The organism is Olivibacter sp. 47 (genome assembly GCF_030372825.1).
GTDB classification, from domain to species: Bacteria; Bacteroidota; Bacteroidia; order Sphingobacteriales; family Sphingobacteriaceae; genus Olivibacter; species Olivibacter oleidegradans.
The window spans coordinates 3,870,285-3,922,129 of sequence record NZ_JAUCNR010000001.1; the positions used below are offsets into that span (position 1 = coordinate 3,870,285).

The window sequence follows — 51,845 nt, forward strand, 5'->3', positions numbered from 1 at the left end:
GCAGCGCGAGGGACAGGTTACCCACGTGGTGGCCAAAAGGCTTTACAATCTCTCCGGGCTGCTCACGCTGCTCGGCCCGAAGGAAAGAAAACAGGCTGAGCTGCGAACGCTCTCGCCCGCCGATGAAAAAGACGGCCATGTCTTCCCCGCCAAAAACAAAAGGACGCAGGTACGGGTTGATGCTCAACTGGAGCTGTTTCCGAAAGGACGTAATTTCAGGTAAATTTTAATTGATTGGAGATGCAGGGGAAACTGTTTGATGATAACCGGCAACTGGTACTGCCACGGGAACTGATGGATTATACGCCCGGCTTTATGGAACGGCCGGAAGCGGACACACTGCTTACTTTTTTATTGCACAATGTACCCTGGCAGCAGACCAAGGTTAAGATGTACGATAAGGAGGTGGTAACGCCCAGATTGACGGCATGGTACGGAGACCGCCCGCTGCGGGCAGATGACCGGCGCGAACCGATACCCTGGCTGCCGGAACTGCAGGTGGTAAGGCAGCGCATGGAGGCATTTACCGGCATGGCCTTTCAGGGCGTGCTGCTGAACCTCTACCGTGATGGAAATGATTCGGTGGCCTGGCATGCCGACAAGGATACGGTGCCCGGCCGCAAAACCGAAATAGCCTCCCTGAGCCTGGGAGCCGAACGGAACTTTGATTTCCGCAGGAAGGACGACCATGCAAATCGCTACTCCATCAAGCTGCAACACGGCTCCCTTCTGCTCATGAAAGGCGATCTGCAACTTCACTGGGAACATAGGATAGCAAAATCGAACGCGATCATGGGGCCGAGGATCAATCTGACGTTCCGAAAGGTAATCTTATAGGGATAAACTGTAGTAGCTTATTATTTAAGCCTTTACCTTAATGTGGCAGTCTATCCCTTAATAAGCCGTAAACCCACGTTCCGAATATAGCACTCAAAAGGCTTATTCCAATCACAAGAGCTCCGGTTCCTATTTGCGCAAACAATGGACCTGGGCAGGCTCCGGTGATTGCCCAACCAAATCCAAAGAGCAACCCGCCATACAACTGCCCACGATTGAATTTTTTTGCTTGAAATTCGATCGGCTCGCCACCCATTGTTTTGATATTAAACCTTTTAATTATGCCTATAGATATTATACCAACAACTACGGCACTTGCAATAATGCCGTACATGTGAAAGGATTGCAAACGGAACATTTCCTGTATACGAAACCAACTGATCGCTTCGGATTTCACGAATATAATCCCAAAAAAAATGCCCACTAACAGATATTTAAAATTTGGATACCAACGACGCCTTGAGTCGTTTTCAGTGACGTCCCTCCTATTTTGCTCTTCGTTATTATTTCTTTCAATTATCTTTAAATGCATGTTTATATTTATTAAAGTGTTAGGATAAGGGGGAGTATAAAATTAGCCATAATAAAACCGCCTGCCATAAAACTGATGGTTGCTACCAATGATGGCCATTGTAGATTAGATAGCCCCATAATAGCGTGTCCGCTGGTACATCCTCCTGCATAGCGGCTACCAAAACCTACGAGGAATCCGCCAAATATGAGGATAATGAAACCTCGCAGGGTGAAGAGACTTGACCAACTCATAAGATCATGAGGTATTAAGCTGCTGTAATCCGTAATGCCATAATCTGTGAGTTCTGATACCAACCGAGGATCTAACTTAATCGGATCGGCATCGGAAAGCTGGTTTTTAGCGATGAAGCCGCCCATAAGAATACCAACGACAAAAAACAAGTTCCACGACTCTCTTCTCCAGTTATATTTGAAGAAAGGGATATTGGCAGGTACGCATGCCGCGCAAATGTGCCGCAGTGAAGAGCTGATACCAAAGGATTTATTTCCGATAATTAACAGTATCGGAACCGTTAAGCCAATGAGTGGCCCGGCAATGTACCAGGGCCAAGGTTGTTTAATAAGTTCTAACATGTTTTATAAATTATAGTTAATTTGCGCTCTTGTACACTCCCAGCTACAAAACTGATTTTGTTATAACAGGCTCTTTGTTTTCCAACCATTCCTTCATCCCTCCTGTATAGTACTTTACATTATTGAATCCGTTTTTTATTAAAATTGAGTGAGCTATGGTAGCACGATCGCCAGACTGGCAATAAACGACTAAATGTTTATCTTTATCGATTTTGTTCAGATTGCTTGTCAAGGTGCCAACGAAAATATTATGGGAACCTTCTATATGTGCCTCACGGTATTCTGAAGCATTCCGCACATCTACTAACTGCACATCATTCCTGTTTAGGTAACTTTTGAATTCGGGCAGCGAGAGCACATCTGCTTTTTGCAGCTCAACACCCACATCACATATATCTGATATATAACCTAGTATGTTATCGAGGCCGATACGCATTAATTTTCGCGTCAAATCGCTCATTTGCTCGTCATCCGCTATCAGCATGAATTGTTCTTCATAGCTCAGCAGCCAACCCATCCACGTTGAAAATGAATTATTCGCCTGTATATTAATGCTTTGCAAAAGAAATCCCTTAGCAAAGAGGCGTTTATCCCTAGTATCAATAATTTGGATTCCTTGATCATAAGCGGCTTTGAACTGTTCTTTTGTTAATTTCGGATGCGGAGGAATAGCTGCCAACAACGGTCGCCTTTCCTTATTGAGACGCTTCATCATGGCAAAGTATCGTGGTGCCTCAGGTTGACCGGCCAATAAATAGTCCGCAAACTTTTCCTCATTTCCATATAATTGAAATGCCCAGTTCCTGATTTTTTCATAACCGACGGTGGAACTCGGTACCGACCCGAGCAACTTACCGCAAGCGGAACCGGCCCCATGTCCTGACCAGACCTGAACATAATCGGGAAGATCTGCAAATTTCCGAAGCGATTGGTATAACTGTTGAACACCCCGCTCCGTTGTACCGGAAAATCCGGCCGCCTTTTCTAAAAGATCAGGTCTACCAACATCGCCGACAAATATGAAATCGCCTGTGAAGATCATTACAGGTTGGTCACTTGCGGCATGATCTGTAAGTAGAAAGCTGATGCTTTCGGGTGTGTGCCCGGGTGTGTGTATCACGTCTAACGTAAGTTTACCGATACTAATTTTATCACCATCTTTTAGACCGGTGTGCGGAAACTCGTACTGCCAAGCGGCTCCTCCCTCATCAGACAGGTAAAGTTCTGCCCCTGTCACCGCAGCCAATTCGCGTGATCCGCAAAGAAAATCTGCGTGAATATGGGTTTCCGCAATGTGGGTTATCGTCAGGTTATTTTCCTCAGCAAGCGCTAAATAGGTATCGATGTCCCTCTTGGCGTCAAGCACAATAGCCTTCCCAATTGTTTGGCAGCCTATCAGATAGCTGCTCTGTGATAAACTCTTATCATAAATGTGTTGAAAAAACATGATATGTAATGTTTAATGATCTATTAAAGTTGTAAACTAATTTTTTACCGTACAGTTACTTTGGTTACACGACGCAAGTCAGTGCGCTACTTGAACAACAATTCTCTTAAAAGGATATAAATACCCATAATCAAAACAAACCAGCCAAAGGCAAACCGTAGTCTTCTTCCTTCAATTTTTTTTGCCAACTTACTACCAACAAAAATGCCTAGAAAAGCCATCAAGGTGACCGATAGGAGGAAGCACCAATTGATGGCAATAAATGTTACTGAGAATAGAAATCCTGTTAAGGAGTTGATAGCAACGATTAACAGCGATGTCCCTATAGCTGTCTTTATAGGCGTTTTAAGGAAACCTATAAGTGCCGGAACTATAAGGAAACCACCTCCTGCTCCAACCAATCCTGTAACAAGTCCTACGAGCGCACCCAAGGATAGGATACGTAAATTACTGAATGGCTTTTGCCTGTTTACTTTTGGTTGGTCAGCTTCTTCCGATTTTGCGATCATGTTATAGGAGGCTATTACCATTAACACGGCAAAGATGGAAAGGAGAAGGGTGCTTCTCGTGACGGCTAAATTGCCAATTTCAAATACAGATTCCGGTATCGCCGGTACAATGACCCGTCTGCTAAAGAAAACTGCCAAGACGGAAGGTATACCGAAAATTAATGCAGTTTTAATATCCACCATATTTCCCCTAAAATAGGGAAATGTACCTGCGGCACTGCTTAAGCCAACGATAAACAACGAATAGGTCGTAGCGGTTATAACGTCAATATGAAACAGATAAACTAATACCGGTACGGTAAGGATACTACCGCCGCTTCCGATCAATCCCAGCGAGATACCTATTAAAATTGACGCAAAATAACCGATGAGGTCCATTTCTGTTTTATTAGATGGATCAAAGGTCCGTCAATTCAAAGATCTGTACAGCTACTTTTGTTACACAAGAACGATTTTATTTCTACCGAGCTTTACCGTACCATCGTCTTCGAGCTGTTTTAAAAGTCTGGAAACAACCACACGTGCGGTACCAAGTTCGTTCGCCAATTGCTCGTGCGTAATGCTCAGCATATTGTTTCCCGAAAGTTCTTTTTTTTTCCGTAATAGCGTTAGCAATCGTTCGTCAACTTTCTTAAACGCAATTGCGTTCACCATATCCAGTAATTCTTCAAAACGTTTGTGATAGAGGCGAAAAATGTAATCGAGCCACTGTGGGTATTCTCTAATGAACAATGAGACCTTTTCCATGGGCAGGAAGCGAATTTCGGCGTCTTCCTCCACTTCGGCCCTAACCTTACTCGTTTCGTTGTGAAGTCCTCCTAAAAATGACATGATGCAACTTTCGCCGGCCTTGATGTAATATAGTAAAATCTCTCGTCCGTCTTCTTCTGTACGGATAACCTTTAATGTACCCTTTGTAACAATAGGGATTGAACGGATGTACGCATGTTCGCTTAAAATAACATGTCCTGCATTATAGGTCTTCTGTATGCTATTTGCATACAACATCTCTCTTAATTGCGGCGAAGACCTAAATTCTTCAATTTGATCCAGAACGTCCATATCGCAAATTTACATTTTAGGGGCATATAATTGCCCCCAAAATTGATTCCGCTTAAGAAACTTGCACCGTTTTTTTATTAGACGGGGATTTCGCTGTTTTTTTTAGTTCAATTTGTAAAATACCGTCCTGATACTTTGCTTTAATAGCATCTTCTGTCACATTTTCAGGCAAACTAAATACGCGCGTAAATTCTTCCTGATGAAATTCATGCCGCGTGTAATTTTCCTTCTCTTCTTTCTTTTCTGACTTATGTTCGGCACTAATGCTGATCATACCGTCTTCAATGGCAATCTTGAAATCATCTTTTTTATACCCGGGCGCAGCTAATGTTAATTCATAATAGTCCTTCGTATCGCGGATATTAACCGGCGGTAGAGAAGTTTTGCTAAAGATCGGTTTGCTAAAGAAGCCATCGGTGTTCCAGAAATCTTCCATCATTGACCTAAATGATGGGAAGTCAGTAGCTTTAACTAAGTTTGACATAATATTGAATTTAGAAATAATAACTAAGTTCCTTAAATAAATAATTCTTAATGATTTAGGTTATTTGACATAATGAGATTGATCAGGTAAGCGGTTTCGGAAAAACCAGCATTGGCCATTTGGCCAACGAAGAAAATGAAACAGTGTCACTACCGAGAAACAATTTCTCAAAGAAGGTGCGCTGCTGATCTGTAAACATAACAAGTATAGAGGGGTTAAATTTGGCTAACTGTACAGCTAAATGCTTTACGAGAGGCTCCTCAAAATTGTACTTCTCTTGAAAAAATTGGACAGTATTGGGGGGCAGCTTAGAAATAATTTCTGTTGCAGAGGCTACTTTGTTATTGAGCTGATCTGAGGGAAGCGAAAAGTGAAGGATGTCTACTTTTAGCTTAAGGGTTTCCATACAAACCAACACCATGTTTAACTCGCTTTCGAAATTCGTTAAGTCGGAAGCATATAATACGTTTCGGAGTTTTCTTCTTCTATAATCAGGAGGTACAATGATGATAGGAACATGTGATTGTTTTATTAATATATTAGCCACACTTCCAAACAGTTTTCGATGCCATCCGGCCGCGCTTCGACCTATACAAATAAATGTAAATTGATGGAGCTGCGCATACTGGAGAATGTGCTGCGCAACGAACAGCGATTCTTGAACGTGATAATAAAGCTGTAGCTGCTGAAGATCTATGCTTCCGGCAACTTTGCGAATAAACCTTATCAATTTTATACGTTCATTTTGCAGTTCAGTGTTTTGAAATCCTTTATAAGATAGGTCATTCCAAGTAGGTCTCTCGTTGTGATAGGTATAAAAAAATGTTAATTCATATTGATAGTGCTCGGCAAGTTGCAAAGCAAAGCGTATTCCTCCTTTAGAATTAGATGATAAATCCGTTGTAACCAAGATTTTCATAATTTCAGCTCCTTTGTTTTAACTAATTTATATAGCTTATAAACATCCCTCTTATGAAAGAGCTGTGTACCGCTATTTAACGTTGCCGCCGTACCACAAGCCACGCCAAATCTGGCTACCTCCGAAAAACTCTTCTTTTGCTGAAGCATCCATACCATTCCGGCCACCATACTATCTCCGGCTCCCACTGTACTCACTCGCTGCACGGGTGGTGCTTCGATTTCTTCGTATACACCATCCGCCAATAAGATAGCACCACGTTTACCCAGAGAAACCACCAACATCTTACACTGTCCTTTACCAATAATATCCTGACCGATGGCTTTAACCTCTTCTTCGTCAACACTTTCCTTATTTACCAAACTGGCAAGTTCGGACAAATTTGGCTTGAGCAAATAAGTTCCGGCTTCTAACGCAAGCTTTAAGGATTTGCCTGATGCATCAATCACCAATAAGGCATTGCTCTTTCTGGCAACTTCTGCAAGACGTAAATAGAAGTCGTCCGGCACGCCCTTAGGTGAGCTTCCACTTACTACCATAATGTCTGCCAGTGGGCTTAGCATAACAATTGCTGAAAAACAACGGTCGAATTCGGTGGAGCTGAGTTCATGTCCGGGCATCACGAATCGGTACTCGAAATTAGAGGCAGTTTCAACGACCGTTAGGTTCTCGCGTGTATTGCTGGCCACTTTAATGGCTGTATGTGGTATATCTTTATCGGCTAAAATCTCTTCGAAATATCGACCGTTCTCTCCGCCGGAAGGAAAAATAGCATAACTTAAACCTCCCAGTTCTTTGATGGCTTTACTAACGTTAATTCCTCCGCCTCCTACTTCAAGGCTCTCCTGAACGCAACGCATCTTTTTTTCCGGTGTCATCTTCTCGACAGAAACACCCCGATCAATTGCCGGATTCATTGTTATTGTAATAATCACCGTTTTAAAATTTTATAGTCGACTAATCCTGCAACTATAGTTAATAACTATATAAACAAACAGCAGTGAAATGAATCACAGTATATGCCTCATAGGCTTTCAATCAAATGTCATTAATCATCATAGCGTGGATAATCGGCTAATTTAACCGTCAGCTCATTCTCCACTTTGGAGATACCGGGTGCGGCCCATGCAGCATCTACTGCATCTCCCATTTCAGCCAATGAACGTACGGTGCCTCGCAAGATCGCCCGATCTTTATCGATTTCGATTTGAATATTACGTGCATCAATATTTGCATGTCGCTGAAAAGCCGCCGCAATTTGTTGTTCAACATCCTTAGCTGTAGCTCTTGGTTTGATGTTGATTAAATTGATAACCGATCGGACACCCTTTAAGTTCTCCATCGCCTTTTTTGCTTCATTGCGTTGATACTCCCATTCTACCTGTCCTTCTAGTTTGACCACTCCTTCCTCTACTTTAATTTGAATGTGCTGATCAGCAAGGCTGGCTTGTGATTTAATGGCCTCCACCGCCGCTTGAGCTATTTCTGTATCCGTATGCATTGTTCCGGCAAAAAACACGACCTCAATATCCTCAGCTAAGGCTGTTACCCCCTGAACTCTGCGGGCTGCCCGTTCCGCAGCCATTTTTTTTGAATAGGTACTTACCGTGCCTGACAAGGTAACAACCCCACCTTTCACAGTTACACCAATTTCTGACGCATCGAGTATGGGTTCCCATTTTAACTCATCGATTACATCTTGTTGAATTTCTACATCACTTTTCATAGTAAACAGATTAATAGCGACCTGCTATACAAGTGGCTTTGTTAAAAATTATTGTTTTGTTTCAGTCGGTTTTATTAAAAGAACAGGAATGGTAGTATACAGAGCCATTTCTTTTGATACACTTCTATGTAGGAAGCTTTCACCCAGAGCATGTTGTTTTTTAATCAACAAGATCAGTTGTACCTCCTGTTCTCTTGCGAATTTTAGAATTCCTTGTCTTTCAGATTTATTATCCACATAGAAATACGTTGCCTTGAGATTATCCAGTAACGCGTGTAGAGCATACTGCTGTGTTATCATATGCGGATCATAATACTCTTCTTCTCGATAATCAACATTCACAACGAGCAATTCGGCTCCCAATTTGTTTGTGAGTCCTTTAATTATATTAACCGGTATGGTTGCGGTAACTTCCTTAAAATCGCAAGCTAATGCCATTCGCTTTATGGGTTTAAACGAAATCGAAGCAGGGATTACTAAAAGGGGAGTATCGCATGTAGCACAAAGTCTGGCGGTATTACTACCTAATAAAAGTCTGCTTAACCTTGATTTACCGGTCCGTCCCACCACGATCAGATCAATGGCTTCCCGGGCCTGGATCCGATTGATCCCTTCGATTAAGTTCCAGTGATCAATTTCGCAAACAATCTCAATAGATGGATCAATAGCCAGTAAACATAATTTGATTTCCGCTAATTTATGTGCAGCCTCATCTACAGTGGATTCATTAATGGCTTCAGGTAGTTGCGCGATATCGAAATAGCCATGCAATGCATCCAAACTATGATAAAGAATTATCCTGGAAGCTTCTACCCGTGAAGCAAAAGCGGTAGCGTATTTAGCTGCATTCAGCGCCGACTCGGAAAAGTCGATCGCTACAAGAAAAGTTCTCATAAAGCCAATTTTTAACGTTCGGCAATTATGTTTCGGGCTTTTGCAAAAAGATAAATACGAAAAACACCCGCCAATATAAAGCCAACACCTGTTAATGCCATCAAATCCGTCATTTCTATCGAATTGTTCCTCAACAGTAGTTGCAACACGAAACCAATTGATATAATTGCTACCATCACGAGCCACCAGTTAACGGGTTTCCTTCTCCATATGCTAACTGTATTCTGAATGATTATAATCAGTTTAACCAATAACATACCGCCCATAAAAGGTGGTAAAAGAACCATCAATAGCCAGGGATTAAAGAACACATAACCGGCAATTGCAATGTCCAGAACACCGCCCAATACGAACGAAGGCCAGTCGGGAATCATCTTACGACTGAACAGTGAAAAAGATATCTCAAAAACGCCGGCTGTTAAAGCCAGGATGATAAAAACGATAGAAATATATCTATAGGAGATTATCGGACTCAAAAAGACCCATACGCCAAGCCCGATAAGTACTAAGCCGGCTGCCAGTAATAGCCAGGCGTAATATCGTTTATTTGTTAATGTTGTACGGATTGACATGATCTTAAGGATTAGCGTATTTCTTAAGAGACTTTTCCATTAGAAGGTTTTTTATTGCTCTTATATGATTCTTTCAATACATCTTGAAGCAAGTATAGGTAACCCAGTTCAATTTTATTCCGATGACCGTAGGCCGAGACTATTTTATTGGCAGAACTGAAAATTGCTTCAGCTAACTTTTGATCAATGAACGATGGGTGATCGTCTACAAAACTACTAAACCGTTTGAAGGCGGATGAAGCTGTTGGCCTGCTATCGAATAGCCAATCAAACACCGCCTGAATCTGATAAGCGGCATCATAACCGTACTCGTCCAAAGAGGGTTCAAAATCGAGCCACGCTTCCTGTACCAGGCCTTTAACGGCCTCTACCTCCTTATCCGTTATATCGCGGTCACAGTAGGTAAGGCTATAAAAGAGAAAGGCCAGGTTCTCATAAAATTTTGTCCAAAGTTGAGGTGTGCGTATCATGTTTTCTATTGTTTAGTATAAAGTTATTTATAGGAAAGAAATCTTACTATGATCGAAAACAGGTCTGGTCATGATAGGAATCATCCTCATTTTGCCCATACCATTTTGCTTCCGCTTTCGCTATGTATTCGATTCCTTGCAACAAGGCGTCTGCTGTGAAAGAGATACTGTTGATGCCCTTTCGGACTAAAAAATCTGAAAATTCAGGATAGTCACTCGGTGCCTGACCGCAAAGCCCCACCTTATGGTTATGGGCTCGCGCAGTTTTAATCAATTGCTCTAGCAGGCTTAGCACTGCCATGTCCTTTTCGTTAAATAGATTACTTACATCTGCGGAATCGCGATCAACACCCAAAGTTAGCTGCGTTAAATCATTAGAACCGATCGAAAAGCCATCGAATACGGAAGCGAATCCTTCGGCCAAAATGATATTAGAAGGAATCTCAGCCATCACATAAATTTCGAGTTGCTTTTCGCCCTGCACAAGTCCATAACCTCTCATTATCTCTAGCACTTTTTTACCTTCATCTACCGTCCGGCAAAATGGGATCATCACTTTTACGTTATCGAGCCCCATTTCTACTCGTACGCGTTTTACGGCTTGACATTCAAGGCCAAACGCCTCCTTATATTTTGGATGATAATAGCGGGAAGCTCCACGAAAGCCAAGCATCGGGTTCTCTTCCTTTGGCTCAAATTCTTCTCCACCGATCAATTTAGCATACTCGTTACTTTTAAAATCACTCATTCTTACAATAACATCTTTCGGATAAAAAGCAGCTGCAACCATGGCAATGGCCCCTGAAAGTTTATTAATAAAATATTTTCGCTTGTCGGGAAAGTGCTTTGTTAGCGAATCGATTTTATGTTTCACGTTCTTATCTGCAAGTTCATCATATTTTATTAGTGCCATTGGATGGATTTGGATGCTGTTATTGATGATAAATTCCATCCGTAAGAGACCAACCCCTTCGTTGGGATATCGGCTAAGGTCAAGCGCTCTGTCTGGATCGGCCAGTATCAACATGGGAGCCGTTCGAGTTTTAGTTAAGTGTTCCAAGCTGGTTTCCTTAACTTCCCAACGGAGACGACCGTCGTAAATATATCCGCTATCACCTTGCGCACAGTCTACCGTTATCAATTGTCCATCCTTTAGTATTTCAGTTGCATTGTGCGTTCCCACTACGGCTGTAATACCTAATTCCCTTGCCACAATGGAAGCATGACTGGTTCGACCTCCTTTATTCGTAACAATGCTAATCGCTTTTTTTAAGAGCACATTCCAGTCCGGGTTAGTTATATCTGACACGATGATATCGCCTTGCTTAACTTTGTCTGCATCCGCCAACGAATGTACCAAACAAACACGGCCGCTGACAATCGCCTTCCCTACTGCCCTTCCCGAACAAAGAGGAACCGCTCTGTCCTGTAACTTATAGGTAGTAAGCGTCACTTCTTTCTTACGCCCGTGAACGGTTTCGGGGCGTGCCTGTACGATAAACAGCTCATTGGTTTCGCCCTCTTTAGCCCATTCAATATCCATAGGCATGCCATAGTGCTGCTCAATCAGATAACACCAATAGGCAAGTTTCATGGCTTCGTCTTCATCTAAAACAAATCGCTCTCTTAAATCTATTGGTGTTTTGACATTTACCGTTGATTTGCTCATTGATACTTCTTCTCGCAATATCAAGGTATTCTCTTTCCTGCCCAACTTGGTTTGAATGAGACTATATTGTTGGCGGATGACAGCCGGTTTAAAAAGATAAAACTCATCTGGGCTTACAGCTCCTTGTACTACATTTTCACCTAAACCCCAGGATCCGGTTAGGTAAATGATATTTTCGTGCCCCGTTTCTGGATCTACGGTAAAAGCAACCCCCGCGGCTCCACGATCGCTTCTTACCATTATTTGGACACCAATACTTAACAAAACCTGCATATGGTCGAAACCATGATCCAAGCGATATTTAATAGCACGATCATTAAACAAAGAGATATAGCAACGATGACAGGCTATTAAAAGTTCCTGCTCTCCCTTCACATTCAAAAAAGAATCGTGTTGACCTGCAAAACTGGCTTCCGGAAGATCTTCTGAAGTTGCACTGCTTCTCACAACAACTGTTACAGGATCTTTAGTCCCCTTAGCGAGTTCCCGATATGAAGCCAGTACCATTTGTTTCCAATCATCTGGTAATACCGCATGTTTTATCAAATTCCGACACTCCTTCCCTATCTTTTCCAGGTTCGTAAGCTCTTTCGAATCAAGACTTTTCAATACCATTTTCAGCTTTTCCTCCAGCTGATTGAATTTCAGAAAATACCGATAGGCGTTAGCAACAATCGCAAAACCCGCAGGAACTTGCACGCCGAGATTTTGTAATTAATTAATCACTTCTCCTAACGACGCGTTTTTACCACCTACTAAGGCTACATCACTTGCACGGAGTTTAAAAAATGGAATAATATATTGATTGGTTTCCATGGTTATTTAATTAGTTTTCCGATAATTTTCTTCGCATTACCCGATGATAGTTTGCTAAAAACTGATGATCGATTCATTTTTGATGATGATCATGGCTCTTTCAAAAGATATCCCTCGCTATTATTTTCGAATTATTAAAACAGGCAATTCAGCGGATGCGGCCAACTCTTTTGAGACACTTGAGCTGGTAATACGCTCTAGCAAGGAGTGCTGTTTGGCTACCACAACAATCATCTGCGCATCAAACTGATCGGCATAATCCAAAAGTCCTTTGCTAACGTCATTCCCTTCTATATATTGAATGGATGGATCTAACTCTTCAAACAAATCATAAAATGTATGTTGTTCGTATGCTTCGCGATCATCCAAAGGTACTTTCGCATTTTTCCCCACGTTAACGACCATCAGTTGTGCCTGAAAGCTCTTTATCAGTTGAATTAGTTTGGCGATCGGTACAGTGTCTGCCACGTTTTTCAGATCGCAGCCCATTACAATCTTCCTAATCGCTTTAAATTTTGCTTGCGGTGGAACCACCAGTATGGGCGAATGGGTCGTTTTCATGAGCTTCTTCGTACTGCTTCCTACCAGCAATTTCTTCAATACATCTCTTTCAGAACCGATTATTATAAGTTTGGCCTCGCATGTTTCAACAAGATTTGCAAGCCCTGTTTCTAAAGGTCGGGAATCGGCTTTCGTTAAAATCAAGGTATTTTCGGGTGCTAGTGGCAATAGGCTTTCTCGTAACTCACTCAAAAACACCTCCATACATTCTTGCATTTTTTCTTGAGATAACATCATGCTTTCCGGATTTTCCCTCGAAATTGGTAATAATTTATAAGCATGATAGAGAACCAAGTAACGCGCCTTAAGTTGCTTACACAACTGGGCGGCATATTGCGCAGCATTTGTCGCCGGTTGTGAAAAATCCGTTGCAGCTAATATTGTTTCCATAATCTAATTATTTTAGTTAAATTTAGTTACCGCCCATCGGAAGGACGATAATCGAAAACAGTTCTTCATATGATGTTGATCATTAATTAGCCTCCGAGTATTGTGCATTTTGTCTGTCGCGAATTATAGATCGTAGGGAGGTTCCCTATAAGTCTATTTATGAGGGTGATTAAAACAGCCGCTAACGATGATTGTTATCAATCTACATTATATGCGCAAACAAACAAGTGTTACTGAGAGGCGTAATAAATCAACAAAAGGGGAATACTTTCTTAAATATAAAATGAAAGAAGCAACGTGGTTTTTCAAAGAAAGGGCTGAGGTTCTTAAAACGCTTGACGTTGACGAACAAACCGGTCTCTCGAATGCAGAAGTTTTATTAAGACGGAACAAAACCGGCGTCAATGAGCTTCAAAAAGAAAAAAGAAAGACCGTTTTAAGACTCTTCTTTACGCAACTCCAAGATTGGTTAATTTATATCCTGTTTGCCGCCACCTTAATAACTGTTTTTGTTGGAGCGTATGTTGATGCCGTTATTATTCTATGCGTCATTATATTAAACGCACTATTAGGCGTATTCCAAGAGATTAAAGCAAGTAATGCCATTGAAGAACTTCAGAAGATTAGTCGACCGAGGGCAATTGTTAAAAGGGAAAATACAACAACGGAAATAGACGCAAAGGATCTTGTTCCCGGGGATGTTGTGATTCTGGAAGTAGGGCGAAGCGTCCCTGCTGACATTCGCTTATTGGAAACGATTGACCTCAAAATCGATGAATCGGCTATTACCGGCGAATCGGTGCTTAGCTTAAAAGACGCTTCCTTTATTACAGATGACCATCAAACACCACTTGGGGATCGCTATAATATGGCATATATGTCAACCTTAGTAAGTACGGGGCGAGGATTAGGCATCGTTACGGCCACTGGTATGAAAACGGAGATCGGAAAAATCGCCAATCTGATAACAGGTCAAGAAACTCATAAAACACCGCTCGAAAAGCGCCTTGAACATCTCGGAAAAACTCTTGGAAGAATTGCTATCTGCGTATGCTTGTTGATATTTGTGATTGCGATGGTTCAGGGGAGAAACTTACTGGATATGTTTCTTCTTTCTGTATCGTTGGCAGTAGCGTCAATTCCGGAAGGCTTAGCAGCTATTGTGGCAATTGTGCTTTCCATAGGCGTTACCAGGATGTCAAAACAAAACGCTATTATACGCAAGCTGTCAGCTGTTGAGACGTTGGGATCGGTAACTATCATCTGTTCAGATAAGACGGGAACACTCACTCAAAACCGTATGAAGGTAACTGATTATTGTCTTTCCAACGGTAAAGAAGGCGATCCTCTTTCCTTGGCCAAAGCCATGATTCTCTGTTCGGACGCCACGGTTGGTGATGGACAGGTTACAGGCGACCCAACCGAGATCGCCCTACTGCAATGGGGAGATGAGCTTCAGATAAATCGCAAATCGTTATACGAAAGCAACAAACGTATTGCAGAGTTACCCTTTGATTCGGACAGGAAATTGATGTCAACCGTGGTTGAAGAAAACGGGTCCTATACTGTATATACAAAAGGGGCACTAGATGAGCTTATGGAGAAATGTCGTTTTGTAGCAGAACGAGGGGAGAAAGAACTTTTGGATGATGAAAAAAAACAGTTTTATCGCGAATTCGCGGAAAACATGTCTAATCAATCATTGCGGGTGTTGAGCGCCGCCTATAAATCAATAGATTCGAATAAAGTTAAACCCGAAGATCTAGAACAAAACTTAATCTTATTGGGTTTTGTAGGCATGATTGACCCGCTAAGAGAAGAGGCGGTATTGTCAGTACAAAAAGCAAAAAGTGCGGGTATCATAACGGTCATGATTACCGGCGATCATAAAAAAACAGCTTTCGCCATTGCTCACCAGCTACGGATAGCTAATAAAATGGAAGAGGTTATTACCGGACAAGAAATTGACAGGCTTTCTGAGGAAGAATTTATCAAACAGGTTATGCAATACCGTGTGTTTGCTCGCGTTTCGCCGGAACATAAAGTTAAAATAGTCAATGCGCTGAAACGTTGTAAAAACATTGTCTCAATGACGGGCGACGGAGTCAATGATGCCCCTTCGTTGAGGGCGGCGGACATTGGAGTAGCGATGGGTATAACCGGAACAGATGTGGCTAAAAGTGCCGCCGACATGGTGTTAACAGATGACAACTATGCTACTATCATCACAGCTGTTGAGCAAGGCCGAAACATTTATAACAACATTAAGAAATCGGTTATCTTTTTGCTTTCTTGCAATCTGGGCGAAGTTTTCACATTAGTCTTTAGCTTACTACTTGGTTGGCCAACCCCATTATTAGCAACGCAGCTATTGTGGGTTAATTTAATTACAGACTCGTTGCCTGCAGTTACTTTGGGGATGAACCCTTCCAATCCCGAAGTCATGAAAGCTAAACCAAGACGGCTTCGGGAAAGTTTCTTTTCCGGTGGTGCGACGACTCAAGTTTTTTGGGGCGGGTTGCTTATTGGCCTGAACGCCTTATTTGCCTTTTACTATGGCTTTTACATTAATGAAGCAAGCCCATTTAACAACGTTGAAGACGACGAAATTTTATCTTATGCCCAAACCATGGCATTTATCGTACTTGTTGGAAGTCAATTGCTTTATGCCTTATCCCTTAGAAGTAAACGAAAACATCTTTTCAGACTTAGCCTTCTTTTTAATAAATACCTTGTATATGCAATTATAACAGGTTTTATTCTACAATTGACTGCTATCATGATACCTTTTCTGCGAGAAGCATTTCATCTAGAACTACTCAGTTGGACAGATTGGGCAGTTGCCTTACTATTCTCTTTTTTTCCGCTGTTGATTACCGAACTCGTTAAGATGCTACGGGTTCAGCAAGAGAAAAGCTAGCCAAAGAGAGATTTGATGGCCTACTTTAGGCCACCGGCATTAGTAAAATAGGCACGCGCTTATAAACTTCTGCACCCTCAGCCGGTTTATCAGAAAATAGATGAGCGAAGAAATGATGCTTACGATGTGCAATTGCCAACATTCCCTGGTCCTCCGAAGTCATCAATCGGTTGATGATCGTTTCCGCGTGGCCATGCTTACCAGCGTTGAATATACGTATACGTTGTTTAACCCGCGAAGATATGGTTTCCGTAAACAAAGATTCAATGACATCTTCGGTCAGATCCGGCAAACCTTCTGCACATACATGTAACATAGATAGTTTTACATGTAGCGGTTCCGAGAGCTTAGCTAACTCCATTACGATTTTAAAATCCGTGTACCTGAGATCAGTTACATAGAGTATATTTTTTAAACCCTCAAAAACGACCTGCTCTGGAATGATCAGGATGGGACAATTTATCTTATCGACAATTTCTCTTACCTTTTTACCAAATAAAAACCCTGTTGTGTTTTTACCGTCTGCCGCTCCCATTAAAATGAGTTCAATATGCAGATCCTTAACCAAGTTAAACATGGTCTCTGCAAAAACACCCCGCTCAACCAAGCTTGTAATTACCGGTTTGAAATCCGTAGCCACCCAATGACCTTTGAGATCCTCCTTAATTTTTTCCAATTCGGAAAAAGCCTGTGCATAATTAGCCGTTCTGTCGTCAATTATACAGGATAAGATCATATTGGATTTCAAGCTTTGCGCTAGTTTTAACGCGTATTGCAAAACATTGTCTTTTTTGTTCGCAACATCAATCATCAAGAGAATATTCTTCATGTTTAATTCATTTTACCTCGTTAATTTTTCCATTTGTACAATGGAGCATACCGAATTCAAATTTCTTTTACTTCTTCCGCTTTTTGAATGATTTGGATAACCGCCAAAGATGATTGCGCTCATTATATTGTGATATGTTTGGAACACCAACTAATGTCTACAATCATTTATTGTACTTATGAAGATCATAGTTTCCTCGCCTTTTATGTACTTACTTCGCGTTATACAGTTTATTCAAATAACTCTTAAAAATATTCTTATGGACACCATTTTAGTTCCGACCGACTTTTCGGAAAACTCCAAAGGAGGAATCCGTTTTGCCATTAACATAGCAGCTTATACAGATACTCGTCTGCTATTTATCTATGTGGCACCGATTGTATATAAAACCGACCCGAACATGTCATATGAACATTTCGGTATCAATAAAGATGAGCAGTCGCTATCCTTAAAAAACTTTGTTGAGGCTTGTTACCAAGAAATGGGAGTTAAGCCCAAATTATACGACTGTACTGTTATCAGTGGGCTACGAGCAGATCTCGCTCTTCTACGGTTTTGCACTAAGAGTACAGACATCACTCACATTTCAATCAGTACACGGGGCGCTAGCGGACTAAGCAGACGCTTGGGCACAAATACCGGTAACCTTGTTACCAAATCATGTATTCCGGTCTTTGTAGTCCCCACAAATTATCGGCCGACACCGTTAAAGAGCGTACTCTACGCTTCAGATCTGCAAGATTATAAAAGAGAAATACAAGAGGTTTTAACATTTGTTGAGCCGTTCAAAGCAAACTTAGATGTGCTACATTTGACGAGCACACCCGAAGACATATCTACTGCCCCGTATACCAAATCAACAGCTTATCCGGTTGATTTTCACATTACAAAAAAAGATATACTTCAACCTTTCATTACACAATTATTGAAAGAAGTAGAACGCCTTAAGCCTTCCGTGCTGGTATTATTTACCCGGCAAAATCGGTCTTTCTTAGAAAAGTTGTTCCCGTCAATTTTAGCAGAGGAGTTGGCCTTTCACCCAAAGGTCCCTATGCTAATCTTTAGCAAGATAAAGGAAACAGCAGGTGAACCTATTTCGTAATTTTCAGTAATTAATAGATGCGCCTTTTAGCACCAACAACGGAATTTTTATTTGCTTAGCGATTTGTTTTGTATGACTTCTCTGCCATAGTTTAGCCAAGCCGCTTTCCGGTCTATGAACCATGGTTAAAACATCCACTTCGCCATTTTCTGATAGCCGTAAAATGCCGTCCTCAATGGTTTGGCCCGGTAAATAGCGATAATAAATTTTATCATAGTTATTCTTACCGGCGACCTCCCGCACGAAAGATTCAATCTGTTGCTGATGCTGACCATCATTAGCGTCAGTAGTTACGTGACTGATCACTATTTCGGCATGCAATGGCTCGGCATATTTAACCAATAATTCTATTAAGGCTATGTCGTTTGGACTAAGGTCGGTTGCGAAAGCAATTTTATTTATTTTCCCGTATTTAAAGTTATGTGGAATTAATAAAACAGGACAAGAAATGTGCCTGATAAAGTCCCTACTTTTACTTCCAAAAATAAACCGTTCGGCGTTACCCGCTCCATGCATTGCGGCCACAAGTAATATCGCTGCATTGCGTACTATTTCTTCGGCAATTTCTTGGTAAACCACGCCTTCTACTAAAGAAGACGTGACAGAAACCTTTTCCCCAGCATTGTTTTCTATAATTTGAAGCCTCAACTGTTGCTTCAAAAGGTTCATCTGCTGATTGGCTTTTTCTTTTACATCTTGATAATCAAGCACGGGCCATAGAATCTGGGTGTCTAAAAGTGTTTTATCTGCGACTTCCATTACGTGTACCAGATGTAAAGAGGCCTGCAGCGTTATCGCCATTTCTACGGCGTACAACGCAGCGTTATAAGCAGGTGCAGAAAAATCGGTAGGTACTAACACTGTTCTCATAACATATTTTTAGGGTAAAGTTCGTAAAGGTATCTTGCTCTGTCAGTGAAATCAATCATGCTTACCCATGATTGTCAACAGTATGGATCTCAGAAAAAGAAACTGCGTTCAAAAAGCCATTTAAACGGCCGTACTTTGTTACGATAAGTTAGTTTATATCGTTCAATACTGTGCGTTTATATGAAGGTGTAAAGGTATCAGTTGGTCTGCTTATGCTAGATGATACGTATCAATATCGCAGTTGATTGGAATCATATCTATCTTTTAACACAAGCGCTATCTTTCCGATAAAATTAGCAAGCAGCCCAGGCTGCAACGGTTCAAGATTTTGAATAAGATTTTAACCAATAAATGCTAAAGATTGCTACAAGAAAACCATCTAAAAAATAATGAAATGAAAACAACACTAATCATTCTGATGTTGGTTCACGGCACCATCCATCTCTTCGGTTATTCAAAAGTACTGATTGTTCTATCCCATCGGGCCTTTCAATCGAACCTACACCGACTCGGATGGCTGTTGAGCTGTCTCTTATTCCTTGCAAGCGCAATCCTTCTGTACATTCATCAAAGTAGCTGGCAAATTCTGTGTTTTATTGCAATGTTCACCTCTCAACTTTTGATAATAAGCGCTTGGAAAGAAGCAAAATATGGTACGATTGGGAATCTCCTGTTATTTTTGATGATCCTGCTTTTGAACCGATTGGTCTAGCTCATTTCTATTTAGGATTGATCCGATCCTCTCCGAAAAAGCCTACCAGTATTCCGATAAACAACGGACAAAGAAATAGCGGTGATACCGATTAGAACGATACCCAGACCGGTCCAAGAGATGGTATTGAGAAAACCGATTACCTGCAAAGAACTCGCAGTAGCACTTGAAACAATTATTAAGGAAATCAGCATAATTGCTACACCCATTGCAAGCTGTAACCACCATCTTTGATAAGCGTACGCTCGAAGCAACAGGGCGAAACGCAATGCTGTAAAGCCCTTGTAAAATACCCAAATGCTGATTAAAGGTGTAAGTATAATCATCATAATCAATGGTGATAGCAACAAATATATCCCCATAGCAACATCGATGATTCCACCCACCAACATGGTCAACCACATCTTTATTATTTTTTGATGTTGTATGATGAATAGTATCTCAAGGACACCACTGACAATGATCAAAACGGAGAAGCTAAGGCTAATAAACAAATAGGATTGAAAAGGGCGCCATAAAGTTAAAAACCCTATTATTACCAATAAAATACCGGTGATTAAGATCCGCTTGTTAAGCTGTGTAGATTTTTTGATATCGCGTTCCATAATTTGACTTTTATGCAATAAAATTAGCCTTTATCGTGGCCAATATATATGACTGGTATTAGGGATTCTATTGATCGTTATCATAAGGGAGTTATAAGCTATTATGGAATTTTGTATTAAAAACATAGAGCTAATGCTTACGATTGATAATAAAAAGGCTGTATTGCTTCAGGCTTTTGGAGCAGCAGAAACAGTTACAGGTTCGAAACTACTCGTGCGTACGCCGTCACTCAACATTATGATTGATTGCGGTTTGTTTCAAGGATTGAAATCACTACGAGCTAAAAACTGGCAGTATCCACCTATTAATCCCGGTAAAATTGATGATTTACTTATCACCCATGCTCATCTTGACCACACGGGCTATATTCCACTACTTGTAAAATATGGATATAAGGGCAAAATTTACATGAGTGCTCCTACACGGGAGCTATGTGAAATCATCTTACGTGATAGTGCTAAATTACAGGAAGAAGATGCTTACAAAGCAAATGTGCATGGCTATACGAAGCACAAACTTGCTGAACCTTTGTATACAATTGCCGATGTGGAAGTGGCGCTAAAACAATTTGTAACAGTAGAACTCAACAAACTGTACCAACTAAATAACTACATAAATTTTCAGTTCTTTCCGGCTGGACATATACCGGGTGCTTGTTCAATTAAGCTCAACTGCTATGGTAAACACATTGTATTTTCGGGTGATCTAGGTCGCCGGCATACACCTTATCTTCCCTCTCCGCAAGCACCTGGAGAGGCAGATTATCTTGTTATGGAAGCCACTTATGGTGATCGGCTTCATGAAAGCTCAGATGCGGGAGAACAGCTCACCGCGATGGTTCGGGAAGTAATCTCCCAGGGGGGCAACTTATTAATCCCCTGCTTCGCAGTAGGCCGGGCCCAAGAGCTCCTCCTTTTGCTATATCAATTGAAACAAGAACGAAAAATACCTAAAGAAATTCCTATCTTTCTAGATAGCCCTATGGCCTCCTTAGCAAACAAAGTATTACTGCGCTATCCGGAGTGGACGACACTGGCCAATCGGCACTGGCAAAAAGTATTGAGCAGTATAACCATCAATAAGAATTTCAGTGGTACCGAGAGAATAATCAAACAAAAGGGCAGTAAAATCGTTCTTGCCGGAAGTGGTATGCTTACAGGAGGTCGGGCACTCGAGTACCTTAAACATTATCTTGGCGACGACCGGAATATTGTGCTGCTAATTGGCTTCCAAGCGGCCGGCACCCGGGGGAGAGCATTATTGAATGGCGCTTACGAAATAAAGATCCACGGCGGATATTATCCGGTAATTGCAAAGGTTCACGAAATTACCGGTCTGTCGGCCCATGCAGATCAACAGGAACTAATGGACTGGCTATACAGCAACAATAAAGCACCGATAAAATTATATCTGAATCATGGTGAACCCTGTGCTTTAGAGGCCTTACGTGTAAAGGTTAAGGATAAATTGCGATGGGATGTGACGATCCTAAAACAAGATCAATTAGAAGTATTATATGCAGTTTAAGCAAAAACAATTCGTAACCTTAATTGTCTTCAAAAATATCTATATTTACGAAAGCCACTGACAGCCCTTGAAACACACTTTCTAAAAATAACGCTCTATTCATGTAAGTGTTAATGGCTTTTATGATTGGTCAAACTATACGCTCATGAAAAAAATTGTTCTCATCGAAGATAATCAAGAGATTAGAGAAAGTATGGCTGAAATCTTGGATCTTGCCGGTTATAAAGTTTACACTGCGGAAAATGGAAAATTAGGGGCTTCCCTAGCTTTAGAATATCAACCAGATTTGATTATATGCGATATTATGATGCCTGTTTTGGATGGCTATGGTGTTATCCATTTATTGCACAAGCATATGCCTATGCATCATATTCCATTTATTTTCATTTCTGCGAAGACCGAACGAATGGATGTACGAAAAGGTATGGATCTGGGAGCCGATGATTACTTAACCAAACCTTTTGATGGAACAGAGCTTTTAAACGTGGTAGAAGCCCGGCTAAAAAAAAGTGAGTTTTTAAAAGAAAAATTGCAGCCTAACTTAAATGGCGTAAGTCAATTGATGCGTAGCTTAGGTGAACGAGATTACATGGAAGATCTTAAAGAAGGTCGTAATATCAATAGGTATAAAAAGAAACAGTTGATTTACTCAGAGGGGAATCAGCCCGCACGTTTATTCTATGTTTTGAAAGGCAAAGTAAAAACTTTCAAGCGAAATACAGACGGAAAGGAGCTTATTATAAACCTATATAAAGCGGGCGATTTTTTAGGTTACCGTGCCTTACTTGAAAACTGCGAGTATCGAGAATCTGCTGAAGCACTTGAAGATACAGAACTAGCACTTATACCTAAGTCTGATTTTGAGGAACTATTGAACAGTAATTTTGCGGTGATGAGGAAGTTTATCAATATTTTAGCTGAAAACCTGGACATGAGCGAAAATCAATTACTGGCGGTAGCGTACAATTCCCTACGTAAAAAAGTGGCCGACTCCTTAATAACCTTATATGATAAATACAACGCGGAAAGGGCTTTCCCCTTTTATATTGATTTATCCAGGGAAAACCTTGCTTCCATCGCCGGTGTCGCTAAAGAATCACTGATCCGCACATTGGGCGATTTCAAACAAGAAAAGCTAATCACGATCGAGGACAATCGGATTTCCATTGTGAATTATGATAAATTAAGAAAAATGCACAATTAATTTTCTACCAAACCAGTTAATAGGTTCGTTTATACCACTTGATTAATTCGTACCACAATACGCTAAAAAAACCGACGATTGCACTCAATAAGAGTTGCGCTATGGATAGGTTTTGAAAGCCAAAAAAGGAACGTAGGGGCGGTATCGTTAAAAGCAATAAAACCACAAGGGCAGTAATCAATATAATCCAGGGAACGAGCACATTCCTGTACTTCAAAACCGCAATAAAAGAGTAATAAAAAGAGCGGTTCACCAAAGTTAATGTGATATTCGCCGTTATAAGTGTAAGAAAAACCATGGTACGAACGCCTGTCTCTCCCAACCCGGCATGGACACCAAACAAATAAATCCCCAGTATGCCAAGGGTAATCGCCAAACCTTGGATAATACTGGTGCCCAACTCTTTCCACGTAAAAAAGGTTTGTGTTAACGGGCGAGGTTTCCGCTGCATAGTATTCGGCTCCATGGGTTCATTTTCATAAGCAATGGAGCAAGTTGGCCCCATAATTAATTCTAAAAAGATAACATGTACAGGAGAAAAAATAGTCGGATACACCCATCCAAGCACCAACGGGACAAGCACAACCAGTATAATAGGAATGTGGATGGAAATAATATATTGTATTGCTTTTTTCAAGTTAGTATAAATCTTCCTTCCCATGGCGATTGCTGTGACCATTTTGGATAAGTCATCTTCCAGTAATATCAACGAGGCAGCTTCCTTCGCAATTTCGGAACCCTTTCTGCCCATGGCAATACCGATATGAGCCGCTCGTAAGGCCGGTCCATCGTTTACCCCATCGCCTACCATACCAACAACCTCCCGGTTATTCTTTAGAATTTCCATTACTTTTAGTTTCGCTTCAGGAAACATGCGTGTAAAGATCTGATTGTCCATTACGGCCTTCGTTAAGGCCGGTTCCTGTAATTGTAATAAATCGGCACCTGTGATATGCCGTTCTCGACCATTGAAGTCTATCTTCTCCGCAATTGCCAAAGTGGTTATCGCATTATCGCCTGTAATAAGTTTAACCTTAATTCCTGCATTGTAGAACTGTTTAAGCACCTCCTTGCTATTTCTTTTTGCCGGATCATAAAAGGCAATTAATCCAACAAATTCAAATAGCAATGATTGTTGCTTTTCCGGGAATTCATTTCCCGGAAAATGAGAAACGCCAACACCTAATAAGCGATAACCTTTAGACGCCAGACGCTCTATGGCACCTTCGAGTCTCAATTTGTCTTCATTAGTAAAATTGGCGATCGCATAAAAGGCCTCGGGTGCACCTTTGGCTGCTATAATACGCTGGCCTTGTTCGTTTTCAAACACATGCGTCATCATTGGTGGCACACCCTCTATTGGATATTCATATACCATATGAAATAACGGGCGTTCATCCAAATCAATCGCCTTCGCATACTGCTCATGCACTGCTTTTTCCATGGGGTCAAACGGAACAATTTCACTGGCCCACATAGCCGCGGTTAACAGTTTCTTTGCGGATTCACCTAGCTTTTGGTCCTCTATATCGTAGTATTTGTCTTCTTCCCAAGTATACAGGTTTATCAGGCTCATCTTATTTTCCGTGAGTGTTCCTGTTTTATCCGTACATATCACAGTTGCACTTCCCAAAGCTTCCACAGTCTTCATCTGCTTAACTAACACGCCGTTCTTCATCAATCGCCATGCACCCAGGGCCATAAATGTAGTAAATGCAACCGGAATTTCTTCGGGTAAAATACTCATGGCTAAAGTCAAAGCCTTAAGTAGACTATCCAGAATGGTGAGCGATTTTAAATAATTTATAAACCAAACAAGCAAAAATACCGAAACGCCTACATAAGCCATTTTTCTTACAAATGATTCGACTTGCTTCTCTAGTGGTGTTTTTTCAACCGCTATATGGTCGATACTTTTTCCTATTTTGGCAAGTGCAGTTTGTTCCCCAACTGCTGTTACTAACGCAACTGCAGAACCGCTTACCACGTTTGTTCCCTGAAAAACATAGGCATCATCTGCAGCTCCGTCCTTATAAACCGCTAAAGATTCACCGGTAAGAATGGATTCGTTTACAGAAAAATCATGTGCACGGAGTACTTTACCATCTGCAGCAATGGTATTCCCTTCTTCAACTATCAGGTAATCGCCCAGAACAAGTTCTTTACTGTCAATTATGACAACTCCATCGGAACGAATGACTTTGCTTTTGGGAGCTGTGATCTGTTTCAATTTCGCGATTGCCTTTCTACTTCTCGAATCCTGAAATATGGAAATGACACTGATAAACAGAATAGAAACTGACAGGAATATCGCATCTGCCTTCTCTCCACTCACAAAATATATGGCAGAAGCTAACAATAAAAGGAGTACCATCGGTTCTTTCAACAGTTGAATTACTATATGAATCAAGCCACGCTCCTTTTGTTGTTCAATACTATTTTCTCCCCCACGCTGTCGTTGCTCAACAACTTCAGTTGCTGTCAAACCACGAAAACCGTATTGGTTAGCATTTGTTTCTATTTCAGAATTTGTAGCATTCATAAATTAACTATTGAATCGAGTCTGTGTTTTCAACCATCACTCCGGTAATAACGATCAATCTTACAAAAAACAAATATAGACTCGATAAGTTCATTAACGGATAATCAGCAGAGGAACCCGCGTTTTTGCAGCTAATTTCTTAGAAATACTCTCCTTGGTAATTCGCTCTATAAACGAATGTTTCTTCGCTATTACGATAATCATCTGCGCTTGATGATTTTCAGTATAGCTAAGAATTCCTTTATCAATATTTCTATTATCTATATAATGAATAGATGCATTAAAATCTTCGAACAAATCATAAAAGTCATATTGTTCGCGGATCATATCGGCATCAAAATGCTCTTCCTCTTTATAGTCTACATGCACTACCAGCAGCTGGGCGTTCAACTTCCCTATTAGATACTTAAGTTTTTCAATCGGCATGGTCTCAGCGACGTCTTCCAGATCACAACCGAGAACAATTTTATCAATTGGTTGAAAGGCAGCGTTGACCGGTACGACTAATAAAGGTAAGTGGCAATTTTTTAATAGGGACTTTGTACTGCTACCCACCAGCAGTTTCTCCCAGGTATTTTTACCAGACAACCCAATCACAACCAAATTGACGCCGTGTTCTACTGCTAGGTTATTGATTCCCTGTTCCATGTTTAGCGAGTTCGCTACTAGGGTAATTTTCGTATGTGGATCCAAGGTCTGTATAAATTCGCGTTTTAATTCGTCCAGCAGATCCAAACTACGTTCATGCAGTCGGCCATCAGACAGTGCAATGCTCTCTGGGATATCAGCAGTAGTAGGAAGCAGTTCATAAGAGTGGTATAATATTAGGTGTTTAGCTTCCAACTGGTTACTTAAATGTGCCGCATAATTAGCCGCGTGATTGGCAGCTTTTGAGAAGTCTGTTGCGATTAATAAAGTTTCCATAATGATCATTTTATTTCAAGCAAAGCTATGTAAGTTGTCAGGTATCCCGGATGATGAACGACATAATAGACTATGATTTTAATCATAATAGCTTTCTTCTCTTTTCAAGCAAAACGCCCCTTTTATCAATGTGACGATAATCATTTGTAAGGTTGAGGTAAATCATCCACGTGTTGAAGACAGCGGAGTACCTTTGATATCAAGATTAAACAGCAAAACTATGATACCAAAGACAATGAAGGCGGCCGTTCTACATGAGTTCGGCAAGCCACTCCAAATTGAGCAAGTTCCTGTAAAGCAGCCCAAAGAAAACCAAATTCTCGTAAAGGTTGTTACTTGTGGCGTCTGTCATACCGATTTACACGCCTGTGAAGGTGACTGGCCGGTAAAACCGAAATTGCCTCTAATTCCAGGACACGAAGCTGTGGGTTATGTTGTCGCATTGGGCCCACTGGTATCAAATGTCAAAGAAGGCGATATTGTAGGTGTTCCCTGGTTATTTAGTGCCTGTGGTTACTGCGAGTACTGCATTAGCGGCTGGGAAACACTTTGTGAAAGCCAACAGAACGGCGGGTATAGCGTAGACGGTGGATACGCAGAATATGTAGTGGCGGATGCAAGATATGTAGCCCATTTCCCACCAAATATTAATTTTCTAGAAATTGCACCGATAACCTGCGCAGGCGTTACCGTATACAAAGGTTTAAAAGAGACAGATACCAAACCCGGTGAGTGGGTAGCCATTTCCGGAATAGGAGGCCTTGGTCACCTTGCTGTTCAATACGCTAAGTCAATGGGATTACATGTAGCGGCTATTGATGTTGCCGATGATAAGTTGGCATTAGCAAAATCATTGGGCGCAGATATTACCGTCAATGCGACAGAAACAAACCCAGGTTCCTTTCTGAAACGGGCAACGGGAGGAATGCACGGTGTTCTTGTAACTGCCGTTTCGCCCATCGCCTTCAAACAAGGAATTGAAGCATTACGGCGAAAAGGTACAATCTCCTTGAATGGGCTTCCTCCGGGCAGTTTTGATCTGCCCATTTTTGACACCGTTCTTAATCGGTATACAGTACGAGGCTCAATTGTAGGTACTAGAAAAGACATGCAAGAAGCGATTGGCTTTGCCGTGGAAGGGAAAGTAAAAGCTTCTGTACATGCCGGCAAACTGGAAGATATCAACCAGATCTTTGACGATATGAGAAAAGGTAGTATCGAAGGTCGAGTGGTGCTTCAGATCGGAAGCCCTACCTTATAAATGATAAGCCCTATGAAAACCATGCTGCTCGCCCTGTTTTTAATAACAGGGCTCACCGCAAAAACGATTGCCATACAACAAACCATCTACTTAACGCTAGACGATGGTCCACTTCCCGAAAGTAAATGCATCGACAGTTTAGTTAGAGTAGAACGAATAGCCGTCAATATATTTGCCGTAGGAGCAAACTTATCCAGTAAGGAAGGACGTATAAATTACACTCGTTATAAAAGTAATCCCCATATCAAAATCTTTAATCACAGTTACAGCCATGCAAATGGTCATTATAGAAAATACTATCGAGATACAGCAGCTGTGTTAAAGGACTTTCAGAAAAATGACTCGCTTCTTAATCCTTTTTCCTCGATTATCCGGATGCCAGGCAGAAATATGTGGCGAATAAACGGTCGAAGTAAAAATGACATAACAAACGGAATTGAAGCGGCCGATCATTTGGCAGCAAACGGATATACCATTATCGGCTGGGATATAGCATGGCTGCAGGACAGCATAACGAAAGAGCCAAGCATAGATGCACTAGGTTTAATGGAAGTAATTGAACATAGATTAAAGAGACGCAACACTTTTACCAAAGATCATTTAGTACTCCTCTTACATGACGAAATGTTTTGTTCGGCGATCATGGTAAACGAATTAAAAAAACTGATTGAAGAGATGAACAGGAAAAAATTAAGATTGGCCTACCTGGACAGCTATCCTTTAATTAACAAATAATCAGACCATGGACACACAAGATATTGACCAATTATTAAAACATCAGAACGAACAACTGTCCAAATTACATCAGATTGTTAAGGAAACAATCGTTGATGAGCAGCTCATCATTCAAAATTTATCGAACCCACCACTGGAAACCATCAGCAGAGGTCAGAAATTGTCCGATAAAGTGGCTCGCTTCGGTGGCAGCTGGTGGTTTATTATTGTCTTTATTTTAGTGCTTACCTGCTGGATACTCATTAATACCCTTGCTTCCTCATTATATATCTTTGACCCGTACCCTTATATTCTTATGAATCTAATCCTTTCATGTGTGGCGGCCTTACAAGCCCCAATTATTATGATGAGCCAAAATAGACAGGAGGAGAAAGACAGGAAAAGAAGTGAAAATGATTACCTGATAAACCTGAAAGCCGAACTGCAAATTCGCAGTTTACATAAGAAAATGGATCTGTTATTGGAAGGGGAACTAAAAACACTCTTTGAAGCCCAAAAACAACAGTTTGATTTACTTAAACATATAAGTGCAAAGTTAGCGGATCAGACATCAAAGCTTTGATTTGTAAAGGGAGATATGGGATCGACACAACAGACAATTCACATTAAATGGTTATAATATGAAAACAGCGAATAAAACAAATGTACTTTTGAAGATGTTGAGCATGAAGGATTGCAATGAGATATTTTGCATTTCCAGAGAAGGCATTGTAACTGGTAATTTTTTACAAGATCTTCAATTAAATGAAAACAGCCCGATCGAATTTACCCAAAGATTGTTGTGGCTCAGTAAAGGCCTTTATACGATTCGCTTGGACTACGATCCTAAAAAAATTGTTGGCTATACCCTATTTTATCGGCTAAACGTTGCCTTCTTTCGCAGCCTTTGTATTTTATCTGATTTTTATCGCCCCAATATTATATCGCAGGTTCATGAACAAATGAGTGAACTGGGCAAATTCTGTTATGGTATTACAACTTGCATAAGTAAACGGAATCCACTGTCGAATTCGGATATGGGGTTCTCAATGCAATTAATTCCCGGAACTTTTACAAGATAATTGAGTAAACACATACCGTCCTTGTCAAAAATTTCATTTCCATTCACATACAGTAATGTAAATTTTTGGCATGGTAAGCTCCATTCGGCCTATTCATCATACAGATCATGCTTGATGCCTTTTAATTCTTCATCACTTATGTCTTTATGCTTGATGGCCATAAGCGAAGTAAGTACCACTACTGCAAAAGGGTTCAGATTATTCCTGAGAAAGTGCTCGTCCTGATTCAGTATTTTGTAACAATTGAATTTATATGTCAGCTCGGTCCCATTGTCTTTTGCCAGAACATCATCAAAGGTAAAGTAATACGAGTAGCTGATGGAGATACGATCACCATATTAGACGAAGATAATACGCAAACAAGAAATACCAATACTTCCGGACCTCCCTGGCTGTACATTTTGATTACACCTGAGGTACTGTTCTCATTTATTTGTTTCATATTTTCGTTTTATTTAACCCCAATCTTGAATAATCGTTCAAGATCGGGGCAAAAAACTATTCCTTCGTAATTACGGCATCAAGAATGATACTTTCTTTAATATCATAACCCAACGGGCTTTATAAAGCTCATTCACTATCTTTATTTCAATTTGATAAGGTTATGAGTGATAAGGGCGCCTCCGAATTCCTGTAATCTACCGCCTTCATCCAAACCTCCTAAATCTATCGGATAAAAGCCCAAGTTTTTTGCAAAGGTTAGAACCTTTTTTTTCGACTCATCATCATCCCCTGAGACAAAGATGACACGTCTACCTTTATCCACATTAGGATCTGAAGCCAAAATTGCGGCCGGTAATGTATTGAATGCTTTCACAAGTGAAGCACCGGGAAATAAACCGGTATTAACCCTGCTGGATGTTTTTCCGCCAAAATCTTTAGGTTTAAACTCTGGAAAAACAATGGCATTGCTCGTATCTATAACGGTACGTCCTTTCCAATCTATATCTTTTACAGCATCCGGTATCTGATCAAAATGAACGGCAATCAGTACAAGGTCTGCCTGTGCTGCTTCAGTTGGGGTTCCTGTAGTTACTCCATCCCCTAAAGAGGAGGCCAAATCAGCCAATTCCACGGGTTTTTTCCTACTGCTGATGATTACTTTATAGCCTGCTTTTGCTGCATGTCTTGCAACAGCTTGCGCTATGTGTCCTGCTCCCACTATTCCAATGGTCTTAGTAGTTTCTTGAGGATTCACCTTGTTCGATATTCCATTTTCCATCTCGAAATTTTTTAGTTCTTAAAATATTGCTTGTCCAAAACCGGTATAATTTACCAAGGAAACGATCCTTCCGGTGCAGAGAACAGTACTGAAGGGTCATTCTCTCCAAGAGCTGCACGTACAATATTGCGGGAAGCCTCTTCGACGGTTTCCGTTCCCTCAAAATTATTCATGGCGGTCGCTGCAAAACCGGGACTTGCGGCCTCTACACGGATATTGCTAGATTCCAACTCAATGGACAAGGCCAGGGTAATTGCGTTGACGGCTGTCTTGCCTGCACCGTAAACAACATTGAAGCCTCCTCGGTACGGATATTCCGGGTCTGCATTAAGATTTAAAGATGCCATACCACTGGACAGATTAACGATGCGGGCAGAAGGAGCCTTGTGAAGCAATGGCAGAAAGGCCTGGGTAACAGCCAGTAGGCCGAAAACATTTGTTTCCCAAACGGCTCGCATCTCGTCAATATCTGCTACACTGGCTTTGCCAGAGGCCAGTATTTCTTCCAATGACCTTTCTGATGAACCTGCATGCGAGATCCCGGCGTTGTTGACCAATACGTCAAGTCTGCCAAATTCTGTATTTACCTGATTGGCTGCCTTCAAAATGGATTCCTTATTGGTTACATCAATGGCGATCGGATATGCATTTTCACCTATTTCCGATACAGCCTTTTTTGAATTTTCTAATTTGCGAGACCCGACCAGTACAATGAAACCGTGGCCTGCCAGCTCTTTTGCTACCTGTTGGCCGATACCTCGGTTAGCTCCTGTGATCAACGCTACTTTTTTTTCTGTTTTTTGCACTGAATTCGTGCGCTCTGAATTTGACATTGTCTTAAAATTTAAATGTTAATATAATTTATACTTGAATGATTGTTCAAAAATAGGGTAAAAAAAATTTATCGTGTTATCATATCCAAAAGATCATCAATGATTTTGGCTATGCGGTTTTTATCCTTATAAAGAATGAAATTCTGCCCCAAGCCTGGCAAAGTGGCTACGATGAGTTGGGCCAATAAGAAAGTATCCTGCTTATCACTGATAGACCCGGCTTTTTGTGCATTGATGACCATTTGTTCGAAGATCTCGAACAGTTTATCCATGCTGTTCTTCAATAACTGATGCGTTTCATCATCTGTCGCCGCGAGTTCGAAAGAGCTTTTAACTGAAAGGCAGGAGTCTTGGCTTAGTACAGAATTGGTAGCAACCTCCATATAAAATTCACGAAGTAATTCCAGCGGATTTTTCTGCGTTTCCTTTTGCTTCAAATCGTATGCATAAATGGGGTTCAGATAATCCTTGAGACAAGCCAAAAATAAGTCATGCTTGTTTCCAAAAGTATTATAGATACTTCCGGGATTTAGCCCGGTAGCTTCTACCAAATCTTTCATCGAAGTGGCGTGATAGCCCTTCTTCCAAAATACCTGTAGCGCTTTGGAGATGATCTTTTGCTCGTTAAATTCTATCACTCTTGGCATAATGATACAAAGGTAAGAATTATTTTTGAATGAACGTTCAAAAATAAATTCTTTTTGCGCATTTTTTTTTTATCTATATATCTACTACAGGATATCAGCTTTGAAAAAAGATGAGCCCATGAAACCCGAGTATATTTTCCGAATGCACAGTCGCCAATTATACGGTCGGAGTCGTCGGCCAATCTAATCGTCCAAATGTAGGTGCAACCGGTTCCATGTGAATTTACGTAGGAACCCTAGCTATAATCTTCAGAATACTTCTTGATCAAATAGGATCCATAGCCTGAGCAGGCCATGGATCTTGACATTACAATTATTTGTTGATCTGTTAATTAGAACGTTAGCTTGGTGAGCCAATCAGCGGTTTCGGGATCACGATGATCAAAGAAAACACTTTTACCGGTGTCCAGCCTTGCTATGGCATCAATGTCTTCCGCGGTCAGTTCAAAATCCCAGATATTGAGGTTTTCCACCATTCTTTCTTCACGCACCGATTTCGGGATCACACCGATACCTTGCTGGATAAGCCAACGTAGGGTAACCTGTGCGACAGATTTTCCATATTTACTGCCGATACCGGTAAGCACCTGATTACTGAAGATCTCATTTTTTCCTTCTGCGAATGATGCCCAGGATTGTGTGACGATATTGTGCTTCTTTAATAATTCGTGCTCGGCGGCTCTCTGGTAAAAAGGATTGATCTCTATCTGGTTTACCGCCGGAACAATCTCGTTGTGTGCGATCAGGTCGACTACCCTGTCCGGGAAAAAATTACTTACACCGATGGCGCGGATTTTTCCTTCTTTGTACAGTTCTTCCATGGCACGCCACGAACCGTAATAATCTCCCATAGCCTGATGTATGAGATATAGATCAAGGTACTCCAGTTCTAATTCTTTCAGCGACTTTTCGAAAGCTATTTTCGTCTTTTCATAACCGGCATCTTGCACCCAAAGTTTCGTAGTGATGAATAGTTCTTCTCTGGCTACACCACTTTTTCTGATGCCGCTACCCACCGCGGATTCGTTCAGGTATAGAGAAGCGGTGTCTATCAAACGGTAGCCTGACCTGATAGCTGTTAGCACGGTTTGTTCGCATTCGTTCAGATCCGGTATCTGAAAGACGCCTAAACCTACAAGAGGCATTTCGATGCCATTGTTTAATTTGATTTTCTGCATGTTATTAATTATTATGAGTTTTTATTTTAGAGAAAGTGGTCCAATAAGTTTTCCTATACAAGCGCCACCATGTGTACCGAAGATTGATTTTTATCATATATACATGCCTTTATATTAAACCTATCGTTCCACAATAAGATAAAAAAATTATTGGTTGATCGACCCGATCAAAAATTCTGTTGTTTGTTTAGTGAGTTTGGCATCCGCAAATAATATGTGCGTGTTATAGATCGATACAAGGCCCGATGTTAAAAAGTGTGCCAATGCGCGCGGCTCTTTAGCTGATAAAAGGGAGCCGTCTTCTTTTGCTTGCGTCAACAATTTCTCGAAAAGGTCAACCGCTTTCAGGGTTTGCTTTTTCAACATTTCGCTCACCTCCTGATCCGTTGTTGCCAGCTCAAATACCGAGTTGGTGAACAGGCAGTTGGTATCCCGCAAAGCAGATTCCATGACAGAATAAATAACGTTACGGATCGCCTCTAACGGCTTTTCACTTTTCTTCGCTGCCTGGCTGTATTGTTTATCCTTGTTTTGGATATAGTTCGTAAGGGATTTTAAAAAGAGGTCGTGTTTGTTACCATAAGCCAAGTATAAACTACTCCGGTTGATTTGCATTGTATCCACCAGATCGTTCATAGTCGTTGCATTATAACCTTTCTTCCAGAAAAGATCTCTAGCTGTTACCAGCTTTTCATCGTAATCGAATTCCTTGTTCCTTGGCATATGACAAAAGTATGTATTAAACCGATCGTTTCAAAATAATTTCATAAAAAGATGTCTTGACCAAGATTATTTTGTACCCCACAGGCAGTTGTGGTTGTTCCTATCTCACTGTTTTTGATGTATTTGTTCGAAATTGCGAGGGTGTTAATCCGCTATGTTTTTTGAAAAATTTACTGAAAAAAAACTGGTTACTGAAGTTTAACTCGGTTGCCACGTTTCCAACGGTCAACGATGAAGTATCCAGCAATATTTTTGCCTCTGCGATTACCATTTCGTTTACCAGCTGACCAACCGACTTGCCGGTCTCTTCTTTAACAACTTTTGTTAAGTGCTTTGGGGATATAAAGATTTTCTCTGCATAAAACTGTACGCTTCTCTCTACCTTAAAATGTACTGCCAACAACTTCAAAAAGCTATTTAGTAAATCCATTCTACGTGTTGACGTCGCACCGTTGTTCGGCCGATGGCGTTTAATGATGGCAGCCAGCTCTAACATAAAAAGATTGAAGCTATGGAACATAAGATCAAATTGGAAGGCATGTTCCTGATTGGCATGGTTGGTCTTAAGCATCAACATCAAGTCGTGTAAAACGCCAGCTTCTTTAGTGCTTAACCGAAAGTGCGGATCGGTATTGGAAGATAGATATTCAAATACATTGATATCCTTTTTATGGATCAAAGACTCTGCATAAAATGTCTTTGTAAATCCTGTACCAATTATGAGGCCGTCAATGCCGGGATGATATTCGTGAATAATCCCGGGGGCGATGATGAACAGGTCATTCGGTTCAAGTTTGTAATCCAACAGATTGTATTTCAAAGAAGTAGTGCCAGCGAGAACAAGCAAGAAAGTAAAGTGATCGCCCCTTACAGGCCTTTCATAGCTCGGCTGCCCGATAATCTCATTCGTACGCGTAACATGGAATTGATCTCCCAAAGATTCCTGTCCCGAAGCCGAATTAATTTCGCCGATCGAGACTATTCGCGTTGAGACATGGGTATCTTTCATTATGTAAAATTAAGACATTTTGTATATAAAACGCAAAAAGGATATATAAAAGCGCCGTTTGTACATGTCATCTGTTTTGCTAAATGTAAAGATTTGTAAAGTCAAAATTCTCTTAGAAAAAATTAAACTAAATGACTAAAAACAAATCATTTACATCGCCAAAAAAAAGGAATAGTCAGCAGATCTATAGCCATATTATTTTAGGTGCCGGATCGGCGGGCGCCGTCTTAGCTAACAGACTGAGCGAAGAAAGTTCATTTAACATTTTACTGTTAGAGGCAGGCTCCATCTATGACGAATTTTCTTATCCCGAATCGGTCGCCAATAGCCAGATACTCGGAGCTGGTGGTGATGCCCGGTACGACTGGGCTTACACAGCCAATAGTCAGAAGGGCGGCGATAAAATTGGCGTACCGCGCGGTAAAATCCTGGGAGGCAGCTCCGCGGTAAACGGGGCCGTAGCGGTCAGGGGTATTCCCAACGATTTTAACCGCTGGGCGGATATGGGTATAGACCATTGGTCGTGGGAGGAAGTGCTACCCTATTTTAAGAAACTGGAAAAATCCAATCTTGAGGATAGCCAATGGCATGGGCATTCGGGTTACTTCCCAATCAATCAACTACGCAAGTCCGATCTGTCCCCGATGCAGCAGGCCTTCATAGAGGCGGCCAAAGCAAACAACTATCCTGAAGTTACCGATTTTAACGGCGAAAAACAATATGGCGTAGGCCCCTACCCAGTAAATATTATCAATGGTATCCGGATGAACACAGGGATGACCTACCTGGATATTTTCGTGAGAGAACGGCGTAACCTAAGCATTGAAGGTGATGTGCTGGTGGACAGGGTATTGTTCAAAAACAACAAGGCTGTTGCTGTACAACTTGCGGATGGACGCGTATTTCATGGCGGCGAGATCATCGTATCCGGTGGCACCTACGGCTCAGCAGGAATACTGATGCGTTCGGGCATTGGTCCCGCCTCCGTCCTGAAAGATTTAGACATATCGGTTGTCGCGGATCTCCCTGTAGGCAGGCAAATCTTAGATCACCCCTTTTACTTCAATACCTACGCAGCAGATCCGAAGACGATTGGCCGTCTCTCTCCGGTTACGGGTGTCAATCTATGGACGAGAAGCTCTTATGCATCAAAGGATGAGCTCGATATCCACATCACTGCAGGCCATTTATTTAATCCCGATACGAGCCCCACGAAAGCAGGTTATGTCTTCGGCGTGGCCTTGACCAATCCCAAATCAAGGGGTACTATAAAGATTGTCGGCAACAACCCGGAAGATGCACCGATCATAGACCTGAATTTCCTGGCGGAAGAAGAAGACCGTAAAAGGCTCATTGAAGGAATCAGGCTTGCGCAAAAGATCGGTCAAACAGAACCACTGAAAAATCTTTCGGTCGGCGAGCTGAATCCCGGCCCTGAAGCATATAATGATGACCTTCTTTTGGCATCGATAAAAGCAACGCTCCAAACGTATAATCACCCCATGGGCTCGGCGCCCATGGGGCCGTTAGGGAGTGCTGAAGCTGTTGTGGATTTTTCCGGAAAAGTTCATGGTATCGAAGGCCTACGGGTGGTGGATGCGTCCATTTTACCAGGTTTTATATCTACGGGGCCCAACGTAACGGTGATCATGATGGCTGAGAAAATTGCCGATGAGATGAAAGAAACAGGAGCAAATGCAAAGGTAGTGTCAAAAAACAAGTATTAACAGTGATGGAAAATTCAACAAAAGAAATGGTATCTACCAAAGAGAAACAGGTAAAACTAAACTGGATTAACGGAGAATGGCTGGACAGTAAAATTTATAGAAACAGCGTTAATCCGGCAAGCGGAGAAATAATCGGTCGCTATGCCGATGGCAACCAATCGATTGCCGCGCAAGGTATCCGGGCCGCAAAATCTGCCTTCGAAAAAAGCGAATGGAAAGAAAACCGCCATCTACGATCCCGCGTATTGAACGAGCTTGCCCATGCCTTTGAGATTTATGCCGAACGTTTAATCAGGATGCTCTCTCTTGAAAATGGAAAAATAGCGAAGGAAGCTGCCATGGAGATTTCGGGTGTCCCATCAAAATTACGGTACTATGCTGCAGTGGTTCTGACCCATAGCGGACGCGCACTGGAATCTCGTCCAGGTGCTTTCAGTATGGTTCTGGAAGAACCGATAGGTGTGGCCGGAATCATAGCACCCTGGAATTCACCGGTGATTCTCATGATCCGGTCGCTGGCACCGGCATTGGCCGCGGGCTGCACAGCGATTATTAAAATGCCCGGACAAACAGCGCAGGTCAATGCGTTGATATGTGAAGTTTTTGCATCGGTAAAGAGCTTGCCTAAAGGGGTCATTAACCAGTTTACAGAAAGTGGACATGAAGGAGCAGCATTAATTATCAGTTCTCCGGATGTTCCTACCATTAGCTATACAGGCAGTACGGCAACCGCGAAGATTATGATGGCAAACGGTGCAGCGCACCTCAAACGTTTTGGCTTTGAACTGGGAGGCAAAACACCGATGATTGTTTTCGATGATGCCAATCTGGATGTGGCATTGCCCATCTTGGAAAAGGCCATTACCATTTTCGCAGGACAGTTCTGCATGACCGGTAGCAGAATTTTGGTTCAGAGAAATATTGCAGAACGATTTATAGCAGATTTTACCGAAAGACTTCTGCGTGTTAAAGTAGGTTCGGCTGCAGATCCCGAAAGTGATATGGGACCATTGATTGATGAAAGCAATTTAATGCGTGTGGATCGCCTCGTGGAACAGGCAATTAATGAAGGTGCCGAAGTGCTGCTTCGTGGCGGTAAAGTGTTAGACGGAAGCTTGGCAGCAGGCTCCTTTTATCGCCCTGTTTTATTACGTGTTACCGACAACAAAATGGCTATTGTACAGGAAGAAACCTTTGGCCCGGTAGCTACTGTACAGATTTTTGATACGGCCGAAGAGGCAATTAAGTTAGCAAACGATAATCCATATGGTTTGGCGGCATCGGTCTGGAGCAGCCATGTGGATCTGCCTTTAAAGGTAAGCCGAAAACTGGATGCGGGCACGGTGTGGATAAACGATTGGGCAAAGATCAACGATGAGATAGAGGAAGGCGGCTTTAAAATGAGTGGTCTGGGACGTTTAAACGGCCTAGCGGCGATGCATGAATTTATTCAATTCAAACACATCTACCATGATGCGGGCATCTGATTTACCGGTAATCACGATCATAGAGCTAACGCCCAAAGCTCCTTACAAAGAAGAAGCCCTTGAAGCGATTCAGACAATCAGCCTGGCCGCTGCAGGCTTCCATGGATATCAATCCGCGGACATTTTTGAAAAGGTGACGGCTGGCGGATCCATTGTATTTGCCATTATTCTACGATTTGACACTTATGCCAATCTGACCTCCTGGAATGATTCGGAGCAAAAAGCGCGGCAGATCGCTTTAAGTAAAAACTTATTTAAAGAGGTGACACCGGAAGTTAAACTCACCGGTCTGGAATTCTGGTTTGAAAACAAACAACAAGAGGGAGTAATGCAACCCACTAAATGGAAGATGCTGATTATCACCGTCTGTATCATATTTACACTTTTACATACGCTTATGCCCTTTATTAGACAATTATTGAGGCCAATTGGAATGCCTCAAATGATAAACACCTTGGTCGGGATTATCATGATGGTTACGCTCATGACTTATGTGGTGATGCCTTTTATTACCAGGATCTTCAGTAAATGGTTATTCAAATCCAAAGGATAAACACGGTAATTTTTTAAACACTTATATTATACATTCAATTATTATGAAGCATTCACAAATCGAAGAAAAACACGGTAAACATGGAGATTTTTTTCACACGAAGCATGGTTTCGAAAAGGCAGATTGGCATCAGCATGCCCCCTCACCTCAACAGTTCCAGCAGCATACCTGAGCAGTCCTGAATTTATCAAAAATGGCTATCACTGTGAAGAGCTAAAGGACGGCTTTTATTGGGTAACCAGTGGTGGTTATGATGCTGCTTTTCTTGTAACGGATGAAGGCGTCATTGCAATAGACGCACCGCCCATTCTCGGTGAAAATATGCTGGCCGCTATAGAAGCTGCAACGGACAAACCTATCACAAAGGTGATTTACAGCCATTGGCACTCCGATCATATTGGTGCGGCAGCCATGTACGGCCCCGATGTTGAGATCATAGCCCATGAAATCACCAAAGAATTGCTTACGCGTTTTCCTGATCCCTTGCGACCTATTCCAACTACGATATTTAGCGACAGTTATGTGGTGGAACTTGGCGGTGAAAAACTCGAGCTTAGCTATAAAGGTGCTAACCATTGCCCCGGTAACATCTTTATTTATGCACCGAAACAAAAGGCGCTTACCAAGATTGACATTGTGAGTCCGGGCTCCTGTACTTTCATGCATTGTGATGCCTCGGAGAACATCAGTGGTTGGATTGAGGCGCACGAGCAAATTTTGGAATTTGATTTTGATTTTTTAGTGGGAGGACATATCACACGCTGGGGAACCCGCGAAGATGTGCGTACATCACTGGAATACTTTCAAGATATGCTCGGTTTTGCGCAAGAGGCACTGAAAGAGTTTTGCACGCCCGTTGGAGCAGCTGTTTTCTTCTCAACTTCTCCCGCTGACCAATATTCCGTGGGCACGGAAAACTGGATCAACTCGATGGTCAATTATGTTACGGACAAAATGCTGTCAAAGATTACCTCGAATGGCCAAAAGTGGGAGGAGCGCCTTGCAGGTGTAACCACTAACACCAAATATCACGCATACACCATTGTGGAATCTACAAGAACGGAAAGGAGTCATTGGGGCTATCAGAAAAGGGGTACAGGAGGAACTAACTATTTTGTTTAATTTTCTCAGACACGTGTCCTGTCTTGTGATAATGGGAGAAACTCTGCTCCCAAATACTGAAGAAGAAAAGCCATTAAAGGGGTTTTTATTAAAACATAAACAGATCAAAAGATGAATCGCAAAATTGTAAGAATAGTACAGCCAAAAGCAAACCAGGGCTTTTTAGGCGTGGGCCATACGGCTATTCAGGTTGTTGAAGGCAGTGACTTTCAGCAAACGGATCCCTTTATCGTAATGATGGATGATCAGCTCGATTTACCGGGGCATGGTGTTGTTGGAGGGCCACATCCTCACGCCGGATTTGAAATTGCCACACTTGTGCTGGAAGGAAGCCCGGAGACTGATTTTGAAACAGGTAGCTTGGAATGGCTGACGACCGGAAGCGGCATCGTACATACGGAAGAAATTAAAACCAAAGTAAAATTAAGGATTTTACAATTGTGGCTGGTGCTGCCGAAAACCAAAAGGTGGACAGCCCCCAAATGGCAAAAACTTCCCTTCAAAAATGTGCCATCCAAAAAAACAGGTCGGTCTGAAATCTACGTTTACAGTGGAAGCGCATTTGGTTTAACATCTCCCATTACCTCTGAAACCCCTATCACGATCGTTCTGTTCAAATTGGATAAAAATGATAAGGTTACGCAACAGCTTCCAACAAACTTCAATGGTTTTATTTATATGCTTGAGGGAAGTATGCTAGCGGGTGGAGAAGCGACACCTATAGAGAAACAGCAGGTTGTCTGGTTGGACAGGTCTACGGAAGAAGGGGATAGTAAGATTGATTTTATCGGTGGCGCCGAGGGTGGAAGCTTTGTGCTGTATGCCGGAGAACCGCAAAGAGTACCCATTATCAGCTATGGCCCATTTGTCGTCGACAGGGAAGAAGAAATTAAGCCGCTCTTTCAGGATTTTAAAGCGGGTAGAATACCTCATTTAAAAAACCTTCCAGAAAGTCAGGTCGTTTACCATGGCTGAGCCATTGGTAAAACGTCTTGGCTTTATGCTCACGGTTTTATTTTCTTTTACCCTACATAGCCAACGCCCTTTCCGTCAAATCCATTTGTAAATGGTCGTCCGGTTGATCCCCCTTTAAAGAGGATCATCCGGATATGCCATTTATTTACCGATCAAACCAATCGGTGATTACCCCTTTCCATCAAGGATGAAGAATGATAGATCCGGTTGTCTTACCCTCTTCCAAATCACGATGAGCAACGGCAGCATCTTTCAGTGCATAAACAGTTGGCGTTATCGTACCTAATGATCCATCGCGCCAGGCATCAAATAGTTCACGCGTGGCCAATTCCCTACTATACATATCCGGCAGATACTGTTGCAGAGCAGGCCGCACTAGCCGAATTTGTCTTTTCGATAAATAGTTCATATCCAAATGCGGATTACCGGAAGCCATACCAAAAAGAACCGCGGTACCACCATTCTTTAATAACTTAACTGAGATTTCAAAGGTCGCTTTGCCGACACCATCAAATACCGCATCGATCCGCTGATTTCCAATCAGCTCCTTTACTTTAGCCCCCAAATCCTGTGTTTCCATCACAATCACATGATCGACCCCGTTATCGGACGCGATTGCTCTCTTTGCCTCGGTTCCTACTGTACCGATTACGGTGGCCCCAAGCGCTTTTGCCCATTTACTCAACAATGAACCAACACCTCCTGCGGCGGCATGCACGAGAATAATGTCTCCCGGTTTTACGGCATAGATCTGCCTGATCAGCATACGGGCAGTAAGTCCCTTGGCCAAGATCGATGCGGCTTGATCATAGGAGATGTCGTCGGGTAACTTGACCAGGTCTTCCACCTTCACCAGCCGCTTTTCGGCATACGAACCTAATGAATTGTAATAAGCAACCCGATCGCCTTCTTTAATAGACGTGACACCGCTACCGACATGTTCTACTATTCCTGCGGCTTCCCCGCCGATCGTTGCCGGAAAAGACATGATCGGGAAAGTCCCGTTTCTATACATGATATCAACGAAATTGATAGCAATTGCTTTCTGACTGATCAAGATCTCGTGCGCTCCAGGTTCTTGTACCTCTTGGATGGAATATTGTAAAACTGCGGGAGGGCCCTGTGATTCGATGCGGACTACACCGCTTTTATATATTTTCTTCATATTGTAAGGCTGATTGCTCAGCGTTGGTTTATTCAAAGTTGAGACTTTATAAGTGGCATGAAAATGACATATGCAGTAAATTATCCTTGACATATGTCAAGAATATCTTGATTCACGATTAGCATCCTGCCTGTTAATTCCTTACTTTTGATTGCTCTTAAATAATCATCTGCGTATATGGGTTTACACGAACCGTCATTTGAAGTGCTTTTTTCGTATATTGAATCGAGATCGTCTCTATTACTCGATGATAATGATCGAGCGCTTATAAAACAGGCATTTAAACAAAAGAACCTAAGAAAACGACAATATCTTTTGCAGGAAGGTGATATTTGCAAGTACATGGCATTTGTAGTGAAAGGCGCAGGTAGGATGTATACAATTAATAAAAATGGGCAGGAGCACACGATTCGTTTTGCTATAGAATCCTGGTGGCTTGGAGATGAAGAGAGCTTTAGGCTGGGGACGCCGTCAATCTATACTATTGAGCTGACCGAAGACGCTGAAGTGCTGTTGGTAACAAAAGACAATCTTGACCAACTCTACGATCAAGTTCCCGCTATTACCCATATGACTCGCAAAATCGATCAAAAACGTGCTATCGCCACCCAAAAGCGTCTACAGGATACCATCAGCTTAGAAGCCGAACAGCGCTATCTACGTCTTGAAGAAACTTATCCCGAAATAGTACGCCGATTCCCGCAGGCAATGGTTGCCTCTTATCTGGGGATATCAGCCGAAACACTTAGTCGGGTTAGAAAAAAACTATTGCAGAAATAAGCGATGCTCAATCTTTCCTTGTAGGATGGCTTTAAATGAACGATCCATCGTCCACCATGCGATAGGTGTAACGATGGTACAGGATAACATAACAAGCTTGATAAAGTCGGTCGATATTAGCTTGACAATGCCCATTACACTTGCCCCCAGCACCTTGCGTACGCCGATTTCCTTTTGACGCTGGAGCGTGCTATAAGCAGCAAGTGCCGATAACCCCATGCAGGAAATGAAAATAGTCAATAAGGCAAAATAGAAAAACAACTTCAGATTATCCAGGAAAAATACACGGGGCTGTTAGAAAAACACAATATGCTTCTAGAAGAAAACAATGAGCTCAAATATCGGTTATCGGAGTTAAAGCAAAAGTTGATTAAGAAGTAGGAAGCTTTCGAACTTAATTTATAGTGCTTAATAGAAAAAGCCGCCTCTAAACAAGAAACGGCTTCAATATATCTACAAATACCTGATGCTTAATTCTTCTTCTTTTTAGCCAAATCGGCACGGACTTTTTGGACGAAGTTTAGTGATATTGAAGGTATTCACCACGATCGAGTCAATACTCAAATCGTTTTATCATAGTTAGTGCACTATTTCAATTTCTCGATTTCCTTAAGGGAAAGTTTAGTGAATTTGGCGATTTGACTGTTAGGCAAACCATCTTTTTTCATTTCTTTGGCAATGGCAATAGCTTCTTCACGTTTACCCTTGTTTCTTTCCTGCTGTTTTACTGTTTCTATTATTCCCATATCAATTGTTCCTCCTGATAACTTTTCAACCTCTGTATCAAAGATACGATTAATTCTTTCATTTTCAATGTAAATAAAATTCTTTAGAAATACCAAAAAACTTAATATACGGTCGCGATCATATTTATGGGCAATCAATGCTTTGGCTATAACAAGCCGTTCATTCCCCAATACTTCATCAGGTATTTTACCTTCAAGAAGGGACTTTTGACAGGCAAGTACTACAAGGGAAAACGGATTGTCCATAAGCAGTAGTTCCTCTTCGTCATTGTCAAATATATGGTACGCCCGATAACGGAAACTGATTGTGGTATCAAGTATCTGATGCCAATATTCCTTTGGCCTTTTTTGATTCCTATCTCCGGTAAATACAGCGACTGTTGCGACGGAGATATTGTACCGGTCCCATATCCTATAATGGTATTGATAAATACGTTTGGCAAAGTCCTGATCGTTACCTCCCTCCAGTTCGGTATTGATCAGAATATGTTTATCAGTCCCGTCCTTCATATGTACCTTTACCAACAGATCGGCAATGCGTTTATCACTATTGCGCTCCCTGTTGGGAATGATCGACAATAATTCCTTATCCATGAATACCAGCTTATGGTTAAAATCAAACAGATCATCTGCATTTGGATAAAGAAACCGTAAGAACTCGGAAAACCATTCTTCAAACGCGCCTTTCAGAAGCTCATCGTTTTTCTTTCTAGGTTTTCTCTCGGTTTGATTTTTATAATTGGTCATATGCAAATTTAACGAAAATGTTCTAAGATGTTTCCACTTATGAACGAAGATTCTAAACCTGAAAATATTGGTGCCCACATAAAGCAATTGGCCTACCTTTGCCCAAAACCAATGTCATATGAACATAAGTAAACTGATTTATATAGCCACATCCAATCCGTAAAAGAAAAAAAACAGCATGCCACCCGTGAAGATTATTCTTGAGCATAATGAGCCCCATTTAAATCGCTTGAGTTTCTTTAGATATAGCGCTTTATGAAGCAAGCCTCATGTAACTTGAACAAATATCCATACTACATTGAAGTGTACTGATTTACACTGATTTTGACAATACAACTTTTAACCAAGTTTCCACTTCTTGTACCAATCTCAAAGTGTTATTTCCCTGACAGTGTGCATCAGCACCCGTCTCAGCATCAAGAGTAATTAGCTTTTTTTGATCGTTTTCTATCGCTTTTATTTCAAAAATGTTGTACAGGAACCAGATACGATTTCCAATACCCAGACGGAAAAACCTGTTGTACATATTTTTCCCTATTCGGCAACACGAATAAGCAACTTTAAGAAAGGAGAAAAGGTACAGATGCTTTGCGTGATTATCCGTATTCCATATTTACAGGCGTTATTAGGAACAGAAGCCGAAAACTTTAATTTTCTTTTGAACAACTATCATCATATTCTTATTGAAGAAATTCTGACAGATGATATTGTACGTCTTGTTACAGAAATCATCTACTCCAAACGACAAGAAGTATTAACAGATTTCAACTACCGTATTGTTTCTTTGCAATTGATTTTTAGCTTATTCAAAAGTCTTAGCAAACGTGACCAAATTAAATTCCAAAAGTTAAATGAAGGGGATATAATTTCTATTTATAAAGTCAAAGAAAGATTGATTCACGATTTATCACAACCAGTTACTATAGAGGAACTTTCCAAAATCGCAGGAATGAATATTAACAACATGAGAAAATTATTTATCCAGATATTTGGTATGGGAATCTATGACTATTTCTAGAAAAATCGACTGCTGGAAGCAGCAAAAATGCTGAAAAATCAAAAAATTTCTGTCTCAGAAGTCGGCTATTTGTTAGGTTTTGAAAATCTTAGCCATTTTACACGCATGTTTGAGCGATATATTGGCATGAAACCAAAGGCTTACAGCATGTTAAACTAGAATATAACATACACTATACAATAAAATAATCGAACTTGATCGTTCAGGAGGACGCTTTGACCTCACGCGCAATGGCTATAATATGCTCTTCGTCGGTGCCACAGCACCCGCCGAATACGTTTAGCTGACTGAAAGCTGCTTTCAGCTTTTTATGTTCGATGGCGAGGTTTTGCGGACTCCCTCTATCCAATTCCGTCGCTTCATCCAATTCTGCATGGCTTTTGCAGGAAGCATTTGCCCGCAGGCCCCTGATACGCTTTGTCCAGTATTCGTTTCTACCCGATTCCAATTCGTTGAAAAAATGACTCGGGTGCGCACAGTTGATCATGAAGTAAAGCGGAGGCTGGGATACGTTTTTATCAACTTGATTAATAGCCTCCTTCAGGCTCATTCCGGTTGGCAGTTTACCGTCCGTTTCCACCGTGAAGGAAACTACCGTCGGAAGACCAACAGCGGCCGATGCGCGGGCAATGCCGATAGCTTCTTCCACATAATTCATGGTAATTGCAGAAACCATATCGACTGGGGTTTGGCTAAAAACAACTATCTGCCTGGCATGATATTTCTGGGCTTCTTCAGCGGTCATTTTATGTTCCGGTACATAGCCGTCACCGCGTGGGCCAACGCATCCGCTAAGGACAATATTGTCGATGTCGTTTTCAAACTCCTTTTTTAGATCGTTAAGGAGTTGGACTGCTTTTTCGTTCACGTCTACAATTGCCGATCCGGGATATCCTACCCTTTCCATCCAATCCGGATTTGCCCGCCAAGTAGGGCTTTCCAGGATAAAACCCATTCCGAAATCCTTGGAGATGTTCAAATAGCGCTTATAGTAATCCCTAAGTGCGTGATAGCCCTTTTCATCTTTCAAGAGATCAAAAGCAGCAAAACAAGGCAGCTCATGGCCCAGAAGGAAAACCAATGTCGTTTCCAAACCTCCGTCGGTTAAGTACAGATTGGAAGTTCCATTTGGTAATACGGTATTTACAGTAGCCATGTATAAAAATTTTGATATGCTTGGCAACCGACGGCTTTACGGAGGAGTGTTTGGAAGCGCCAAACAAGCTTCAATCAGACCCGTGCCGCAGGTGCTCATATTCATTCACCGCTCGTTTGGTAGCGCGGGCAAACCAGCCTTCCAGCAATACCTTATTCAATTCGTCGGGGTCGGCGGAAGCCAGCGCAATCAGTACATAGTCATAGCCATCGAAATGTGAAGTTGTAAAATAAATGGTGGGATCCTTTTTCAGCCAAAAATCCTTTTTTTTGGTATAAACGGCTATCGATTCGTAATCATCCTGAATGCGGGCAAATATCTTGTTGCCTGCGTAAAAGGCCGGTGTCCCGTGACAGAGTCTTTCCTGTACTTCCGGTAGGGCGGACACTGCTCGGCGGATGACGTGGAGAAAAAACGGGTAATCTGTTTGCATAATTTTGTTTATTCTTAGTTATCCAGCCTCACTGTATGCAGTTAATTTGCCGTGCATCTGTGCCACAGTTTACCGATTATTCTTGCAGCGACGGTATTAGCATAGATATGAACGGTTGCGTCACTTTTCTGCTTTCGTCACATCCAGGATGAACTGCATAATATATCACCAAATATACGCCATCTGCATTAAAGTAGATTACGTTGATGACAACTTTATACCTTTCTTTTATCAGTTGGTTCCTGTTCGCAGAGATGAAATAAAAGTTAGCTAAACGGTAGGAAGCTTTCGAACTTAATTTATAGTGCTTAATAGAAAAAGCCGTCTCTTCCATCACCCGTTAACCGAAAAAACAAAAAGAGATATCAGTCATCCCTAAGCGAGTTTATAGGATTTTCCACTGCCGCCCGAATAGCTTGCGAGCTTACCGTAAGCAAGGCAATGCATACCGCAATAAAGCCGGAAAGTGCAAACATCCACCATGCAATATCAATATGGTAAGCAAAGTTCGCTAGCCAGCGATTCATTATGTGCAAATGCTTTGCTGCTCGTTGCCTCGGTATCCTCCAAGGCCGTTTTTCCCACGCACATGCCCCTTGGTCAAAGCTAGAGCTAATTCGTCCGGTTAAAAGTAAAGACTCTCCGTTCTAAAAAAATGCCGCCTCCAAAATTTACAGCTAGCACTAGGAGGCACTACCATTCCTGTAAATTTTGAAGCGGCGAGCTTTCTTTGCTTCTTTTCTTTCGCGGAGAAAGAAAGAAGTTAAAATAATCGTTCTTTTAACATTAACACCTTCATCACATATTAAAAACGATTTCCTTGCGGATATAATAATACACTATGAGATAATCACAATTTATTTTTAGGTTTGCAGCCAAATTACGAAAAGTCAACACTACCTCTTATCAAATGGCAATTAAAAGGACACCGAAAAAGAATCAATTTCGGAATAAAAGTTCATATAAACATAAAAATAGTAAAACCTTTCCTGTTAAAGATCGACTGCTAACGCTTCTTCAACAAAGAAAATTCGGGGTTTTCTTAGCATATGTGACCTTGTACTTTATTATTATTACAGGTGGCTGGGTGCTGATTTTTCGTTTTGTCAACCCACCTTTCACCTTGCTCATGTTACAACGAGGCGTTGAACGCAAATTTGATGGAAAGGACTGGAAGTTGGAAAAGCGTTGGGTAAGCTATGACGAATTGTCTGACAATTTAAAACGAGCAGCAATTGCCGGAGAAGATGCTAATTTTATGCAACATGTCGGTTTTGATATCAAAGCGATACGAGAGGCTTATAAAAAGAACCAGGCAGGAAAGGCAATGCGAGGGGGGAGTACCATTAGCCAGCAAACCGCAAAAAATGTTTTCTTATGGCCCGGTCGTTCTTGGCTCCGAAAAGGTTTTGAAAGTTATTTCACGATGTTAATTGAATTATTGTGGGGTAAGAAGCGAATCTTGGAAGTTTATCTCAATGTGATTGAAACCGGCGACGGGCTTTATGGTGCACACGCAGCCACTCACGCGTATTTTAGCAAAGCGCCCACATCACTTACAAAAAAACAAGCCGCCTTGATCATCGCTGTACTGCCAAATCCCCGACGTTGGTCGCCAGCCAGGCCCACTTCTTACATTAATAGAAAAGCGAATGCGATTGTTCGCTATATGGGACACAGCAGCATTCCCGATTAAGCAAATACACGGGCATGCCAACTATCTTTAAACGGAACTTCCCACTTGGTTTTCAAATCCTCCCCGTTATCCACTAAGTTGTTAAAAACCATGGTATCTTCGTTAATTCGTCCAGTCGCCAACAGTTGCTCGAAAGTGGCGCGAGGTACAACGTGAATGTCGTCTCCCCTGCGATAAGCGATTTGCATCCGATCAAATAAGGAGATGTTTAACTCGCTTTCCAGCTCTTTCAATAGATGAACTGATTTATCAATTGAGCAGCCGCTTGGCAGCACCTGCGATAAGTCGACACTTATAATGATAAATAAATGATATCGGATTTCGACCCTTGCTGTCAGTTTTTCTTTGTGTGCTTTCCATTGATCGGTAAAAGCTTCCAATTTATTGAGTATACGTGCTTCTTCCCCTTCTGAGAAAGATTTAGCCGCTTGATATATCCAAATTCGTTCCATACTTTGCAAAGTAAAAATTCAAAAGTAAAAATTCAAAAGCCTGCCGGCCCTACAGATAGTACTTCACTACTCCCTATTAACTACTCACTAATTAACTACTTAACGATTCGGGTACTTCGCTGTTCACTAATTCAAAAGTAAAAATTCAAAAGCAAACCTGCCTACGGTAGGCAGGAAGTAAAAAGGCAATTCATCACTCATCACTCATCGCTCATCATTCATAATTCATCACTACTCAACTACTCCCCAAAAACCTCAAAACGTTCCCAAAAGCCATCTCTGGGTAAAGAGGCAAAAATCTTCACCTCTTCCTTTTTCACGGGATGTTCAAAAACAAGCTTTCGGGCATGCAAGCAGATGCTCTTCTTTAAACTTCCACGAGGGTATCCATACTTATTGTCACCCACGATTGGGCAATTTAGTGAAGCTAGTTGAACGCGGATTTGATGAGGGCGGCCTGTAACCGGATTCACCTCAACTAAGTAATAACCATTCAGCTCACCAATCAACTTATAATGCAGTTCCGCCCGGAGGCTTCCCTTTACTTCATGATCATAAGCCTTCGTTACATTTTTACCTGAATTTTTTACAAGCCAGTGAACCAAAGTTCCGGCAGTTTGAGCAGGCCTGTTACGAACTACTGCCCAATAAGTTTTATGCATCTCCCTGCTTTTGAACATCTTATTGATTCGGTCGAGTGCCTTGCTCGTTTTTGCAAATAAAATGACCCCGCTTACCGGGCGATCCAGGCGATGCACTACACCGAGAAATGCGCCGTTTGGCTTATTGTATTTTTTGGCAAGATATTGTTTTACTTTTTCATCCAGCGGTTCATCTCCTGTGTCATCCACTTGTACGATATCACCCGCACGCTTATTAACAGCGATCAGGTGATTATCCTCGTAAAGTATATCGCTATCCGTGATGGGTCGATTTGCATTACTCATATAACATGCAAAGTTAGGAAAACGTTTTAAGTTATACGTTGTATGTTATAAGCGTTTATATACTAGTGGGGATGTTACTTGTTTTTTCCTTTGTTTTCAGCACCGGGTTTAGCAATGGATTCGCGCATATCCGTATCGGCTTGTATATTTTGCATTTTATAATAGTCCATTACCCCTAAATTTCCGCTCCGAAAGGCCTCTGCCATGGCAAGCGGAATCTGTGATTCAGCCTCGATTACTTTCGCACGTGCCTCTTGTGCTTTTGCACGCATTTCCTGCTCGGAAGCTACTGCCATTGCTCTTCTTTCTTCGGCTCTGGCATTAGCAACCTTTAAATCAGCCTCCGCCTGATCGGTTTGCAATTTTGCACCAACGTTTTCTCCAATATCAATATCGGCAATGTCAATGGAAAGGATTTCGAAAGCAGTACCACTGTCTAGGCCCTTTTCCAGCACTGTTTTAGAGATTCTATCAGGGTTCTCCAAAACTTCTTTGTGATTATTAGCGGAACCGATTGTGGTAACAATACCTTCGCCCACTCTTGCTAAAATTGTTTCTTCGCCTGCACCGCCAACCAATTGGTTAATATTTGCACGCACCGTTACACGAGCTTTGGCGACCAGTTGTATCCCATCCTTTGCAACTGCTGCGACAGGAGGTGTATTGATTACACGTGGATTTACCGACAACTGAACGGCGTCAAATACATCCCTACCGGCTAGATCAATAGCTGTTGCTAATTTAAAATCAAGAGGAATATTAGCTTTATCAGCAGATATTAGTGCTTTTATCACATTATTTACATTTCCACCAGCCAAATAATGGGTCTCAATATCATTAGAAGTAATATTTAACCCTGCTTTGGTTGAGGTAATCATGGCATTAACCACTAAAGAAGGTGATACCTTGCGTAGCCGCATAAGTACTAGATTCAGTAGATTGATACGTACTCCCGAAAGTTGTGCCGTAAACCATAAGTTCACCGGTAATATATAAAGGAGCAAAAACAGCGCGATGATAGCTCCTACAATCATGAGTATGGGAGATAAAGACGGATCCATAAGTTTAATAGTTTTGAGGTTAAGCCCTAAAGATAAGGTTTTACACCCTGATTGAGAAATTAATAGCACAATTTTAGTTGTTTGGCTTTCTAAATGCGTCTATTTTAATGGTATTGAAGTTGCTTCCGTGGAATTCGGATAGTAATATTCAATCGAATGTTAAGATTAAAAGAACGATTATTTTTGTCACTTTCTTCCGCAGAAAGTAACCAAAGACTCGTCGCTTGGAACTTTGCTTTAAACGATAGTGCATCAACGTGCAAACCGCAAATTTCCTAGGCGACATTTTCCAAGGCCAACGATCGATGCATTTAACCGGACGTATCATTTCTTCAGCCCTCAATTTAGCACTGTGCGTGGGCAGAATGGCCTTGGAGGATACCGAGGCAACGAGCAGCAAAGCATTTGCACT

54 protein-coding genes and 1 pseudogene are annotated in these 51,845 nt (G+C 41.6%); 20 read left to right on the plus strand and 35 right to left on the minus strand.

Features of this window, described 5'->3' with window-relative positions; genetic code table 11:
• On the plus strand, nucleotides 1-223 hold a 223-nt coding region (locus tag QT327_RS17015), incomplete at its 5' end, for a hypothetical protein (protein ID WP_289551572.1).
• Nucleotides 224-240: 17 nt separating this feature from the next.
• Nucleotides 241-837: an alpha-ketoglutarate-dependent dioxygenase AlkB family protein gene (locus QT327_RS17020; protein WP_289553532.1), complete on the plus strand. Its 597-nt coding sequence runs from the start codon at nucleotides 241-243 to the stop codon at nucleotides 835-837.
• 37 nt (nucleotides 838-874) lie between these two features.
• Here the strand turns inward: QT327_RS17020 and QT327_RS17025 are convergent, their stop codons facing one another.
• The 14 genes and pseudogenes from QT327_RS17025 to QT327_RS17090 form a co-directional block, all read right to left on the minus strand.
• Nucleotides 875-1,369 (minus strand): DUF6691 family protein, encoded by a 495-nt coding sequence (locus QT327_RS17025; RefSeq protein WP_130855477.1) that lies wholly within the window; start codon nucleotides 1,367-1,369, stop codon nucleotides 875-877.
• 11 nt (nucleotides 1,370-1,380) lie between these two features.
• Entirely contained in the window at nucleotides 1,381-1,944 is a 564-nt protein-coding gene (locus QT327_RS17030) for a YeeE/YedE family protein (RefSeq protein WP_149105783.1), read from the minus strand.
• Nucleotides 1,945-1,987: 43 nt separating this feature from the next.
• Entirely contained in the window at nucleotides 1,988-3,391 is a 1,404-nt protein-coding gene (locus QT327_RS17035; RefSeq protein ID WP_289553534.1) for an MBL fold metallo-hydrolase, read from the minus strand.
• Between the two features lie 86 nt (nucleotides 3,392-3,477).
• On the minus strand, nucleotides 3,478-4,278 hold the full coding sequence (locus QT327_RS17040; RefSeq protein ID WP_289553535.1) for a sulfite exporter TauE/SafE family protein: 801 nt from the start codon (nucleotides 4,276-4,278) through the stop codon (nucleotides 3,478-3,480).
• 60 nt (nucleotides 4,279-4,338) lie between these two features.
• On the minus strand, nucleotides 4,339-4,962 hold the full coding sequence (locus QT327_RS17045) for a Crp/Fnr family transcriptional regulator (RefSeq protein WP_289553537.1): 624 nt from the start codon (nucleotides 4,960-4,962) through the stop codon (nucleotides 4,339-4,341).
• 52 nt (nucleotides 4,963-5,014) lie between these two features.
• Nucleotides 5,015-5,446 carry an Hsp20/alpha crystallin family protein gene (locus QT327_RS17050; protein ID WP_130855472.1) on the minus strand — a complete coding sequence of 144 codons (432 nt, stop codon included), beginning with the start codon at nucleotides 5,444-5,446 and terminating at the stop codon, nucleotides 5,015-5,017.
• A gap of 82 nt (nucleotides 5,447-5,528) precedes the next feature.
• On the minus strand, nucleotides 5,529-6,365 hold the full coding sequence (locus QT327_RS17055) for a universal stress protein (protein ID WP_130855471.1): 837 nt from the start codon (nucleotides 6,363-6,365) through the stop codon (nucleotides 5,529-5,531).
• Complete coding sequence (locus QT327_RS17060) at nucleotides 6,362-7,300, minus strand: 1-phosphofructokinase family hexose kinase (protein ID WP_130855470.1); 939 nt, start codon at nucleotides 7,298-7,300, stop codon at nucleotides 6,362-6,364. The genes QT327_RS17055 and QT327_RS17060 overlap by 4 nt, the downstream gene beginning before the upstream one ends.
• A gap of 113 nt (nucleotides 7,301-7,413) precedes the next feature.
• Entirely contained in the window at nucleotides 7,414-8,091 is a 678-nt protein-coding gene (locus QT327_RS17065) for a BON domain-containing protein (protein WP_130855469.1), read from the minus strand.
• A 48-nt stretch (nucleotides 8,092-8,139) separates the two neighbouring features.
• On the minus strand, nucleotides 8,140-8,985 hold the full coding sequence (locus tag QT327_RS17070; protein ID WP_130855468.1) for a universal stress protein: 846 nt from the start codon (nucleotides 8,983-8,985) through the stop codon (nucleotides 8,140-8,142).
• 11 nt (nucleotides 8,986-8,996) lie between these two features.
• Nucleotides 8,997-9,557, minus strand: a complete 561-nt coding sequence (locus QT327_RS17075; RefSeq protein WP_130855467.1) for an HdeD family acid-resistance protein — start codon at nucleotides 9,555-9,557, stop codon at nucleotides 8,997-8,999.
• Nucleotides 9,558-9,580: 23 nt separating this feature from the next.
• Nucleotides 9,581-10,027, minus strand: coding sequence for a tellurite resistance TerB family protein (locus QT327_RS17080; RefSeq protein WP_130855466.1), 447 nt, complete (start codon nucleotides 10,025-10,027; stop codon nucleotides 9,581-9,583).
• A gap of 46 nt (nucleotides 10,028-10,073) precedes the next feature.
• A pseudogene (gene ppsA / locus QT327_RS17085) lies at nucleotides 10,074-12,398 on the minus strand (phosphoenolpyruvate synthase); the annotation flags it as partial.
• A gap of 234 nt (nucleotides 12,399-12,632) precedes the next feature.
• Nucleotides 12,633-13,463, minus strand: coding sequence for a universal stress protein (locus QT327_RS17090; protein ID WP_130855464.1), 831 nt, complete (start codon nucleotides 13,461-13,463; stop codon nucleotides 12,633-12,635).
• Between the two features lie 211 nt (nucleotides 13,464-13,674).
• Between QT327_RS17090 and QT327_RS17095 the strand changes: the two genes are divergently transcribed.
• A complete protein-coding gene (locus QT327_RS17095; RefSeq protein ID WP_289553539.1) occupies nucleotides 13,675-16,383 on the plus strand; it encodes a cation-translocating P-type ATPase in 2,709 nt (902 codons plus the stop codon).
• 25 nt (nucleotides 16,384-16,408) lie between these two features.
• Here QT327_RS17095 and QT327_RS17100 read toward each other — a convergent pair whose 3' ends face one another.
• Nucleotides 16,409-17,212: a universal stress protein gene (locus QT327_RS17100; RefSeq protein WP_130855463.1), complete on the minus strand. Its 804-nt coding sequence runs from the start codon at nucleotides 17,210-17,212 to the stop codon at nucleotides 16,409-16,411.
• A 259-nt stretch (nucleotides 17,213-17,471) separates the two neighbouring features.
• On the opposite strand from QT327_RS17100, the gene QT327_RS17105 reads away from it, so the two are divergent.
• On the plus strand, nucleotides 17,472-18,314 hold the full coding sequence (locus QT327_RS17105; protein ID WP_289553540.1) for a universal stress protein: 843 nt from the start codon (nucleotides 17,472-17,474) through the stop codon (nucleotides 18,312-18,314).
• Nucleotides 18,315-18,317: 3 nt separating this feature from the next.
• Here QT327_RS17105 and QT327_RS17110 read toward each other — a convergent pair whose 3' ends face one another.
• Nucleotides 18,318-19,184, minus strand: a complete 867-nt coding sequence (locus tag QT327_RS17110; RefSeq protein WP_289553541.1) for a universal stress protein — start codon at nucleotides 19,182-19,184, stop codon at nucleotides 18,318-18,320.
• 394 nt (nucleotides 19,185-19,578) lie between these two features.
• Here QT327_RS17110 and QT327_RS17115 point away from each other — a divergent pair, with 394 nt between their 5' ends.
• Nucleotides 19,579-19,896, plus strand: a complete 318-nt coding sequence (locus QT327_RS17115) for a hypothetical protein (protein WP_289553542.1) — start codon at nucleotides 19,579-19,581, stop codon at nucleotides 19,894-19,896.
• A gap of 11 nt (nucleotides 19,897-19,907) precedes the next feature.
• Here QT327_RS17115 and QT327_RS17120 read toward each other — a convergent pair whose 3' ends face one another.
• Nucleotides 19,908-20,501 carry an HdeD family acid-resistance protein gene (locus QT327_RS17120; RefSeq protein ID WP_289553543.1) on the minus strand — a complete coding sequence of 198 codons (594 nt, stop codon included), beginning with the start codon at nucleotides 20,499-20,501 and terminating at the stop codon, nucleotides 19,908-19,910.
• 133 nt (nucleotides 20,502-20,634) lie between these two features.
• On the opposite strand from QT327_RS17120, the gene QT327_RS17125 reads away from it, so the two are divergent.
• Nucleotides 20,635-22,029 (plus strand): MBL fold metallo-hydrolase RNA specificity domain-containing protein, encoded by a 1,395-nt coding sequence (locus tag QT327_RS17125; protein WP_149105800.1) that lies wholly within the window; start codon nucleotides 20,635-20,637, stop codon nucleotides 22,027-22,029.
• A gap of 145 nt (nucleotides 22,030-22,174) precedes the next feature.
• Entirely contained in the window at nucleotides 22,175-23,233 is a 1,059-nt protein-coding gene (locus tag QT327_RS17130; RefSeq protein ID WP_149105801.1) for a response regulator, read from the plus strand.
• A 16-nt stretch (nucleotides 23,234-23,249) separates the two neighbouring features.
• Here the strand turns inward: QT327_RS17130 and QT327_RS17135 are convergent, their stop codons facing one another.
• Both QT327_RS17135 and QT327_RS17140 read right to left on the minus strand, forming a co-directional pair.
• The gene (locus QT327_RS17135) at nucleotides 23,250-25,775 is read right to left on the minus strand and encodes a cation-translocating P-type ATPase (RefSeq protein ID WP_289553544.1); all 2,526 of its coding nucleotides are present in this window, start codon (nucleotides 25,773-25,775) and stop codon (nucleotides 23,250-23,252) included.
• Between the two features lie 93 nt (nucleotides 25,776-25,868).
• On the minus strand, nucleotides 25,869-26,699 hold the full coding sequence (locus QT327_RS17140; RefSeq protein ID WP_289553545.1) for a universal stress protein: 831 nt from the start codon (nucleotides 26,697-26,699) through the stop codon (nucleotides 25,869-25,871).
• 220 nt (nucleotides 26,700-26,919) lie between these two features.
• On the opposite strand from QT327_RS17140, the gene adhP reads away from it, so the two are divergent.
• Genes adhP through QT327_RS17160 form a run of 4 tightly spaced genes read left to right on the plus strand, consistent with a single transcriptional unit; the run spans nucleotide 26,920 to nucleotide 29,756 of the window.
• Nucleotides 26,920-27,960: an alcohol dehydrogenase AdhP gene (gene adhP, locus QT327_RS17145; protein ID WP_149105804.1), complete on the plus strand. Its 1,041-nt coding sequence runs from the start codon at nucleotides 26,920-26,922 to the stop codon at nucleotides 27,958-27,960.
• 12 nt (nucleotides 27,961-27,972) lie between these two features.
• Complete coding sequence (locus QT327_RS17150) at nucleotides 27,973-28,695, plus strand: polysaccharide deacetylase family protein (RefSeq protein WP_289553546.1); 723 nt, start codon at nucleotides 27,973-27,975, stop codon at nucleotides 28,693-28,695.
• A 7-nt stretch (nucleotides 28,696-28,702) separates the two neighbouring features.
• Nucleotides 28,703-29,257 carry a DUF1003 domain-containing protein gene (locus QT327_RS17155; RefSeq protein ID WP_149105806.1) on the plus strand — a complete coding sequence of 185 codons (555 nt, stop codon included), beginning with the start codon at nucleotides 28,703-28,705 and terminating at the stop codon, nucleotides 29,255-29,257.
• Nucleotides 29,258-29,315: 58 nt separating this feature from the next.
• Nucleotides 29,316-29,756 carry a hypothetical protein gene (locus tag QT327_RS17160; RefSeq protein WP_149105807.1) on the plus strand — a complete coding sequence of 147 codons (441 nt, stop codon included), beginning with the start codon at nucleotides 29,316-29,318 and terminating at the stop codon, nucleotides 29,754-29,756.
• Nucleotides 29,757-30,012: 256 nt separating this feature from the next.
• Here the strand turns inward: QT327_RS17160 and QT327_RS17165 are convergent, their stop codons facing one another.
• The 7 genes from QT327_RS17165 to QT327_RS17195 all read right to left on the minus strand — a co-directional run bounded on the left by QT327_RS17165 (nucleotide 30,013) and on the right by QT327_RS17195 (nucleotide 35,368).
• Complete coding sequence (locus tag QT327_RS17165) at nucleotides 30,013-30,198, minus strand: hypothetical protein (RefSeq protein ID WP_149105808.1); 186 nt, start codon at nucleotides 30,196-30,198, stop codon at nucleotides 30,013-30,015.
• A gap of 141 nt (nucleotides 30,199-30,339) precedes the next feature.
• Nucleotides 30,340-30,978, minus strand: a complete 639-nt coding sequence (locus tag QT327_RS17170; protein ID WP_149105809.1) for an NADPH-dependent F420 reductase — start codon at nucleotides 30,976-30,978, stop codon at nucleotides 30,340-30,342.
• Between the two features lie 50 nt (nucleotides 30,979-31,028).
• On the minus strand, nucleotides 31,029-31,811 hold the full coding sequence (locus QT327_RS17175; protein WP_130855448.1) for an SDR family NAD(P)-dependent oxidoreductase: 783 nt from the start codon (nucleotides 31,809-31,811) through the stop codon (nucleotides 31,029-31,031).
• Between the two features lie 68 nt (nucleotides 31,812-31,879).
• Nucleotides 31,880-32,458, minus strand: a complete 579-nt coding sequence (locus tag QT327_RS17180; protein WP_130855447.1) for a TetR/AcrR family transcriptional regulator — start codon at nucleotides 32,456-32,458, stop codon at nucleotides 31,880-31,882.
• A gap of 332 nt (nucleotides 32,459-32,790) precedes the next feature.
• Nucleotides 32,791-33,636: an aldo/keto reductase gene (locus tag QT327_RS17185; RefSeq protein ID WP_289553548.1), complete on the minus strand. Its 846-nt coding sequence runs from the start codon at nucleotides 33,634-33,636 to the stop codon at nucleotides 32,791-32,793.
• A 147-nt stretch (nucleotides 33,637-33,783) separates the two neighbouring features.
• Entirely contained in the window at nucleotides 33,784-34,359 is a 576-nt protein-coding gene (locus QT327_RS17190) for a TetR/AcrR family transcriptional regulator (protein ID WP_289553549.1), read from the minus strand.
• 100 nt (nucleotides 34,360-34,459) lie between these two features.
• Nucleotides 34,460-35,368, minus strand: a complete 909-nt coding sequence (locus QT327_RS17195; protein WP_289553550.1) for a helix-turn-helix domain-containing protein — start codon at nucleotides 35,366-35,368, stop codon at nucleotides 34,460-34,462.
• A gap of 131 nt (nucleotides 35,369-35,499) precedes the next feature.
• Between QT327_RS17195 and QT327_RS17200 the strand changes: the two genes are divergently transcribed.
• From QT327_RS17200 to QT327_RS17220, 5 genes are all read left to right on the plus strand, one after another.
• Entirely contained in the window at nucleotides 35,500-37,095 is a 1,596-nt protein-coding gene (locus QT327_RS17200; protein WP_289553551.1) for a GMC family oxidoreductase, read from the plus strand.
• A 5-nt stretch (nucleotides 37,096-37,100) separates the two neighbouring features.
• Complete coding sequence (locus tag QT327_RS17205; RefSeq protein WP_289553552.1) at nucleotides 37,101-38,582, plus strand: aldehyde dehydrogenase family protein; 1,482 nt, start codon at nucleotides 37,101-37,103, stop codon at nucleotides 38,580-38,582.
• Nucleotides 38,566-39,135: a putative antibiotic biosynthesis monooxygenase gene (locus QT327_RS17210; protein WP_149105815.1), complete on the plus strand. Its 570-nt coding sequence runs from the start codon at nucleotides 38,566-38,568 to the stop codon at nucleotides 39,133-39,135. The genes QT327_RS17205 and QT327_RS17210 overlap by 17 nt, the downstream gene beginning before the upstream one ends.
• 123 nt (nucleotides 39,136-39,258) lie before the next feature.
• Nucleotides 39,259-40,257 carry an MBL fold metallo-hydrolase gene (locus tag QT327_RS17215; RefSeq protein ID WP_289553553.1) on the plus strand — a complete coding sequence of 333 codons (999 nt, stop codon included), beginning with the start codon at nucleotides 39,259-39,261 and terminating at the stop codon, nucleotides 40,255-40,257.
• Nucleotides 40,258-40,368: 111 nt separating this feature from the next.
• On the plus strand, nucleotides 40,369-41,232 hold the full coding sequence (locus QT327_RS17220; protein WP_130855440.1) for a pirin family protein: 864 nt from the start codon (nucleotides 40,369-40,371) through the stop codon (nucleotides 41,230-41,232).
• A 181-nt stretch (nucleotides 41,233-41,413) separates the two neighbouring features.
• On the opposite strand, the gene QT327_RS17225 is transcribed toward QT327_RS17220, so the two are convergent.
• Nucleotides 41,414-42,397, minus strand: a complete 984-nt coding sequence (locus QT327_RS17225; protein WP_130855439.1) for a quinone oxidoreductase family protein — start codon at nucleotides 42,395-42,397, stop codon at nucleotides 41,414-41,416.
• A gap of 177 nt (nucleotides 42,398-42,574) precedes the next feature.
• Here QT327_RS17225 and QT327_RS17230 point away from each other — a divergent pair, with 177 nt between their 5' ends.
• On the plus strand, nucleotides 42,575-43,177 hold the full coding sequence (locus tag QT327_RS17230; RefSeq protein WP_289553554.1) for a Crp/Fnr family transcriptional regulator: 603 nt from the start codon (nucleotides 42,575-42,577) through the stop codon (nucleotides 43,175-43,177).
• On the opposite strand, the gene QT327_RS17235 is transcribed toward QT327_RS17230, so the two are convergent.
• Both QT327_RS17235 and QT327_RS17240 read right to left on the minus strand, forming a co-directional pair.
• Entirely contained in the window at nucleotides 43,163-43,438 is a 276-nt protein-coding gene (locus QT327_RS17235) for an ABC transporter permease (RefSeq protein ID WP_354004786.1), read from the minus strand. The genes QT327_RS17230 and QT327_RS17235 overlap by 15 nt on opposite strands.
• Before the next feature lie 326 nt (nucleotides 43,439-43,764).
• The gene (locus QT327_RS17240) at nucleotides 43,765-44,670 is read right to left on the minus strand and encodes an RpnC/YadD family protein (RefSeq protein ID WP_149105818.1); all 906 of its coding nucleotides are present in this window, start codon (nucleotides 44,668-44,670) and stop codon (nucleotides 43,765-43,767) included.
• A 436-nt stretch (nucleotides 44,671-45,106) separates the two neighbouring features.
• Here QT327_RS17240 and QT327_RS17245 point away from each other — a divergent pair, with 436 nt between their 5' ends.
• Nucleotides 45,107-45,688 (plus strand): hypothetical protein, encoded by a 582-nt coding sequence (locus QT327_RS17245; protein WP_289553555.1) that lies wholly within the window; start codon nucleotides 45,107-45,109, stop codon nucleotides 45,686-45,688.
• A 12-nt stretch (nucleotides 45,689-45,700) separates the two neighbouring features.
• On the plus strand, nucleotides 45,701-45,847 hold the full coding sequence (locus tag QT327_RS28310) for a helix-turn-helix domain-containing protein (protein ID WP_354004824.1): 147 nt from the start codon (nucleotides 45,701-45,703) through the stop codon (nucleotides 45,845-45,847).
• A 43-nt stretch (nucleotides 45,848-45,890) separates the two neighbouring features.
• Here the strand turns inward: QT327_RS28310 and QT327_RS17250 are convergent, their stop codons facing one another.
• From QT327_RS17250 to QT327_RS17260, 3 genes are all read right to left on the minus strand, one after another.
• Nucleotides 45,891-46,844, minus strand: a complete 954-nt coding sequence (locus tag QT327_RS17250; protein WP_130855428.1) for a homocysteine S-methyltransferase family protein — start codon at nucleotides 46,842-46,844, stop codon at nucleotides 45,891-45,893.
• A 70-nt stretch (nucleotides 46,845-46,914) separates the two neighbouring features.
• The gene (locus QT327_RS17255; protein WP_289553557.1) at nucleotides 46,915-47,277 is read right to left on the minus strand and encodes an MmcQ/YjbR family DNA-binding protein; all 363 of its coding nucleotides are present in this window, start codon (nucleotides 47,275-47,277) and stop codon (nucleotides 46,915-46,917) included.
• 365 nt (nucleotides 47,278-47,642) lie between these two features.
• On the minus strand, nucleotides 47,643-47,804 hold the full coding sequence (locus tag QT327_RS17260; protein WP_289553558.1) for a hypothetical protein: 162 nt from the start codon (nucleotides 47,802-47,804) through the stop codon (nucleotides 47,643-47,645).
• 383 nt (nucleotides 47,805-48,187) lie between these two features.
• Between QT327_RS17260 and mtgA the strand changes: the two genes are divergently transcribed.
• Nucleotides 48,188-48,973: a monofunctional biosynthetic peptidoglycan transglycosylase gene (gene mtgA, locus QT327_RS17265; protein WP_013665571.1), complete on the plus strand. Its 786-nt coding sequence runs from the start codon at nucleotides 48,188-48,190 to the stop codon at nucleotides 48,971-48,973.
• Here the strand turns inward: mtgA and QT327_RS17270 are convergent.
• From QT327_RS17270 to floA, 3 genes are all read right to left on the minus strand, one after another.
• Nucleotides 48,970-49,425 carry an ABC transporter ATPase gene (locus tag QT327_RS17270; protein WP_149105325.1) on the minus strand — a complete coding sequence of 152 codons (456 nt, stop codon included), beginning with the start codon at nucleotides 49,423-49,425 and terminating at the stop codon, nucleotides 48,970-48,972. The two genes, mtgA and QT327_RS17270, sit on opposite strands and share 4 nt — an antisense overlap.
• A gap of 239 nt (nucleotides 49,426-49,664) precedes the next feature.
• Nucleotides 49,665-50,372: an RluA family pseudouridine synthase gene (locus tag QT327_RS17275; protein ID WP_130856420.1), complete on the minus strand. Its 708-nt coding sequence runs from the start codon at nucleotides 50,370-50,372 to the stop codon at nucleotides 49,665-49,667.
• A gap of 74 nt (nucleotides 50,373-50,446) precedes the next feature.
• Entirely contained in the window at nucleotides 50,447-51,433 is a 987-nt protein-coding gene (floA, locus tag QT327_RS17280) for a flotillin-like protein FloA (RefSeq protein ID WP_013665574.1), read from the minus strand.
• Nucleotides 51,434-51,845 lie beyond the last annotated feature (412 nt).

Coding starts and splice junctions, on each gene's coding strand:
- QT327_RS17020 (WP_289553532.1), top strand. CDS start 241: ATGCAGGGGAAACTGTTTGATGATAACCGGCAACTGGTACTGCCACGG.
- QT327_RS17025 (WP_130855477.1), bottom strand. CDS start 1,369: ATGCATTTAAAGATAATTGAAAGAAATAATAACGAAGAGCAAAATAGG.
- QT327_RS17030 (WP_149105783.1), bottom strand. CDS start 1,944: ATGTTAGAACTTATTAAACAACCTTGGCCCTGGTACATTGCCGGGCCA.
- QT327_RS17035 (WP_289553534.1), bottom strand. CDS start 3,391: ATGTTTTTTCAACACATTTATGATAAGAGTTTATCACAGAGCAGCTAT.
- QT327_RS17040 (WP_289553535.1), bottom strand. CDS start 4,278: ATGGACCTCATCGGTTATTTTGCGTCAATTTTAATAGGTATCTCGCTG.
- QT327_RS17045 (WP_289553537.1), bottom strand. CDS start 4,962: ATGGACGTTCTGGATCAAATTGAAGAATTTAGGTCTTCGCCGCAATTA.
- QT327_RS17050 (WP_130855472.1), bottom strand. CDS start 5,446: ATGTCAAACTTAGTTAAAGCTACTGACTTCCCATCATTTAGGTCAATG.
- QT327_RS17055 (WP_130855471.1), bottom strand. CDS start 6,365: ATGAAAATCTTGGTTACAACGGATTTATCATCTAATTCTAAAGGAGGA.
- QT327_RS17065 (WP_130855469.1), bottom strand. CDS start 8,091: ATGAAAAGTGATGTAGAAATTCAACAAGATGTAATCGATGAGTTAAAA.
- QT327_RS17070 (WP_130855468.1), bottom strand. CDS start 8,985: ATGAGAACTTTTCTTGTAGCGATCGACTTTTCCGAGTCGGCGCTGAAT.
- QT327_RS17075 (WP_130855467.1), bottom strand. CDS start 9,557: ATGTCAATCCGTACAACATTAACAAATAAACGATATTACGCCTGGCTA.
- QT327_RS17080 (WP_130855466.1), bottom strand. CDS start 10,027: ATGATACGCACACCTCAACTTTGGACAAAATTTTATGAGAACCTGGCC.
- QT327_RS17090 (WP_130855464.1), bottom strand. CDS start 13,463: ATGGAAACAATATTAGCTGCAACGGATTTTTCACAACCGGCGACAAAT.
- QT327_RS17095 (WP_289553539.1), top strand. CDS start 13,675: ATGCGCAAACAAACAAGTGTTACTGAGAGGCGTAATAAATCAACAAAA.
- QT327_RS17100 (WP_130855463.1), bottom strand. CDS start 17,212: ATGAAGAATATTCTCTTGATGATTGATGTTGCGAACAAAAAAGACAAT.
- QT327_RS17105 (WP_289553540.1), top strand. CDS start 17,472: ATGGACACCATTTTAGTTCCGACCGACTTTTCGGAAAACTCCAAAGGA.
- QT327_RS17110 (WP_289553541.1), bottom strand. CDS start 19,184: ATGAGAACAGTGTTAGTACCTACCGATTTTTCTGCACCTGCTTATAAC.
- QT327_RS17115 (WP_289553542.1), top strand. CDS start 19,579: ATGAAAACAACACTAATCATTCTGATGTTGGTTCACGGCACCATCCAT.
- QT327_RS17120 (WP_289553543.1), bottom strand. CDS start 20,501: ATGGAACGCGATATCAAAAAATCTACACAGCTTAACAAGCGGATCTTA.
- QT327_RS17125 (WP_149105800.1), top strand. CDS start 20,635: ATGCTTACGATTGATAATAAAAAGGCTGTATTGCTTCAGGCTTTTGGA.
- QT327_RS17130 (WP_149105801.1), top strand. CDS start 22,175: ATGAAAAAAATTGTTCTCATCGAAGATAATCAAGAGATTAGAGAAAGT.
- QT327_RS17135 (WP_289553544.1), bottom strand. CDS start 25,775: ATGAATGCTACAAATTCTGAAATAGAAACAAATGCTAACCAATACGGT.
- QT327_RS17140 (WP_289553545.1), bottom strand. CDS start 26,699: ATGGAAACTTTATTAATCGCAACAGACTTCTCAAAAGCTGCCAATCAC.
- adhP (WP_149105804.1), top strand. CDS start 26,920: ATGATACCAAAGACAATGAAGGCGGCCGTTCTACATGAGTTCGGCAAG.
- QT327_RS17150 (WP_289553546.1), top strand. CDS start 27,973: ATGAAAACCATGCTGCTCGCCCTGTTTTTAATAACAGGGCTCACCGCA.
- QT327_RS17155 (WP_149105806.1), top strand. CDS start 28,703: ATGGACACACAAGATATTGACCAATTATTAAAACATCAGAACGAACAA.
- QT327_RS17160 (WP_149105807.1), top strand. CDS start 29,316: ATGAAAACAGCGAATAAAACAAATGTACTTTTGAAGATGTTGAGCATG.
- QT327_RS17165 (WP_149105808.1), bottom strand. CDS start 30,198: ATGAAACAAATAAATGAGAACAGTACCTCAGGTGTAATCAAAATGTAC.
- QT327_RS17170 (WP_149105809.1), bottom strand. CDS start 30,978: ATGGAAAATGGAATATCGAACAAGGTGAATCCTCAAGAAACTACTAAG.
- QT327_RS17175 (WP_130855448.1), bottom strand. CDS start 31,811: ATGTCAAATTCAGAGCGCACGAATTCAGTGCAAAAAACAGAAAAAAAA.
- QT327_RS17180 (WP_130855447.1), bottom strand. CDS start 32,458: ATGCCAAGAGTGATAGAATTTAACGAGCAAAAGATCATCTCCAAAGCG.
- QT327_RS17185 (WP_289553548.1), bottom strand. CDS start 33,636: ATGCAGAAAATCAAATTAAACAATGGCATCGAAATGCCTCTTGTAGGT.
- QT327_RS17190 (WP_289553549.1), bottom strand. CDS start 34,359: ATGCCAAGGAACAAGGAATTCGATTACGATGAAAAGCTGGTAACAGCT.
- QT327_RS17195 (WP_289553550.1), bottom strand. CDS start 35,368: ATGAAAGATACCCATGTCTCAACGCGAATAGTCTCGATCGGCGAAATT.
- QT327_RS17200 (WP_289553551.1), top strand. CDS start 35,500: ATGACTAAAAACAAATCATTTACATCGCCAAAAAAAAGGAATAGTCAG.
- QT327_RS17205 (WP_289553552.1), top strand. CDS start 37,101: ATGGAAAATTCAACAAAAGAAATGGTATCTACCAAAGAGAAACAGGTA.
- QT327_RS17210 (WP_149105815.1), top strand. CDS start 38,566: ATGATGCGGGCATCTGATTTACCGGTAATCACGATCATAGAGCTAACG.
- QT327_RS17220 (WP_130855440.1), top strand. CDS start 40,369: ATGAATCGCAAAATTGTAAGAATAGTACAGCCAAAAGCAAACCAGGGC.
- QT327_RS17225 (WP_130855439.1), bottom strand. CDS start 42,397: ATGAAGAAAATATATAAAAGCGGTGTAGTCCGCATCGAATCACAGGGC.
- QT327_RS17230 (WP_289553554.1), top strand. CDS start 42,575: ATGGGTTTACACGAACCGTCATTTGAAGTGCTTTTTTCGTATATTGAA.
- QT327_RS17240 (WP_149105818.1), bottom strand. CDS start 44,670: ATGACCAATTATAAAAATCAAACCGAGAGAAAACCTAGAAAGAAAAAC.
- QT327_RS17250 (WP_130855428.1), bottom strand. CDS start 46,844: ATGGCTACTGTAAATACCGTATTACCAAATGGAACTTCCAATCTGTAC.
- QT327_RS17255 (WP_289553557.1), bottom strand. CDS start 47,277: ATGCAAACAGATTACCCGTTTTTTCTCCACGTCATCCGCCGAGCAGTG.
- QT327_RS17260 (WP_289553558.1), bottom strand. CDS start 47,804: ATGAATCGCTGGCTAGCGAACTTTGCTTACCATATTGATATTGCATGG.
- mtgA (WP_013665571.1), top strand. CDS start 48,188: ATGGCAATTAAAAGGACACCGAAAAAGAATCAATTTCGGAATAAAAGT.
- QT327_RS17270 (WP_149105325.1), bottom strand. CDS start 49,425: ATGGAACGAATTTGGATATATCAAGCGGCTAAATCTTTCTCAGAAGGG.
- QT327_RS17275 (WP_130856420.1), bottom strand. CDS start 50,372: ATGAGTAATGCAAATCGACCCATCACGGATAGCGATATACTTTACGAG.
- floA (WP_013665574.1), bottom strand. CDS start 51,433: ATGGATCCGTCTTTATCTCCCATACTCATGATTGTAGGAGCTATCATC.